At 37.4% G+C, this 43,476-nt stretch carries 43 protein-coding genes and 1 pseudogene (1 of these 44 cut by a window edge); 29 read left to right on the top strand and 15 right to left on the bottom strand.

Annotated features, from left to right (window positions below; all coding sequences use genetic code 11):
- Positions 1-202, top strand: a pseudogene (locus GH754_RS15180) (IS256 family transposase); the annotation flags it as partial.
- A gap of 178 nt (positions 203-380) precedes the next feature.
- Here GH754_RS15180 and GH754_RS20120 read toward each other — a convergent pair.
- The 5 genes from GH754_RS20120 to GH754_RS15155 all read right to left on the bottom strand — a co-directional run bounded on the left by GH754_RS20120 (position 381) and on the right by GH754_RS15155 (position 2,704).
- Complete coding sequence (locus GH754_RS20120) at positions 381-578, bottom strand: DnaD domain-containing protein (protein ID WP_407690676.1); 198 nt, start codon at positions 576-578, stop codon at positions 381-383.
- A gap of 146 nt (positions 579-724) precedes the next feature.
- The gene (locus GH754_RS15170) at positions 725-1,024 is read right to left on the bottom strand and encodes a helix-turn-helix domain-containing protein (protein WP_153729531.1); all 300 of its coding nucleotides are present in this window, start codon (positions 1,022-1,024) and stop codon (positions 725-727) included.
- A gap of 30 nt (positions 1,025-1,054) precedes the next feature.
- On the bottom strand, positions 1,055-1,558 hold the full coding sequence (locus tag GH754_RS15165; protein WP_153729530.1) for a competence protein ComK: 504 nt from the start codon (positions 1,556-1,558) through the stop codon (positions 1,055-1,057).
- Between the two features lie 56 nt (positions 1,559-1,614).
- Complete coding sequence (locus GH754_RS15160) at positions 1,615-2,064, bottom strand: helix-turn-helix domain-containing protein (RefSeq protein WP_153729529.1); 450 nt, start codon at positions 2,062-2,064, stop codon at positions 1,615-1,617.
- A gap of 139 nt (positions 2,065-2,203) precedes the next feature.
- Positions 2,204-2,704, bottom strand: coding sequence for a sigma-70 family RNA polymerase sigma factor (locus tag GH754_RS15155; RefSeq protein ID WP_153729528.1), 501 nt, complete (start codon positions 2,702-2,704; stop codon positions 2,204-2,206).
- A gap of 513 nt (positions 2,705-3,217) precedes the next feature.
- Between GH754_RS15155 and GH754_RS15150 the strand changes: the two genes are divergently transcribed.
- Together GH754_RS15150 and GH754_RS15145 are read left to right on the top strand one after the other, a co-directional pair.
- Complete coding sequence (locus tag GH754_RS15150; protein WP_153729527.1) at positions 3,218-5,251, top strand: PAS domain S-box protein; 2,034 nt, start codon at positions 3,218-3,220, stop codon at positions 5,249-5,251.
- Between the two features lie 14 nt (positions 5,252-5,265).
- Positions 5,266-7,314 (top strand): sensor domain-containing protein, encoded by a 2,049-nt coding sequence (locus tag GH754_RS15145; protein WP_153729526.1) that lies wholly within the window; start codon positions 5,266-5,268, stop codon positions 7,312-7,314.
- A 363-nt stretch (positions 7,315-7,677) separates the two neighbouring features.
- Here the strand turns inward: GH754_RS15145 and GH754_RS15140 are convergent, their stop codons facing one another.
- From GH754_RS15140 to GH754_RS15125, 4 genes are all read right to left on the bottom strand, one after another.
- The gene (locus GH754_RS15140; protein ID WP_194841375.1) at positions 7,678-8,937 is read right to left on the bottom strand and encodes an MFS transporter; all 1,260 of its coding nucleotides are present in this window, start codon (positions 8,935-8,937) and stop codon (positions 7,678-7,680) included.
- Positions 8,930-9,544 (bottom strand): ArsR/SmtB family transcription factor, encoded by a 615-nt coding sequence (locus tag GH754_RS15135; RefSeq protein WP_323742050.1) that lies wholly within the window; start codon positions 9,542-9,544, stop codon positions 8,930-8,932. Before GH754_RS15135 ends, GH754_RS15140 begins: the two co-directional genes overlap by 8 nt.
- A gap of 685 nt (positions 9,545-10,229) precedes the next feature.
- The gene (locus GH754_RS15130; RefSeq protein ID WP_153729524.1) at positions 10,230-10,391 is read right to left on the bottom strand and encodes a hypothetical protein; all 162 of its coding nucleotides are present in this window, start codon (positions 10,389-10,391) and stop codon (positions 10,230-10,232) included.
- A gap of 217 nt (positions 10,392-10,608) precedes the next feature.
- The gene (locus GH754_RS15125; RefSeq protein ID WP_153729523.1) at positions 10,609-11,046 is read right to left on the bottom strand and encodes an Rrf2 family transcriptional regulator; all 438 of its coding nucleotides are present in this window, start codon (positions 11,044-11,046) and stop codon (positions 10,609-10,611) included.
- Between the two features lie 193 nt (positions 11,047-11,239).
- On the opposite strand from GH754_RS15125, the gene GH754_RS15120 reads away from it, so the two are divergent.
- Positions 11,240-12,103, top strand: a complete 864-nt coding sequence (locus GH754_RS15120) for an SDR family oxidoreductase (RefSeq protein WP_153729522.1) — start codon at positions 11,240-11,242, stop codon at positions 12,101-12,103.
- Positions 12,104-12,975: 872 nt separating this feature from the next.
- Positions 12,976-13,356, top strand: a complete 381-nt coding sequence (locus GH754_RS15115; RefSeq protein ID WP_153729521.1) for a winged helix-turn-helix transcriptional regulator — start codon at positions 12,976-12,978, stop codon at positions 13,354-13,356.
- Between the two features lie 67 nt (positions 13,357-13,423).
- Here the strand turns inward: GH754_RS15115 and GH754_RS15110 are convergent, their stop codons facing one another.
- Positions 13,424-13,933, bottom strand: a complete 510-nt coding sequence (locus GH754_RS15110; protein WP_153729520.1) for a type 1 glutamine amidotransferase domain-containing protein — start codon at positions 13,931-13,933, stop codon at positions 13,424-13,426.
- Between the two features lie 363 nt (positions 13,934-14,296).
- Between GH754_RS15110 and GH754_RS15105 the strand changes: the two genes are divergently transcribed.
- The 3 genes from GH754_RS15105 (at position 14,297) to GH754_RS19490 (ending at position 17,471) form a co-directional block, all read left to right on the top strand.
- Positions 14,297-15,718 (top strand): hypothetical protein, encoded by a 1,422-nt coding sequence (locus tag GH754_RS15105; RefSeq protein WP_153729519.1) that lies wholly within the window; start codon positions 14,297-14,299, stop codon positions 15,716-15,718.
- A gap of 303 nt (positions 15,719-16,021) precedes the next feature.
- Entirely contained in the window at positions 16,022-16,561 is a 540-nt protein-coding gene (locus tag GH754_RS15100) for a GNAT family N-acetyltransferase (protein WP_323742055.1), read from the top strand.
- A gap of 223 nt (positions 16,562-16,784) precedes the next feature.
- A complete protein-coding gene (locus GH754_RS19490) occupies positions 16,785-17,471 on the top strand; it encodes a hypothetical protein (protein WP_194841374.1) in 687 nt (228 codons plus the stop codon).
- A gap of 819 nt (positions 17,472-18,290) precedes the next feature.
- Here the strand turns inward: GH754_RS19490 and GH754_RS15090 are convergent.
- Positions 18,291-19,160, bottom strand: coding sequence for a helix-turn-helix domain-containing protein (locus tag GH754_RS15090; protein ID WP_153729517.1), 870 nt, complete (start codon positions 19,158-19,160; stop codon positions 18,291-18,293).
- A 132-nt stretch (positions 19,161-19,292) separates the two neighbouring features.
- On the opposite strand from GH754_RS15090, the gene GH754_RS15085 reads away from it, so the two are divergent.
- Positions 19,293-19,958, top strand: a complete 666-nt coding sequence (locus GH754_RS15085; protein ID WP_153729516.1) for a hypothetical protein — start codon at positions 19,293-19,295, stop codon at positions 19,956-19,958.
- A 320-nt stretch (positions 19,959-20,278) separates the two neighbouring features.
- Here GH754_RS15085 and GH754_RS15080 read toward each other — a convergent pair whose 3' ends face one another.
- Positions 20,279-20,893, bottom strand: a complete 615-nt coding sequence (locus tag GH754_RS15080; RefSeq protein WP_153729515.1) for a flavin reductase family protein — start codon at positions 20,891-20,893, stop codon at positions 20,279-20,281.
- Between the two features lie 228 nt (positions 20,894-21,121).
- Here GH754_RS15080 and GH754_RS15075 point away from each other — a divergent pair, with 228 nt between their 5' ends.
- From GH754_RS15075 to GH754_RS15065, 3 genes are all read left to right on the top strand, one after another.
- Positions 21,122-21,943 carry an alpha/beta fold hydrolase gene (locus GH754_RS15075; RefSeq protein ID WP_153729514.1) on the top strand — a complete coding sequence of 274 codons (822 nt, stop codon included), beginning with the start codon at positions 21,122-21,124 and terminating at the stop codon, positions 21,941-21,943.
- Positions 21,944-22,481: 538 nt separating this feature from the next.
- Positions 22,482-22,916 carry a YciI family protein gene (locus GH754_RS15070; RefSeq protein ID WP_153729513.1) on the top strand — a complete coding sequence of 145 codons (435 nt, stop codon included), beginning with the start codon at positions 22,482-22,484 and terminating at the stop codon, positions 22,914-22,916.
- A complete protein-coding gene (locus tag GH754_RS15065) occupies positions 22,913-24,166 on the top strand; it encodes an RNA polymerase sigma factor (RefSeq protein WP_323742049.1) in 1,254 nt (417 codons plus the stop codon). The genes GH754_RS15070 and GH754_RS15065 overlap by 4 nt, the downstream gene beginning before the upstream one ends.
- A gap of 405 nt (positions 24,167-24,571) precedes the next feature.
- Here GH754_RS15065 and GH754_RS15060 read toward each other — a convergent pair whose 3' ends face one another.
- Positions 24,572-25,831 carry a cysteine desulfurase-like protein gene (locus GH754_RS15060; RefSeq protein WP_153729512.1) on the bottom strand — a complete coding sequence of 420 codons (1,260 nt, stop codon included), beginning with the start codon at positions 25,829-25,831 and terminating at the stop codon, positions 24,572-24,574.
- Positions 25,832-26,352: 521 nt separating this feature from the next.
- Between GH754_RS15060 and GH754_RS15055 the strand changes: the two genes are divergently transcribed.
- The 5 genes from GH754_RS15055 to GH754_RS15035 all read left to right on the top strand — a co-directional run bounded on the left by GH754_RS15055 (position 26,353) and on the right by GH754_RS15035 (position 28,601).
- Entirely contained in the window at positions 26,353-26,571 is a 219-nt protein-coding gene (locus GH754_RS15055) for a hypothetical protein (RefSeq protein ID WP_153729511.1), read from the top strand.
- Between the two features lie 81 nt (positions 26,572-26,652).
- On the top strand, positions 26,653-27,012 hold the full coding sequence (locus GH754_RS15050; RefSeq protein WP_194841373.1) for a DnaD domain-containing protein: 360 nt from the start codon (positions 26,653-26,655) through the stop codon (positions 27,010-27,012).
- Positions 27,013-27,036: 24 nt separating this feature from the next.
- Positions 27,037-27,216, top strand: a complete 180-nt coding sequence (locus tag GH754_RS15045) for a hypothetical protein (RefSeq protein ID WP_153729509.1) — start codon at positions 27,037-27,039, stop codon at positions 27,214-27,216.
- A gap of 138 nt (positions 27,217-27,354) precedes the next feature.
- Positions 27,355-27,903, top strand: coding sequence for a DnaB-like helicase N-terminal domain-containing protein (locus GH754_RS15040; RefSeq protein ID WP_153729508.1), 549 nt, complete (start codon positions 27,355-27,357; stop codon positions 27,901-27,903).
- Between the two features lie 5 nt (positions 27,904-27,908).
- Positions 27,909-28,601: a replicative DNA helicase gene (locus GH754_RS15035; RefSeq protein WP_153729507.1), complete on the top strand. Its 693-nt coding sequence runs from the start codon at positions 27,909-27,911 to the stop codon at positions 28,599-28,601.
- 62 nt (positions 28,602-28,663) lie between these two features.
- Here GH754_RS15035 and GH754_RS15030 read toward each other — a convergent pair whose 3' ends face one another.
- A complete protein-coding gene (locus GH754_RS15030) occupies positions 28,664-28,867 on the bottom strand; it encodes a cold-shock protein (RefSeq protein ID WP_153729506.1) in 204 nt (67 codons plus the stop codon).
- A gap of 463 nt (positions 28,868-29,330) precedes the next feature.
- On the opposite strand from GH754_RS15030, the gene GH754_RS15025 reads away from it, so the two are divergent.
- From GH754_RS15025 to GH754_RS14975, 11 genes are all read left to right on the top strand, one after another.
- A complete protein-coding gene (locus tag GH754_RS15025; protein WP_153729505.1) occupies positions 29,331-29,768 on the top strand; it encodes a VOC family protein in 438 nt (145 codons plus the stop codon).
- A gap of 401 nt (positions 29,769-30,169) precedes the next feature.
- On the top strand, positions 30,170-30,592 hold the full coding sequence (locus GH754_RS15020) for a hypothetical protein (protein ID WP_153729504.1): 423 nt from the start codon (positions 30,170-30,172) through the stop codon (positions 30,590-30,592).
- A 17-nt stretch (positions 30,593-30,609) separates the two neighbouring features.
- A complete protein-coding gene (locus GH754_RS15015; protein ID WP_323742048.1) occupies positions 30,610-33,057 on the top strand; it encodes a molybdopterin oxidoreductase family protein in 2,448 nt (815 codons plus the stop codon).
- Between the two features lie 58 nt (positions 33,058-33,115).
- The gene (locus GH754_RS15010; RefSeq protein ID WP_153729502.1) at positions 33,116-33,937 is read left to right on the top strand and encodes a halocarboxylic acid dehydrogenase DehI family protein; all 822 of its coding nucleotides are present in this window, start codon (positions 33,116-33,118) and stop codon (positions 33,935-33,937) included.
- Positions 33,938-35,185: 1,248 nt separating this feature from the next.
- A complete protein-coding gene (locus tag GH754_RS15005; protein ID WP_153729501.1) occupies positions 35,186-36,730 on the top strand; it encodes a spore germination protein in 1,545 nt (514 codons plus the stop codon).
- Positions 36,731-36,750: 20 nt separating this feature from the next.
- Positions 36,751-37,911: a Ger(x)C family spore germination protein gene (locus GH754_RS15000; RefSeq protein ID WP_194841372.1), complete on the top strand. Its 1,161-nt coding sequence runs from the start codon at positions 36,751-36,753 to the stop codon at positions 37,909-37,911.
- Between the two features lie 222 nt (positions 37,912-38,133).
- Positions 38,134-39,210 (top strand): GerAB/ArcD/ProY family transporter, encoded by a 1,077-nt coding sequence (locus tag GH754_RS14995; protein WP_153729499.1) that lies wholly within the window; start codon positions 38,134-38,136, stop codon positions 39,208-39,210.
- 205 nt (positions 39,211-39,415) lie between these two features.
- Positions 39,416-40,384 (top strand): tRNA dihydrouridine synthase, encoded by a 969-nt coding sequence (locus GH754_RS14990; protein WP_153729498.1) that lies wholly within the window; start codon positions 39,416-39,418, stop codon positions 40,382-40,384.
- A 42-nt stretch (positions 40,385-40,426) separates the two neighbouring features.
- On the top strand, positions 40,427-40,897 hold the full coding sequence (locus GH754_RS14985; RefSeq protein ID WP_153729497.1) for an SRPBCC family protein: 471 nt from the start codon (positions 40,427-40,429) through the stop codon (positions 40,895-40,897).
- 178 nt (positions 40,898-41,075) lie between these two features.
- The gene (locus GH754_RS14980) at positions 41,076-41,546 is read left to right on the top strand and encodes a GNAT family N-acetyltransferase (protein ID WP_153729496.1); all 471 of its coding nucleotides are present in this window, start codon (positions 41,076-41,078) and stop codon (positions 41,544-41,546) included.
- A 46-nt stretch (positions 41,547-41,592) separates the two neighbouring features.
- Positions 41,593-41,850, top strand: coding sequence for a hypothetical protein (locus GH754_RS14975; protein WP_194841371.1), 258 nt, complete (start codon positions 41,593-41,595; stop codon positions 41,848-41,850).
- Between the two features lie 164 nt (positions 41,851-42,014).
- Here the strand turns inward: GH754_RS14975 and GH754_RS14970 are convergent, their stop codons facing one another.
- Positions 42,015-43,019, bottom strand: a complete 1,005-nt coding sequence (locus tag GH754_RS14970) for a DUF3231 family protein (protein WP_153729495.1) — start codon at positions 43,017-43,019, stop codon at positions 42,015-42,017.
- Positions 43,020-43,278: 259 nt separating this feature from the next.
- On the opposite strand from GH754_RS14970, the gene GH754_RS14965 reads away from it, so the two are divergent.
- A protein-coding gene (locus tag GH754_RS14965; RefSeq protein ID WP_153729494.1) for a hypothetical protein crosses the window boundary here: on the top strand, positions 43,279-43,476 show its beginning. It continues 444 nt past the right edge of the window; 198 of the gene's 642 nt are visible here — the first part of the coding sequence; it begins with the start codon at positions 43,279-43,281; its stop codon lies off the right edge, out of view.

Below are 43,476 nucleotides of genomic sequence, written 5' to 3'. Positions count from 1 at the left end.
GAAAGCATACACTCCAGTTTCCGCAAGGTAACAAAAAAAGGAGCATTCCCTGACGAGAACGCTCTCTTAAAAGTTCTATTCTTACGTGTAAAAGAATTAGAGACCAAATGGGAAGGTGGACACATACAGAATTGGTCCTTTAGCTATGAACCAGTTATTAGTTGATGATCGATTAAAGGATCGAGTTCTGAAATATATCTGAACTTACACACTTTACTTGACAAGCCCTATCCTCCCCAATAACTCAGCAATTTCCCTCTTCTCAATTTCTATGTCCTGATCTTGCTTCTCGATGTTTGAGAGTTTAATTATTCCATCACCAAACCACTCAGGAAGCACCTCTTGTTTCCCACCAGTGCTACGAAAACGCTTTTGTTTCTTTATTTTAAAATTATACTCAACCCTGACAGTTTCAATACAATTATAATCCCCTTATTAACCCAATCCCTCAAAATCCCCCTCACATACCCCCAACTCACCTTATTCCGATCCAAAGCCCTTTTCATAGCCTCAATCACCAACTCATCCCCAACCTTTGTAATCCAGTTGATGAGCTCTTCCCTCATGTAAGGTTTTATTTCCCCAAAATTCTACACAAAAAATACAACCCCAGGTGTGCGTGCTTCTGTATTATGGTTTTGTTTATTTTCTTTTTCCGTTTCTTTTAATAATGGGTCCATACTTTGGTTCATATTATGGTTCACACTCTCGTTTACATTGTCATTTATATGGACCACAGGCTAACCATTTGATATTCGGCAGCTTGATTGCCACCTCGGGAATGATAGTGAATAAATCCTTTGGTTTGTAGTTCGTCTCTTGCCCGTTTGATTGTACTTTCCGACACACCTGTTTTCGTCTTAAGTATACTGACAGCTACGGTGAATGATGGCTTCCATCTCGTTTGATTGTTAATGTGCATTAAGGTGTGCCAAAGAAGTGAAGCTGACGCTGACGCTGACGGAGATAAGGGATTCGTTTGGGTGATAATATAGAAGGCATTGATTTCTTTAATATAATTCATTGATAACTTCCTCTCGGGGGTTAATTTTGTTTAATACATTTGTTTAGTAAATAGCGAGTCCAGGAAAGACCTATGCTGCAGAATACAGATAGCCGTTCGCTGCATTTGTTTTTCTAATAAATAATAGGATTCGCGCATGGAAAGTTGATGCTCATTTTTGAAAATGATTATCGATTTTACAGATGGTTTAGATGGGGAGCGATTTGTCTTAATAGACTGCACATGGTTGTAGAAGATCCATTGACACTGGAAGTCGCTTGGAGAGTGAGTCGGGAAGGCGTAAATGTCGCGGCTGGGTAAGATAGGGATAGGCACTTTATTGAAAAATGAGGTCTGATAAATCACAGCTTCACGTCTGCCATTAAAGGATGATCCAGCCTCGAGGCATGCTTTTTTTATGAGCTGGAGGGGCGTTTTCCTTACATACAGCTTTTGGTCTTGCACGAGCACGATGGTGTCATACTCGTGATGGGTGGCAGGCAGTAAGGCAAGGGTGGATTCGTTGATGAAGTAGTCGTTTAAGATTTTTTTCAAATGTGGACACTCCTCTTGGGGTTATCAATGGGGAGAATGGGGGAGAGGGAGGAGGCTTATTCGATTTTCCGTTTGATCTCATCTAGTAATTCCCATGGGATGTGGATGTGATTTGATAGATTAACCAGTATTTTAAGTGAAGGAAGACTTTTGCCATTCTCAATTCTACTGAGGTAACTATCGTCTACACTAGCTAGTTGTGACAGCTGCTTGAGGTTATAACCCTTTTCGTATCGTTTTCCACGGAGATAGTTTCCGAGAGCCTTCTTTATATTGTCATCCTTTGTTAGGGAATCGACGAACTCCCAGGGGATATGTAATGGTTGGGAAAGCTTTATGAGGGTCTGGACAGTAGGAAGCTTCTCCCCACGTTCCATTTCAGCGAGATAATCTTCATTAAGCTCTGCCAGATAGGCGATTTCCACTCTAGAATGGTCACCTGAAACATGCAATCTCTTTCTACGAAGATATCTACCAACAATGATTTTTAAGTCCTTATCTTCCAAGATAATCTCCCTTTTTTCCTAATTATCCGAATGGAGACAAAGACTGGGAACGGTCTATCAGTCAATTAATTCCATTATTTGGTAAATGACGTGAAAAAATTTTGCATAATAGAAAAAGGAGCGACATTTGCGTCGCTCCTTAATCATTTATTAGTAGTTTTTTAATTTTCCCTTTCGCCCGCCGCCCCCAGTTTTTCACGGCATCCTTCGTAACCTGCTCTTTATTCGCAATCTTTTTAATCGTTAAATCCTCAAAAATAAACAGCGTAAACCACTTCATTTCATTATCCGTAAGCACTTCTTTGATCTGGTCGTACAGGTATGGATCAAAGCCCATCTCAAGCGTCGCTGACACCTGGCTCATGTCGATTGTTTGATGCGCCCGGTACACTTCATCCTTTTCCTTCTGATGATTCCGCGCCCGAATCAGGCTGAGCAAAGCCTTTTGAATCAAAAAGTACGCATAGCTCGAGAACTTCCCTTGTTTTTCCTCATACGTCTCATAAGCCCTCCAAAGCGCAAACAACCCTTCCTGATAAAACTCCCCCTGTGGATCACGAATCCCATACTTTTGAATGAGATGATAGATGATCCGTTCATGGTCGTTGATGACCTCTTGAAAATCACTGGTTTCTACCACAATAGCCTCTTTCTATAAAGGCGCCTTTATTTGGTTTTCCGCGGTAGGGTTAGTTTAAGGGAGAATTTGGAGGGCGTCATGGAGGGGAATGTGAAGTTTGAGGGGTGAAACTTGGAGTTTAGGGGTGGGGATTGGAAGTATCAGACTTGAAATTCTAGGTTTGGGTGCTTATTCATGAAGTATTTTGCTATTTTGATAGGTTTCAGCTCTTGCAGTTTAAGCGGTGATCAACACACATGTGGAATTATTGTTAAATTTTGTCGAAATCACTTGGAATTTCTGTTTTTGTGGTATAATTGTACTACATACAAAGTATCAGTTTTTGGTGAAAGCAAACTTATCGAAGAAGAACTCTCCGAAATGATAAAGTCAGGTGAAAAGTCTTAAATTGATAAGAATATGACAACTTAAAAATATGATACAAATAAGAAGGCCACTCACTCGGAGTGGCCTTCTTAAAAAGCGATTATTATATACAGTGGTGTAATAAACTGGAAGGAGATAATGACGAGGATGAAGCGCTTTTTAGATAGTGTTGGTCGGGATATTAGTGTATTCACAGACATTTTTGACTCGATAAACGATCTAGTGTTTTTGATGGAGGTAGATGGGGATTCTTTTCGCTATGTCTATGTTAATAAAACAGCGGCAAGGGTTTTAAATATAGATGAAATTGTAGGTAGGGTGATCGAGGATGTTGTTCCAAAGAAGCTCAGCGAAATATTAATTCCAGAGTACAAGAAAGTTATAGATAGACAAGAATCGGCGGAATTTGAAACGCACAATGGAACATTTATAGGAGAAACCTCTCTTAATCCTATTTTAACGAAGGATGGATATGCTAGATATGTATTGGCGATAGTTAGAGACGTTACGGATCGCCGACGCAAAGAAATGGAATTAAAAGAAACAAAAAGAAAATTAATCGAGAGTGAGCAAAGATACAAGTCGCTGTTTGACAACCATCCTGATGCCATAATTTCTCTCGATTTAAAGGGAGATTACATGAGTGGCAACAAGACTAGAGAGGAAATGACTGGTTATTCCATGGAAGAGTTGTTAGGCAAATCTTTTGTCGGTTTTGTTGAACCTGAAGATTTAGAAAAAACCCTTAATCATTTTAATAAGACAATCATCAATAAGGAAGCACAACGATATGAAATTAGATTAAAACATAAAATGGGTCACCGAATTGATGTGTCTGTTATGTGTATTCCCATCATAGTGGACGAACAGGTGGTCGTTATACACGAGGTGGCTAAAGATATAACCCAACAGAAACGTGATCAAGAGCAGTTAATTGAAACAAAAGAAGAACTAGAAATGTTTTGGAATTATTCCGTTGATCCCATATTCTTATTCTCGAACGGTAAAATATTAAAGGTTAATCCTGCATTTGAAAAATTACTTGGGTATACCGAAAATGAAGTTGTCGAGAACGATCACTTAATCATCCCATCAGATATGAAGTCTGAACTTATGTTTATTGAAAGTAAAATCCTTGAGGGTAAACCAATCGTGAATTATGAAACGAAAAGAACTACAAAGAGTGGTGAACAATTAGATATTATTGCTTCTTATACACCAGTAAGAGATGAAAAGGGTCAAATTGTTGGGGCCACTGCATTTTTTAAAAATGTAACCGACCGTATAAAAGCAGAACGAAAATTACAAAAGAGTGAAGAGAAGTTTCGGTTAATAACGGAGAATGTTTTTGATATTGTTAAGTTGATTAATCCGTCTGGAATGGTAGAGTATGTATCCCCATCCAATGAGAAATTGCTTGGCTTCCATCACTCAGAATATGTTGGACAACCATTTACCACACATATTCATCCAGAAGATAAACCAGTACTTGAGAAGGAGTTTAAAGATCTAGTGAAAGAAAATAAACCAACCTCAATCGAGTATCGGACGCTTCATGAAGAAGGTCACTGGGTTTGGTTGGAAGCAACAACAACTGCCATTGTGGAGGATGGAGAAGTCAAACAATTTGTTACCATTGCACGTGACATTACCGATCGAAAAAAATTTCAAGGTGAACTAGCAAAAATGGCTTTTTATGATTTCTTAACCGGATTACCAAACCGACGTACATTTGATGACAAATTAGATATGGCCATTCATCAAGCCAATCGATCTCAAAAGAAGGTTGCCGTTATGATGTTAGATGGGCGTGATTTTAAACAAGTTAATGATACCTTTGGTCACGATGCTGGGGATGCTGTCATCAAAGAACTAGCGAATCGAATAAAAAGTTGCCTGCGTCCAACCGACACAGTTGCACGGTTTGGTGGGGATGAAATGGCCGTTATCATACCTGAAATTGACTCCATTGACATTGTAGAAGAAGTAGCAGATCGAATCATCAAATCTCTTGATCGGCCGTTATATTACAAGAACCACGAAATAAAGCTAGGGGCTGGGATTGGTATTTCAATTTATCCTGACCACTCCATCCATAAAAATCATCTGATAAAATACGCAGACACAGCCTTATATGAGGCCAAAGAATTAGATCATAGCCATTATAGGTTTTATAAGTAGGAGTTGAAAAAAGTATGAAAAAGTTGGAAAAGAATCCACAGCTGTACCGATCACTATTTAAATATAGCCCAGATGGCATTTGTTCCTTAGATCGTAATGGTGTTCTAATTGATATTAATCCGGTTCTGAGAAGCATTTTAGGTTACTCCAAAGAAGAACTTACCAGAATGACTTATCATACTTTAATAGATTCTCAGTATATCGATTTGGCGAACGAAAGGTTTAATTTGGTTTTGGACGGAAATATTCAATATTTCGAGACAGTTTGTATTCGTAAAAACGGGGATAAAATTCCTCTGCATATCACAAGTATCCCAATTGTTGTAGACGGGGATATTTCTGGCGTTTACGTTATTGCAAAAGATCTATCCAAAGAAAAAGAAGCATACCGTTTACTTGAAGAAAATGAAGAGAAATACCGTTCATTGTTCGAACATAATCTAGATGCTGTAGTTGAACTAGATTTAGATGGATATTATAAGGATGGAAACAAAAAGGCAGAAGAACTTACGGGCTTTTCTAAATCTGAACTACTTAACATGCCTTTTTCTTCTCTTATAACCAAAGACACAGAAAAGGCTCATGATGACTTCGAAAAGATTAAAAGTGGATCCTCTATTCGCGTGGAGCAGATCATGACGGATAAGAACGGAAATGTTTTTGATTTAGATGTGAGTGCTGTTCCAATCAGAAAACATGGGGAAATAGCAGGTGCTTTCTCGATTGCTAGAGATGTCACAGAGATCAAACAGAGCCGCAAGAGGATCAATGAGTTAGCATATACAGATCAAATCACTGGTCTTCCAAACCGTAATTGGTTTTATACGGAAATAACAAACGTAATAACGAATACACCAAAACAAATGTTGGCCATTCTGACTATTGATGTCGATAATTTTAAGGAAATTAATGACCTGTTTGGACACCAAATAGGAGATCAGGCTCTCAGTCTGATTTCAAGTCGTCTTAAAAAGTGTGTGCGGAGTAAGGATTCCATTTCCAGGGTTGGCGGAGATGAGTTTATCGTCATTACTCAGAATGTAAAAGAAGAGGAAATTACTCAGCTTGCAAAACAGTTTATTAATAAAATGAACCAGCCAGTACTTCTACAAGAACATGAAGTGGTCGTTACAATTAGTATTGGAATTAGTTTGATGGACACAGCTGATAGTAGCGTTGATGACCTAATTAGGCAATCGAATCAAGCCATGCTGTTAGCCAAAAAGATAGGAAAGAACAACTATCAGTTCTACACAAAGGAATTACATAAAAAGATCACACGCAAACAACAAATTGAATGGGCTCTACGTGATGCCATCGAACAGGATGAGCTCTCACTCGTCTATCAACCACAAGTGGACGTAGTTACTGATAATATTACTGGAATGGAAGCCCTGCTTCGGTGGAATCCAGCTTTTGGTGCTGTAACTCCTGATGAATTTATTCCTATTGCTGAAGAGACGGGATTGATTCTTTCAATTGGGGAATGGGTATTAAGAGAGGCGTGCCGTCAAATCAAAAAGTGGGAGAAACAAGAACTCCCGAAAGTAAGGGTTTCTGTGAATGTTTCGGCAAGGCAATTCAAAGATAAACATTTCCCATCGAAAGTAAGGGCAATTGTCGAAGAAGAAAAGGTTCAGCCAAGTGACCTTGAAATAGAGATTACAGAAAGTGTAATGTTAGATGTAGAGGGAGCGTCACAGCTGATCCAAGAGTTGAAGGAATTGGGCGTGAAAGTTGCAATCGACGATTTTGGCACGGGGTATTCATCCTTGAACGTCATGAAAAGTGTTGAAATTGATACTTTGAAAATTGATAAATCGATGATTAATGATGTTTCAGAGAATGATCGTATGATGTGTCTGTTGATTGCGATTATTAGGTTAGGGAAAGATCTTAATACTCAAGTCATTATTGAAGGCGTGGAAACAAGGGAGCAAAAAGAACTTTTGAAAGAGTATCAGGTCATCGCACAAGGTTATTTCTATAGCCGTCCACTTCCAGCAGGTCGGTTACAACAGGTTTGGGAGAAACATGGGATAAGTGCTTGGCGTAACTTGTGAATGATTTACATAGCTTGCTGAAGAATTTCTTATTCATAATTATTCTCTGTAACTTTTATTACTGGAAACCAAATAGATACTGAACATTAATAGAGTTGTAATTGTATAACAAGTAATAGGCTGTTTCAGGGGTAACTGAAACAACCTATTATATGACGTAGTAGACTATTACTGTGCAACAAATAACTTTGTATATGAAATAATGTGCTTGAAGTAAAAAGTTTTTTTATCGGGCGGGTTATCAACAGTCGGGCCAGTTAACGGAATAATTTTTCGTGAAAATAACAGAGGTTTTATATAGCTTAATTACCCCGAAAACCATACGCTAAGTAATTTTTCGGGGTTAACTGAACCATCATTTCATTAGGCTTCGTTAATAGTTTGTTTGGATTTAGAAGCTCGTTCATATGTTCGGTTAGCTTTTATTAACACATAACACTGAAATGCAGTTACAACCATCAATAGCAGAAGGAGATAATTAACACCTACATGCGTTAATAGTAATCCTCCGAACCAAGGGCCTATGGCATAAGCAAGATTTCCGCCAGCATAGATGATGGAGAAATAAGTTGCTTTTAAATGACGTGGAGCACTTCTGGCCATGATGGCCTGCTTTTTGGGTGCTATAATAATTTCCCCAAGAGTAATAAGTGCAAATGCGAAATACCATGACCATGTTTGGCTATATAGAAAAAGCAAAGATAAAAATCCAACGAAGTATAAACCATTTCCGAATATAAACGCTGCATTATTGTTCATACGATCAATGTACTGAGCCATGATTGGCTGAACTATCACAATAATCCCCGTCATCATGGAGACTAGTGTTCCGAAAATTTGTACCCCATTCTCAAAAGAACCATTTAAAAATTGAGCGAAATTGGTATCATCCTGAGCTTCAATAAAATAAATTAGAAAAGAACTTATGGTCATTAATATTAATGTACGATCCTTAAATAACTGTTTGTAAATAGAGCCTTTAACATCCATATCTTTTTTCTCTTCGATGTTGTTTCGATCTTGTAAGATAGCTTTCGTTTTTCTGAATAAAAAAAACATTATTCCGGCAATTAATAGTAATACAAAAGCAAAAAGTCCTATTGGTATCTCATAATTTCCGCCTCCAATAATAAGTACGCCGATTAGCGGCCCCAGAGCACCCCCCAAGTTAATCCCCCAGTAATTATAGCTGAATATCTTCTCTGTATGAGATCCTGGTGCATGTATAGCTAGAATGGCATTGCTGGTCGCGTTATAAATTGCCCACCCTATTCCTGCAAATACGGAAAAAACTGCTATGGCATAATAGTTTGGAACAGTTATATAACCCACTAGACTAACTGCGGGTACAATCAAAGCAACCGAGTACATGCGGTGAACCCCGAATTTATCTCCCAGTCTTCCTCCAAGAATGCTGAAAATCAATGAGCTTAGCGGGGAGATCCCAATCAATATCCCGACCTCTGAAGGATTAAGATTCAATTTTTCGTTGAAATAGATGGCCATAAATGGCATTGCCATAAAACGTGTAATATTAAATACAACGTTTGACAACAGCATTGCCCAAACTAATACAGTAAACTGTTGAAAAACCTTTTTTATTTTCGTTTGCCATTTAATCATGCTTATCATCTTCGTCTTCATTAGACTTGAAAAAAGGGTCCTTCATTTGAAATCCAAAGGTGGATACGTAATACCATTTACTGTCTTTTCCTTTGTCTGTCATTTCCTGAAGTTCCTCTAATAATTTTTGATACTTTGTAACCCAATGTCTAAACTTTTCTTCGGTTGTTTGTACTTCTAATTGACTGGCTATCTTATCCCAATCTTTAGGATCTTCAGAATCAGTAATGAAAGCGTCATCTGGAGCTTCCATGGCACGTTCTTTGGTGCGGTCTAATGCAGTAAGCGTCATAATCCTTCCACTTTCACTTTGAGTGGTTTGATAAGGCAGCAAATCTTTTGCTGGGATAAAACTTCTTGCTACTGCTTTATAGAGTTTTTCAGTCATATTTCGTTTCTTTGACTCACTAACTAAATAGATTAAATTGTTCTTTTCAAGGTCTTTTAAATGATAATGAATTTTTGGCCTGGGTACATCCAATAACCGAGATAATTGTTGTCCAGAATAAGATTTTTCAATTAATAAATGTAGTATTTTTACACGTAATGGATCACTCAGCGCTTTCAGTTGCTCCAGTTGTGTAAGAATAAGTACGCTCTGCTTCACATTTAGTCCACCTTTTTTGACTAGTCATTTTTATTTGACATGAGTATATCGATAATTTGTGTTATTGTCAATTAATTTTGACAAGATAAAGTTATTCTACATAAAGCAGAAATTTATCCCACGTTACCTTTCTGGGGTAATTATGGTGAAAAGACGATTAAATTTGGTAAACTTAAAATTAAGAGTCATACTTTTTATGAACATGTTGTAACAATTCTCCGCAAGGGGGGCTAATGTTGAATAAGTAAGACGGAAAAACACAGTTCTACTTATTGCGCAGTACAACCATACATGTAATTAAACAATCTAATGAGGAGAGGCGGAGAGGCGGTCACTTTTCAGGTGATCGTTTTTTCGTATTAGACTCTTACTGTGCAACTAAGGTTACGGTTATGTAAGAATACATGTAAGTATAAGGTATATGTGGAATATAAGTGGCTATAATATCAAATGTTTAAACTTACTAGCAGTAGGAGAAGTTAAAAGTGATAATAGGAATTATAAATGGTAGTACACGTCCGGGTCGTAATTCAGAATAGGTTGCAAAGTGGGTTTATGACCTTGCTCAACAAAGAAATAATGAAGCTATTCCTCCATCAATGGATCAATATTAAAAAGAACAAACAAAAAAATGGGCTGAAAAAATAGGATTATTTGATGGATTTATTTTTGTCATCAAGAACCTTTATTTAACTGCTTTTAAAGCTTTACTCCATAAGAGAACTTGGTCAAACATATTATTAACTGCATCTAAATGATGGTCGCCTGGATTAAATTCACTGAAGTTTTCAAAGTCGGTGAATAAAGATAGTCCTACCAGTGAACGAACATCAGTCACTTGTAGCATGGTTGTACTCAGGAGTTAATTTTCAATCCTTGAGGTTAAACACAGAGGAACCATGTCTTCTGTGTGTTTCTTTGCAAGATGGTTGTTAGGAAACAGGGAATTTTAGGGATTTACCGTATACTACGAATTAACTAAGAAAAAACCAAGATCCAGTTTCATTAACTGGATCTTGGTTTTTTTATGGGTCCTGTGCACCGTTGGATTATTTGTGAGCTAATTAACATTCTGTATTTTCTTTTTTAGCAATATCTTTCATAACATCTTCAAGTGTTATATTTCCTAACACTTTCTCCATCGCTAGTTGAGCTGAAACGAATAATGGCTCAATGGCTTGCTGTATATTTTTACCGATGGGGCACTTTGGATTGGGTGTGTCATGCATGCTAAATAGTTCATTTTCTTTTACAACATTAACGGCCTTGTACACGTCAAGTAAAGAAATGTCAGATAATTCTTTCGCGAGTTTTGCTCCAGCAACACCAGGCCTTACTTCGATTAATTCTGCTTTTTTTAGCATTGCCATTATTTTTCTAATCACGGCTGGGTTCGTATTTACACTGGCAGCCAAGTATTCTGAAGATCTTGCTTCCTCTTTATTAAAATCAATTAAAGTTAGTATGTGTATTCCTACTGAAAATCGGCTACTGATTGACAATTCAGCCACCATCCTATAATGATTCTTATTAAAAGCTAATCTTATCGTGTAATTAATTTGATTACAAGTATATTGTATCAAATAAAACAAAATATATATAACATCTTAATCTGTTGACATTTTACCATCCTGTAACTAAAATGATTACATGTAATCAAAAAAGTTACAGGAATTCAAGAATGGAGGATATATAATGAAATTAATAGTTACAGGAGCAACGGGGAAACTAGGTTCAAAGATAGTAGATAAATTATTAAAAAATGTACCGGTTGACCAATTAGTAGTTAGTGTCCGTAATCCAGAAAAAGCAGCAGAATTACGCGCACAAGGAATCGAAGTTAGGCAAGGGGATTTTGATAATCCGGAATCATTAGATGCAGCATTTGCAGGTATTGACCGTCTATTAATCATTTCTGCCGATGGTGATAATGACACAAGAATAAAACAACACGCAAATGCTGTAGCAGCAGCTGAGCGTGCCGGAGTTAACTTTATTGCATACACAAGCATAGCTAATGCAACAGAGAGTAAAAACTTAATGGCTCCACCACATGTAGCAACAGAAGCAGCGATTGTGAAAACTGGAATTCCATACTCCTTCCTACGTAATAACTGGTATTTGGAAAATGAAACAGATAGCATTAAAGGGGTAATCGCAGGTGCCCCATGGATAACATCTGCTGGTGAAGGAAAAGTTGGTTGGGCGACTCAACTAGATTACGCAGAAGCTGCTGCAAAAGTTTTAGCAGAAGATGGCCACGATAATACGATTTATGAGCTTTCTGGTCCCCTTTATACACAAGGAGAATTAGTCCAAGTGCTTAGCGAGGTATTAGGTAAAGAAATTCCCGTCCAACAAGTGACAGATGATGAATATGCCGAGGTTATGAAACAAGTCGGACTTCCGGACTTTGTGATTCCAATTGTCGTTGGTATCCAAGAAAGTATACGAAACGGGTCCTTAGCTGTTGAAAGCAATGACTTTGCAAAAGTTCTTGGTAGACCTGTTACACCAATGAAAGAAGCTTTATCCCAATTGGTTAAGTCAGTTTCTTAAGTATTCCTGTGTATCAACTTAATAATTCGATTGATTATTAAAAATTATTAGTGACAAAATAGAATTTTTATTATCAGATCAAATCGTATGATTTGGTCTTTTTTTTGCAAGAAAACATTTTAAATTTCACAATAACTTGATAACAGGATCTTTACTGCGTAGTACAACCATATTATGCAATAAGAAATCTTCAACAATCTTCGCGATTGTTGAAGAGTAAGAGTGTTTTGTATCATTTACCCTCCAAGATAACTAGGGAAATAAATATTAATATTGTATCGGTCTTCATACATACTCTGTTACAAACAAGCTTTTAATAACTTGCTCTAGTAAAATGGGGGTCTGAATAAACGCACTTTGCTTATTTAGCCTTTCACTATTGTTAGAAAGAAAGACGAAAAACTACAGATTCTTTTTCTGAACAGTATAAATACCTAATAGCTGTCAACATTATTCAATAAAAACCTAATATATTTCATGCTATACTATAAAAGCGCATGCCAAATAACCTTTCTAAAAAGTAGTGCTGGAAAGTTTTGATATATCTATAGCTCAATGTAATCTAAAAGCAATATCCTGGAAATTCGATTTACTTTTTAGCAAGGTATCAATCCAATTGTAGATTTCGATGAATGGGAAGGCAATTATAAGAAAATTATTGATATAATTATATTTAACTATTTACTATTCGTTTTCAGATGATTGAAGAACATATTTATATAAAATATATATTTTAATAGAGTCATTAGCATCGTCATAAGAAGTGTCCCAACCAATTGACCAAGATAATCTCCATATTTGTTTTACGGCAATCCAAGACAATTTATGCAAAAAGTATTAAATTTAGACATAGGAGGGAGATTACGAACGTTATGTGTGAAACGTTAAGGGAAAATATAAAGCAGAAGTTGGAAAATGGTGATTATAACTGTGAGAAGGAATTAACATTATCGATTATTAGTGGAAAGTACAAAGTAGTGATTCTATGGCATCTTGGTGTAGAAGGTCCTCATCGGTTCAGTGATTTAGAACGCCTCTTTAATCATGTATCCCATAAGACATTATCTAATCAATTAAAAGAATTAATAGATGATGGGATTATAAGTCGAAAGGTTTATCCAGAAATGCCACCTAAAGTGGAGTACGATGTAACAGAGCTTGGAAAGACATTAGTGCCAATTGTGGAGATGATGTACGATTGGGGTAAAAAGAGAATTTCCCAATTGAAGGAAGAAGGAATAATAGGAAGTTAAGTTTTATTGTATGCAAAAATCACCAGTATGCTGTTACAGACAGCATACTGGTGATTTTATTAGATTCTTATTTTAGCAATTTTAATGATTCACGGTTGAAAGCAGGTAGGTCATCAGGTGTTCTACTTGTAACAAGGTTACCATCGACAACAACCTCTTCGTCCTTCACAATAGCCCCTGCATTCTCTAAGTCTTTTCTAACTGACACGAAGCTTGTTAATTCTTTCCCTTCTAATAAGTCAGTTTCTACTAAGAATTGAGGACCGTGGCAGATTGCGAATACTGGCTTTTCTTCTTCCATAAACGCTTTTGCGAATGCTCCATTTTTCGGGTTAATTCGGAGCAAGTCTGGAGAGAAGCCACCAGGAACTAATAACGCATCATAGTCATCCGCATTTACTTCATCAATTCCCTTATCTGCTTTTATTTCATCACCATTTTTACCTTTAATCATTTTTCCTGCTTCGTCACTAATAATTTCTACTGTATGACCAGCATCTTCATAGGCTTTAACTGGATCTGTTAATTCTATTTCTTCCACGATATCTGTAACGATAACTGCAACTTTTTTTGTCATATTATCTTCTCCCTTCTATGTTTCTATATAAATGGTATCCAACATTCATCGATTTGTGAAGAACGCACTTTTATGTACGGAGGTTACTTTGAGGTAACCTATCGAATCATGCTTTTGTCATAGTATAAAAGGAATATTTTTATGTTATAAAAAGTAAAAATGTGTTAATATAATATTACTTTTATTTTAGTAGCTTTCCCTAATACAGTAATTGGTAAAGTTTGAAGTGTGATTAGGGGAGGACCTTACATAAAGGTAAATACATCACAAGAATCAACTAGGGAGGTTTTACACAAATAAAATGGCCGAATGCTTAGTCTTAGTCAAAAATTAAAAGTACATAAAACCAGGGGGAAAACTACCATGAAAAACAGAATATTATTTTTACTATTCATCGCTTTCGTTGTTTTTATTTCCGCGTGTAGCAGCGAAAAGTCAAATACTGGCAGTGAAGAAAAGGATACTGAACAAAAATATCATGGATCTATTTATTACTTCAAAAAAAATGAAAGTGATTATTCACTTACTAACCTTGATCCCAACTCTTTAGAGGAAAAAACGATAGCAACAGTAGATAAGGAACTGTACAATCAGGATGGCGAATTACAATATTCTATTACTACATTAAAAGATCATGTTGTTTTTTATAACTATGAAAAAGAAAATTATATCGTAAAAGATCAAAAGCTAGAGCCTATAACGCTACCGAATGACAATATCGATGCGACAAAATGGTATAGTCTTGATAACCATTTTTACTTACTTGGTTCTGAAGATGATAAGACAGGATTATATATTTACAACCCAGATGATGGGAATTGGGAAACGGTTATGGAGCCGACAGAAGGTTTGAATATCTATTCCTCTGAAGGTGAAATTGTTTTTCTATATACGGAGGTAGAAGGGCAATACACCTTCTATGATGTAAATGGTGATCTTATCAAAACGGTTAATAATAGTTTTGCTATGAGTGTTAGCCCTGATGGCGAGAAAATTATTGTTCACCAAAAAGTAGATTATAATCAAACAACGGTTATCAATCTTAAGGACGAATCAGTCATCGAAAATATAGAGGGGTATTACCAGTATGTGGGTTCAAATCTATTATTCGGGTTTTCCCCAAATGATGATGGTGAATATACACTTGCAAGCTATGATCTTCAATTAGAAGAAAAGGAAAATCTATCTGATTTAACCGAAGAAATAACTGAAAATGGTTTACCTGATAGTTTTAATATGAATTTTGGAAGATTTGGAGATGAGATTTTATACATTATAAATGATAATACTGGTGAAACAAATCATTTGATTGGGCTTGTTAACCCGAATGATATGTCACTTGTAGCCAATTATCCAATGGAAGAGCCCACTAATATGCTAGAAAATCCTAATCCAAAGACGAATACCATCCCGTTTGCTTTTATTAGAAATGAAGACGGTACATCTAATCAGATACTTACTGTTACGAAAGAGGGTATCAATCATCTAGTTCATAACTGGACTGCAATTAGCACTAGACCGGATTATGGAACACTGACGATGAAAAAATATAGTAATCTCATTTTAGGGAATATAGATGGAAATGATGAATTGGCTGTCATAACTAATGACGGAAAGTTACACCATGTATTGGACTTAACTTACTATGATAGATCCTTTGATCCAACTGGAAGATATGCAGTTATTTCTGATGACGAGGATAATCTACAATTACTTGATATGAAGACTGCTGAGATCGAACAAATTGCTACGAATGCTGTCAATAATTATTGGTCATCGAATTAAAAGCTAAATATTATTTGTTGGAAGAAGGACTAGATGTCTCCTTCTCAACTTAGGTTATATAAAAAGCATTGGTGATAGTTTACCAATGCTTTTTTGTCCTTTGATTTCAAGGTGCCTGTCAACTCTTAAATCTGGTCAGTTAAATGTGTGAAAGTAATAAAATGGTTAGCACAACTGTGAGTATTCGTGGGTTTTGGGAAAATGAATGTGAAAGGCAACAGACATGTAATAGGACATTACTAGTGAAACTTATTTGAATTGTAATCGTAATATATATTAGATACTGAATTTTACAATAATTGAATATTTAGGAATAATAAGACAAATAGGTGTGTTTTAAGAAAAACGAGATTAGAGGATGCGGCAGATCTTTTAAAGGTTTTTGGAAATGATGAAGTAATGAAATATATCCCTCTTGAAACCTTTCAAACACTAGAAGATGCAGAAAGAGAAATACACTGGCATCACTCTATCTATAATCAAAGAAAGGGGGTACGATTCGGTATAATTGATAAGAAGACCAATAAACTGATAGGTACATGCGGCTTTGTAGATTATGATGATAAAAACAAAAGTGCTGAAATAGGATATGACCTTTCCATAGAATATTGGGGAAAAGGAATTATGACAGAGGTAGGGCGAGAGGTCATTCGTTTTGCTTTTGAAAAAATGGAGCTAAATAGAATTGAAGCAAAGTTTGATGCTCCGAATAAAGCTTCGAAAGGATTGCTAATTAAACTCGGATTTCAAAAAGAAGGCGTGTTAAGAGAGTATTTCTGGAATGAGCATAAACCAATTGACGTTGAGGTCTATTCCTTATTAAACAGGGAATTTAACAACTAGAAATTCTGAGTATAGGTTTTTAAAATCACTAATAGAGGATGTTCAAAAAGTCCGGTAAAAATGACAGGTCGAATTTCTTCGTTGGCTTGCTTTTCCGGTCCTCGCATCTAAAAGCATACGCTCTGGTTCTCAAAGCCACGCTGCCTCGAACTTCTCGGTGCTCTTTATCATCTTTTTTGAACACGCACTAATAGGAAAAATTTATAGGAAAGAGGTGTCAATATTGAATAGGATGTTTTCTTCGTCACAGACCATTGTTGGTATATTGGGGACATTACATACGGAAGATTTAAGAACTAATTACGACTATCCTCTAGAACTACTAGAGAAAAAAATATCGGATTTTAAACCTGATCTTATATGTGGGGAAGTAAGACCTGAGGACTGGGATCGATACATCTCAGATTCTGACTATACAGGTTATCTTGGTCCCAGTGAATATCGGGATTCCATCATTCCGTTATGTGAAAAGAATGGCATACAGTTTGTACCAGTAGATTGGTTTGAATGGGATCTTACAAATTTGTCTCATTTTCATGATTTTACGAAAGAAAAACAAGAAAGGTTAGAATTAGAGCTAAAAGAGAGATATAGGTTAATTTTCTCCATTGCACATAAAGGAAAAACTCCTTTTAATTGTCTAGAAGTGGATAATCATGTTAAGGCTAAACATGACTTGTTGAGCAAAATTAACCCAGAAGTTCAAAACTTAACATGGGTAGCAAGAAATCAGATTATGCTCCATAGAATATATGAGGCAATAAATTCGAATCAAAATAAACGAATATTATGCGTTGCTGGCTTTGAGCATAACTACTATTATTTCCAAAAGTTAAAAGAAAGAGTCGATATTCAAATATTGTACCCTTTAGATAAAAATATTTTATCCCCCGAAAATATGAATGAATAGATACACATCACCCATTGTACTGATTGGTAGTTTAAAAATAGTGGTGGAGTGAACAGGGATGAGAATACTCTCCCTCTATCCCCATTAACCAATTTTGGAAAGATGCTATTTACTGAGAAAATCCCAATATTGATGTTGACTTAGCAGGTTTTACATACTTGATGCTGCAATCTAGCGGGGAAGTTATGAAAAACGTAAAGCGTCCTATGAGGATGATTTCAACACACGTCTTGTGTGTTCATGCAATCATTCTCGAAGGGCGCCTTTTTAGTTAGCAGTATAAGTCATTAGCTGCGCAGTACAACGAAAGAGATTCCTTACTATCCCGATTGTGAAAGAGCTGGGACTAAGTTTTGTCCCAGCACGGTACGTAAGGAATCCTGATTAGAAGTAAATGGATTTGATAATCCTTGATTCTCTCCAGTTTTCCTCGATATTGTAGCGATGGAATAAGAATTACCACTTTTCCCCTAGGGCTCTACTTTTAACCCTTCTTGGACTAAACGAATCTTAAGTAATGGCGCTAATCCCTTAATTTATAGGTTCGCGTCTTTTTTATTATGTGGTTGTTCGATTAAAAAGACTGCGTAGCCAATCGATTCTAGGTAAGAAAAACCTTTGATAATTAGAATGTTTTCTGTGTTAAATAACTTCAAAATGGGCCTTTTCCAAAATAACTGGAAGGCATCTTTTTTGCGTTACAAAAAACTAACTTGTTTACGATTTACAGCAAGATTTGGAAAGTTTCTTTACGCTTGTGATGGTATCCTTTTTAGTAAAATAACAAATTGATTGACATGTATAGGAGGTAGTTAGACACTAATCAACGTCGTCACTGGAGAGTTTTTTGATTGGAACGAATATATGATAGGCAGAATCAAGGTTATGAATATCCTCAAACACTTGAATAAGTTCAATATCGGATTCCTCTGTTTCTTGCTTCGAGATCTTTAAAAATCTTGCAAAGTCAGTAATAAAGACATCTCCTATATCTAGTAGGTCACCAAAATATTTAAACTTAGTACAAAAAAATTGTTGAACATCTACTGTAAAATAATTTGGTTTACTGATTTTTAGGTTTTGTGGAATCCCGACTAGAGCCTTGAATTTTGTTGAGTTTGGCTGGCAATTGGAGTAGATGATATAACAAGAACTACTGATTGTTCCATCAATGCTGTCTACGAACATTCTCGAATAAGATCGAATTTTTTCTTTAAAATCACTTCTTGCTAAATCAACTTCAAATGCGATCCCACTTATTCGAGTTGTCTCAAAATTTGTTAGTGTAAAATCGGCCACGATATCCCCATTGATGTTTTTAATTGGTCTTTTAATTACGGGAGGAATTTCTTCTAGGGTTATGGTCTTTCCATTTTTTCTTAGAGAGCTTGGGGAGATACCATATTGGCTTTTAAAAGCGCGGGTGAAGGACGATGGAGTTCCAAAGTTTAGTTGATACGCAATTTCTGTTAATGATAAGTTTTCGTTTTGAATGTAATGAACAGATGCATTTAATCTTCTTGATAAAGTGTATTGATTTAATGAACAGCCCATTATTGTAGAAAAAAGTCTATGAAAATAGTATTTAGACATATTGAAGTAATTTGAAACAGACTCCAAAGATAATGTTTGTTGCAAATTGTTTTCAATATACAATAAAGATTTTTCAATTACTTTATAATGTTCCATCTCGTCACCTACTTTCAAACATTTATTTAACTCTTGCATATTTAACTTACTATAGGACGTTTGATTCCGCAATAACTAGGTTTGTTTATAAAATTTGCATTTACTTTAAGCGTAAAAATTGGAGGGAATCACATGAATAATACAAATGAAAAAAAGCGAAGAATTACAGGAAAGAGTTTAATGCAATGGGCAGGTCTTTTTGCAATCTTGGCGGGGTTTTTATATATATGTATTCAGTTTATTCACCCAGAGGATCATATATCGTCTGTCAATACAAGCTTATGGGTTGTCGTTGCATGTACTACTAGCATTATGTCTCTTTTCAGTCTGATAGGAATTACAGGAATCTATACGAGACTAGCGGAAGAAACAGACTGGCTTGGGCTGATTGGTTTTATTTTATTTAGTTTATTTTGGTTAATTTCTATGAATTTTAGTTTTATCGAGGCTTTTGTTTTGCCGTTGCTTACAACTGATGCTCCAAATTTTGTAGAGGGAATGGTTGGGATCTTTGGTGGAACCACAAGCACAGTGAATCTTGGTGTTTTCCCATTATTAGCACCAATTGCGGCGATTCTGTATTCTCTTGGTGGACTCTTGTTTGGAATCGCAACTTTTCGTGCGGGAATCTTCCCACGCATGGCAGGTGCTTTACTATCCTTCGCAGCAGTGGTCACCTTTGCTTCCGCCGTAATTCCTCATCCATTCGATAGGATATTGGCAGTACCGATGGGATTAGCTCTTATTTGGTTGGGTTATGCTCATTGGTCAGAACGTAGGATAATCAGTGCTGATTGATTTTTATACCTTCTCTTAATAATCTGTACTTAACCCATTTTATCATTCAAAAAATATAAATTTAGTTTTATAGAAGATTATTTTGGTTGAACAAGAACTGTAATTATAAACAGAATCTTTAACTATTCAGTACAACGATACTGTTGAAAATTACGGAGACGATTACTATTAATTAGTAATCGTCTCTTCTTCGTATTTGACTCTTACTGTTCAGCACAGACTTTCATTTTTAATTCACTGTTTTATTATCGAAAATTCATTCGTGAACAATTCTATTTACATAAAGTGAAGTCGGGATTTTTTTATATAATGCTTAAAAATTACTCAATTACTTTTGTTGGATCAAATTTACGCTCGAGTTCAAAACGTTCATGAATTCTTCCATATTCTCTTCCTGCTAAACGAGCCAATGGCTGTAGTTTTTCAATATCTATTTTATAGTCACTCAAATAAACCTGATCATCAACACTGAAATGAACGACTTCTCCTAAAATCATAAAACTCTTTCCAACTTTAATAATTCGATCTAGCTTACATTCCAAATGAGCAAGTGATTCTTTTACTGCATCACAATTTATGGTTTGTGCAGCAATAGGCGTTAACCCTACTTCATCAAATTCAGATACTTCTTTTTTAAAATCTGCAGCTGAATTGTGCATCTTTTGCGCCATTTTTTCAGAGACGATATTTATGACAAATTCTGTATGAGTCTCTATGTTAGCAATTGTATCTTTTTTCTCCCCCTTCCGTTTATCAGCAGAAAACATCACGGTAGGTGGCTCATTGGCAACGACGTTAAAAAAACTAAAAGGTGCAACGTTAGATCGTCCTTGAGCATCTTTACTTGAAACCAATGCTATCGGTCGTGGAACCACAAGACCTGATAATAGCTTATAGGTATCCTTGGCTGAACAATTCCTGCTATGTATTTCCAATATAATCACCTCTTCATATTTACTAATCTTACATATGCTAACACAGCAGATCTTTTTTTGTAACTAGCATGTTATCTGCTATAAGTAATATTTGATAATTCTTTATTAACAGTATTTAATCTATCTTTGAATGTAAAGGTTAGTTAGTAGCAGTCGAGTTCAAGTATTAAAAATGAATAATTGAGTAAGCTAAAGAAGTCAACTAAAAATATTGAGGTGAGTTCTTTAATGCAGATAACTGAAAACATTGTACAAGCAGGAAAATACAAAATGTTTTATCGATCAGCAGGCACTGGAGATCAAACTATTTTATTATTGCATGGTATACCAACAAATTCTTTTCTATGGGTTCATGTCATCCCACAACTTGCACAAAACTATACTGTGATTGCTCCAGATTTAGTTGGCTATGGGGCTTCTGACCGTTCTACTAACGATGAATTAACTTTACCAATGCAAGCAAATCATATTGTCACACTTTTAGATGCACTAGGCATTCAATCTGTTCATGTGGTCGGTCATGACTTAGGTGGAGGGATTGCTCAAATATTGGCAGTAAATTACACTGAGAGAATTGAGAGCTTTATGGTGGTTGACGGGGTTGCCTTCAGTAACTGGCCACTTCCAAAAGTAGTAGCACTTCGTTATCCTACAGCGCCTGAATTTGAACCGTCCTTATATTTTATAGAAAAGATGTTAAGGGAAGGGCTTTTCCATCAAGAATTATTGACCCCTGAACTATTAAATGCATTTTTACAGCCGTTTAATCATCCCACCGGTCCTCAAGAATTATTAGAAGCATCTCTTGCATTAAATCATCATCAAACTGAAGATATAGTACCTGGTCTACAAAAGTTAAATAAACCAGCTACCTTTTTATATGGCCAATATGACCGTTATCTTCCACCTTATTGGGGGAATCGCTTAAAGGAAACAGTACCAAACTCCACTTTTAATATCTTACCGGAATGCAGTCATTATTCGATGCTTGATAATCCGTTACTCGTTTCACAGGAAATCATGAATCATATAAATAAGATATTAGCTTAATTTTTTTGCTAAAGTCTAGGTTAAAGTTTTAAAAAAAGCCGAAATATATCAGGGCCTTTTACTGCACAGTATAACGATACTATGCAATCTTGATTGGCTGCCAATAACAACGACACATTCCTTAAATATTTTTAAAAAACGTGTTCGGCTTATTACAAAATCTGGCAAAGTATTAAAGGTTAAAAAGAAAGAGGATTGAATCAGTTTCTTATATTTCAAACTTATGGGCTATTTTGAAGAAAGACGATTATGCTTAGCATAATCGTCTTTCTTCTTGAATAAATAATACTCCTAGCAGGATACGAAACTATTTTCTAGTCATCAATATCTACCAGTTCTTTATTTGTGATGCAGAACCTATATGGAGAAAAGGATATTACCTTCTGCCGGCGAAATTGTTAAGGAGAATGGAAAGTTTTTTTATCATTGCTGTCAATTTAGTCAAGGTTAGTTCGTCGTATAAGTAGAAGTGGAAAATCCGAAATGGTTGGCTGTCGGGATTCGAAGCTTCCCAAAATAAAGTAGGAGGTAAGCGCATATGAGATTTATGATCATTGTTAAAGCTACAACAGATTCAGAAAAGAGGGTTATGCCGAGTGAGGAGCTATATGGTGCCATGCAAAGGTATCACGAAGAATTAGCGAAAGCTGGTGTTTTAATCGATAGGTCTGGACTACAGCCAAGCTCAAGTGGAATTAGAATCTCCTATCCAGAGCCTGGAGGAAAGCCAAAGGTGATAGACGGTCCATTTACTGAGGCGAAAGAATTAATTGCGGGATATACACTAATTGAAGTTAAATCGAGGGAAGAAGCAATTGAATGGGCACATCGTTATCCGGATCCTCATGGATTTGGACAAGGGGAGATTGAGCTAAGGCCGTTATATGAAGCGGAGGACCTTACGATGAATCCAGAATTGCTCGAAAAAGATGCAGAACTTAACAAGCAGTTAGAGGATCCGAAAAAAGAGTGAGTTCAATCGATACACATCGAACCATTGATACGATATGGCGAATGGAGTCGGCGAAACTAATCGCCAGTTTAACCCGAATTTTACGGGACGTGGGTGACGCAGAGGATCTAGCCCAAGAAGCTTTGGTAATTGCCCTAGAACGTTGGCCGAAGATTGGCATTCCAGACAATCCTGGTGCTTGGTTGATGACAACTGCGAAGCGGCGTGCAGTCGATTTAATACGCAGGAGGAAGGTGCGTGATCAGAAATACGTAGAAATAGCTCATGGTATGGATCTATATAAAGAGGATCATGTAGATGATGCTTTGAATGGGGAGATTGATGACGACCTCCTTCGTCTAATCTTTATGACCTGCCACCCAGTATTATCACAGGATGCTAGAGTTGCTTTAACGCTTCGTCTGCTATGCGGAATTACTACAAATGAAATCGCACGTTCTTTCCTTGTCGCTGAATCAACAATTGCCCAGCGGGTGGTACGGGCTAAAAGAATTCTTAGGTCCAAGAAGGTTGCTTTTGAGGTACTTACAGGCAAACAACGTAAAGAACGTTTGTCTGATGTACTCGAGGTAATTTATTTGATGTTCAATGAAGGGTATTCAGCAACCTCTGGGGATCAATGGATTCGACCGCTACTATGTCAGGAGGCATTAAGACTAGGACGCGTCCTTTCCGAGGTCACTCCAAATGAGCCAGAGGTTTACGGCCTTGTTGCCTTAATGGAAATTCAATCTTCGCGCCTTAAAACTCGGATTGGCCCTAAAGGGGAACCCGTACTTCTGATGGATCAAAACCGCGCTAATTGGGATAGATTGCTGATTCGTCGTGGACTGGCAGCACTTAAATACAGCAAGAAGCTTGATAGCACACTCGGACCTTACGCGTTGCAGGCTGCAATTTCTGCTTGTCATGCAGAAGCTCCTACTGCAGCAGAGACAGATTGGATCCGTATCGCTGCCCTTTACGAAGCACTGTCCAGGGTAGCTCCATCGCCAATAGTCGAATTAAATCGGGCTGTTGCCATATCAATGGCATTTGGTCCCTCATTTGGTCTACAGATTGTCGACAAGTTGAGTGCCGAACCTTCCCTAAAGGGATACCATCTACTGCATAGCGTTCGCGGGGATCTTTTAGTCAAGCTGGGACGTTTCGATGAAGCACGTACAGAATTTGAACGATCGGCAGCAATGACCCAGAATGCCCGTGAAAAGATGCTTTTACGAAACCGGGCAAATGAATGTGAGTCCTGAAGCATCAAAATATTAATTTTTATAAACGTTTTATAAATTAGGCGTAAGTCAATTAGGCTTACGTTTCTTATTTGTGTAACAAGTACGATAAAGGTAATAGTCCTTACATGTTTCCTTATATTTTCGATACTTTTTAAAGTGCCTGTATCTTTTATGCTTGTAGGATATTTCATCTATTTATTGATTAGTTACTTGCTCTTTTATGAAGTAAAAGTAAAGATTGTAGTGGCATATATATTGTTGATTGTTTTTACAATTTGGTGTGATTATTACTATTAGTTTTCTATTATCTTTTCATATAAGACATAATAAAAATAGAGTTATTTGTTGCACCAACCATTCTATGCAATAAAAAAATCTTCAACAATCTACCGCGATTGTTGAAGATTAAGATTGTTTTGCCCTTTAAAGTGAGCTAGATTCCTCCTCAACTATCCTTGCCAAATACCGCTCCATCCCCTCCTTAAATAGCTCCACTTCATCAACCGTGTTATACGGAGCAAGACCAATACGTATCCACCCATCGCTTGGATACACTTGTAATTTTTCCGCCATTGTAGATGCGTAAAAGTCCCCATCTGCAATGCACATCCGATATTGCTCGAAAAACCACTTGGTGACGTCTCTTGAATGATGATTTTTTAATGTGAAAGCTAGTGTTGGCGTTCTTGTTGTGTTGTCTGGAGCACGATAAAGGGTAATGTCTGGGTGGGCTTGTAAATATTCTTCGAGTTCTAATGCTAGCTTGTCCTCATATTCTTGAATGGCTTCTACACCCGAAACAATCCGGTCGCGTCTCGTTTCTCCACTGCCAAGCTGTTCTAAAAATTGAATCGCGCCAAATAATCCCGCAATCCCCTCATGATTTTGTGTTCCAGTTTCGAGTTTAAATGGAATTTCAGCTGGAGCTGGTTTTAATTTATAAATCGGTAGTTCTTTGAACAGATTTTCACGAATAACGGCAATGCCTACATGTGGACCAAAAAATTTATAGGCTGAGCACAATAATACATCTGCTTCCAATGCCTGAAAATCGATCGGAATATGTGGTACAGCGTGGACGGCATCAAGTATGGTTACGGCATTCACCTGTATGGCGCGTTGAATGACGGTCTCCACATCATTGACCGTTCCTGTTACATTGGAGGACATCCCTACGGCTACTAGTTTCGTATTTTCGGTAATGACATGGTCAATTTCATCTAAATCTAGTGTATAGGTTTCAGGGTCAAGCCTTATAAAACGAACCTTTGCCCCTTTCTCCTCGGCAATGGATAGCCATGGGTCAACATTGGCACGATGATCCAACTCGGTTAAGACAATTTCGTCCCCTTCTGTAATCGAGGAGGCAAGGGCTCTGGATAGGGAAAAAGCAAGGGTGGTCATATTTGGGCCAAACGCTACCTCGTTTGGCTTACAAGCAATCAAATCAGCAACAGCACTTCTGGTTTCATCGAGTAAATCATCTGTTTCCACGCTGGTTACAAACGTTCCATGCAGATTTGCCATCCCATTGGAAATATAATGAAACATGGCATTTGCCGCATCGTCCACCATTTGTGTCCCGCCTGGCCCATCGAAATAAACCATGGTAGCATTTCCAACGGTTCGCTTTAGTGCAGGGAATTTTGAACGTACATGGTCAATGGGGAATTGTTTAGTCATATGGATCATCCTTTCTGGTGATACAGTTAATTGTTCTTTATATTATCATTATTCTGTATATTCTAGCAATCAAAATTAATGCGTATAACTCGGCATCATTCGGGTTTTGTTCTTAAGTGCACCAAAATACTTGAACGTATCGAAAACCATGAACATGTTTTTTGTGAAGAAGATTATGTATGAAAGCTACAAAAGTAAATACACAAATAAGTCAAACACGTGAAAATTTATGAGTCCATTTTTCGTGTGTATTTTTATATACAATTCTTACTGTCGCTCACATTGTAGTCCACTATGAACCACAATCTGGACCACAAATAGGCCCACAATCCGGCCCCTTTATTTAAACAAAACAAAAACAGAAACAAAACAAAATATCATACAGACGACAGCCTAGAAATTTTCCCCATCACGGTTTAATTTTTTCCAAAACATAGACACCAAATCACTCCTTTTCACGATTATAAAAGTAGAAAGGATATTTGACCTATTCTAATCCAAATCGAAAAGAGGAGTTTTCTATGAATCAACTAACAGAACAAAGCGCATTTCGGGATTGGTTATTGACTCACAATCTATCAAACAGTGCGATCCTACTATGGCATACCCTCGTAATCATCAAATGGAATGCAGGTAGCCAGGGGGAATTTGGAGCGCCAAATCCTGTGGTTCAGCAGTTGTCGGGGCTGTCAAAACAGAGTATATCTAACGCTAGAAATTTGTTATTGGAGCATCAATGAATTCGCTACCAACCAGGTAAAAAAGGACAGGCTCCTGTCTATGAATTGATTTCATTTTCGGACCAATCTGAGGACTCATCTTTGAATGTAGATCTTAAAGAAGAAAAAGAGACTTTAAAAGAGACTGTCAACAGACGTCAGGACGGACAGAACCCCTTCACCATTTTTGAACAAAACCTTGGTCAGCTAAGTCTCATTGCCAGAGAAAAACTGATGCAGTGGTGTGCGGAAATGGGAGATGAAATGGTGGTGGCAGCGATTAATTTGGCCATTCGGAATGGGGGAAAGACCTTCAACTACATCGATAAAATTTTGCTGGAATGGTCACGGGCGAAAATTGAGACGCTAGAGCAGCTAAAGACCCATGAAAAGAATCGAGAGCAGAGGAAACAGACTCATGACTTATTTTTCACAAGCCGATTCGAAAAAAGAGCTGTTTGATCGCTTGAGGAAGGAGAAGGAGTCATGACTTATGAGGAGGCCGTACAAATTTTAGAGAGTATCACCGAATTGTACCCAAAATTCACCATTACGGAGCAAAAGGCTCAGCTGCTAATTCCGATGCTTACGAAAATGAACTATCGCCAGGTGATGGCTGCTTGCGGACTATGTGGCGAGTCATCCTTTTCCGCCAACGATTGCTGATATTGCTGTGGTGCCGGCGGAGAGGAATGGGTATATCGAGCAGGTGAAGCGGTGGCGGGAAGAGGCGGCGAGGGTTTCGCCGAAGCGGAAGGCTGAGTTTCAAAAGCGGATGATGAAGCTTGTAATGGAGAAGGGCTCATGACGATTGCGAATTATGAGGCGGAAACGGCGGTACTGGGTTCGGTTTTAGTGGATGGGGCGTTGTTTAAGGACTTGGAGCTTACGCTTGATCACTTTTACCATGGGGAGCATGTGTTAATTTTTCGTGCGATGAAGCGGGCGGCTGATAAGGGGGAGTTCATTGATCTCGTCGTGGTGACGACGAATCTGGGGGATAACATTCAGGAGGTGGGTGGACCGTCCTATCTCTTGAAAATGGCGGAATCAATTGCGTCGACGAAGAATCTCAAGCATTACGAACGCTTGGTTTTGGAAGCCTACCGAGTTCGTAAAGCGCGGGAGGTGGCGCTTAAGTATCTCGAAAATCCAACCGATAAGGGAATCGAAACCTTGATTCAAAGCCACCAAACGTGCCAAACGAGTGAGGCGGATCAGCTGGAGAAATCGGTTTATCATCATTTGATAGAGTTATCGGATGATATGTTTTCCACCCATGAGCTGACAGGGTATTTATCAACCTATCCAACTCTAGACGACATGACAGGTGCTGGCAAAGAGGCGATTTAATCATCGTGGCGGCAAGGCCATCTGTTGGGAAAACCACTTTTGCCCTGAATCTAGCGGCCCGTCATTGCAAACAGGGTCAGGAAGCGTTTGTTTTCAGCTTGGAGATGGGCACAAAACAGCTGTTGCAGCGAATGATTTCTACAGAAGGCCACATCAACGGTCAAAAATGGCGGAGTTCAGCCTTTTCTGATGAGGATTATGAACAGGCAACCCAAGCTGTTGGAGAAATTTCAAGTTGGAGGCTGGATATTTTGGATAAGAAAACGACGCTACATGATATTCGCCATGCTATTCGGAAAAAGATACAGGCAACGCCAGACAGCCATCCACTCGTGATCATTGATTACCTTCAGTTAATTATCCCAAATTATAAGCACGAACGGCATGACATTAGTCTAGGCGAAATCACCCGTGAGTTGAAGCTGCTTGCGATTGAACTTGAAATTCCAATTATACTTCTGTCCCAGTTGAATCGTGCAGTCGAATCCAGACAGGACAAGCGGCCGTTGATGTCAGATTTGAGAGGATCTGGGAATATCGAACAGGATGCGGACGTGGTTATGTTTTTATATCGGGATGGTTATTATAACCGGGATGAGGAGGGGAGTGAGGACAAGATTGAGATTATTTTGTCTAAGCACCGGAATGGGCCGACGGGGACGGTAGAGCTTGGGTTTGTGCGGGAGTTTGTTCATTGACAGGCACCCACTAAAAAAACAGGCCCTATTTAAGGAGCCTGTTTCTATAAACCATTTTAGGATTAAGAAGCTTTTTGAACGTTAGCTGCTTGCGGTCCACGGTTACCTTCTTGGATATCAAAAGAAACGTTTTGACCTTCTTCAAGTGTTTTAAAGCCTTCACCTTGGATAGCAGAGAAGTGTACGAATACATCGTCTTGCCCTTCTACTTCGATAAACCCAAATCCTTTGTCTGCGTTAAACCATTTAACTGTACCTTTTTCCATTTTTGTTGCCTCCTAGTGCGTTACCACACATTGTATTACTATTCTTGCCCAAAAGTATCATAAAGACGAAAAGTCCATATTCATAATATCCTTTACACCGAACAAAAATAATTATTTTTATTATAGCAGGTAACGGCGTGAATTGCAAATTAATGGAATTTAACTAAAAATTCCACAAAGAGAAAGAACATCACTGCTCAGAATAAATATACTGTCACAGGATCAAATCTGAGGACGATTACTTTTAAGGTATCGTCTTTCTTACAACTATACCTTCAGTATGTAAACCAAGACCGTCACATAGAAATACAATGATTTTTAAACTATCTACAGCCAATGTAATTACTGTAATTCGTGTTCTAATAAGAATGGCACCTCCTAAACTAATTGAAGCTATTAAGCAATTGAGAAGAAATCTTTGGGAGACATATGTGATAAACTTAGGAACAAGGAGGTATTGGATATGAAAATCAATCGATTAGATCATGTTGGTATAATCGTTAACGATCTTCCTGCCGCGAAAGCGTTTTTTCTTGACTTTGGCCTTGAAATGCTGGGAGAGGGAGAAGTGGAAGGAGAGTGGGTAGAGCGTATAATAGGGCTTCAAGACGTTAAAGAGGAAGTTGTAATGTTGCGAACGCCAGACGGTGAAGCGAATATAGAACTAGTAAAATTTCACACGCCATCAGATGAAAATGGCATACAGCGTTCTTTGGCAAATACTCTGGGTCTTCGGCATATTGCTTTTGCAGTTGAAGATATTGAAGCCCTTGTTACCAAATTGAAAAAGAAAGGCGCAGGACTTATTGGTGAGATACAAAATTACGAAAACACTTATAAATTATGCTACGTTCGTGGGCCAGAAGGAATTATTTTGGAATTGACTGAGAAAATCAAATAAATATTATGGGCGACATTATTTCTCCAACTTGGTATTCAAACTTGTTCTAACAGAAAAAAACAACTTTGTTGTATTGAACATCATTTTATATTGTCGGTATCCATTTAAAAGACTTTGTAGAGTTAAGCAGATGGGCGCTAATGTTGGATAAGCAAAACAAAAAAACAACAGTTTTATTTACTGCGCAGTACAAGAATACTATCACTTTAACTTGTTAAGCATCGAATAGTTATTTTTATACCACTAGATAAACCATTTTTTGATGTATTTTCTATAAATTTTTAGAACAATACACTAAGGTTTATATTCCGCTACAATAACGAATCATATAAGCCTATTCATAACATATACCTATAATGTATATTTGTGTTTTAACAAATATCTTTTAAAGGGGGGCTAAAATGTACTATACTATTGCTCGAACATATCAAATTTTCCAATACATCCTCGCGAATTTTCCTATTAATAATAACCCATTAGAATCACGAATTAGACCACTCTTATATGAATCAAATCATGTCATTTATCAGATTCTTCTTATCCTACATCAATCCCAACCGAACCTTCATCAATTAAAACAATTATTTTCTGTTCTTTACAGAGATGACGAGGCTCTGGATCCACTTATCCGGGAATGGGGAAGAGCTTCCATCTGGATGGAAATTACGCCATCTAACGTTGTTCAACATCGGTTAGATTTGTATCAAAGTATTCAGAAAGACTTAGAGCGATTGGTTCCTTATATTAAAGGTATTTATGGGGAAGAAGATACTAGATATATTGTTCCACCGTTATATCGAAAGGAAGTAGGTGCTAACTATTGAATTGGGAGAAATCAAGAGTGGATATTAATTTATACAGCCAAGGAGATATAGACCAATGGGTGTATAGTACATGTAACATTTGTTCCATTGGTTGTGGCTGTTATATCGGAGTAAAAGATAACAAAATCGTTGGGATAAAAGGGAATGAAGATCATGATATAAATCGAGGGCGACTCGATCCGAAAGGGGAGAACCAATGGTACGCTAACAATAGCCAAGACCGTTTAACAACGCCATTAATTAGAAAAGATGGTACCCTGCAGCCTGCTTCTTGGGATGAGGCGATGAACCTTATTGTTACGAGGACAAAAGAAACGCTTCGGACGATTGGTTCCGATGGGATAGCGTTCTACTCTACTGGTCAAGGTACACTAGAAACCTACTATACGATAGCTAAGATTGGTAGAGCTGGTTTACGCTCTCATTTATTAGATGCGAATACAAGATTGTGTACCGCAACGACCGAGTGGTGCTTGTTTCAATCGTTTGGTTCAGATGGTGTTCCTTCTTCGTTTGAGGATGTTGATTTAACCGATACAATCATGTTTTTTGGTCATAATCCAGCAGAAACTGGCACGGTATTTTTCGAACGAATTATGGAGCGAAAACGCCGTACAGGAAAGCCGTATATCATTGCCGTTGATGTTAGAAAAACACTCACAGCTAAAGAAGCTGACTTGTTTTTGCAGTTAAAGCCTGGAACCAATTTGGCGTTATTGAATGGAATCGTCCATCTTCTGTTAAAAAACGGTTGGGTAGACAAAGATTTTATCGGAAAACACACAGTTGGTTTTGAACGTATTCATTGGGCTACCGAAGCCTGGACACCTTCCATGGCAGAAACAGTAACAGGAATACCAGGGCATATCATTGAGATGGCTGCTCAAGTTATAGGGAAAACAAACTCCTTGGTATGTACCACACTTCAAGGTGCTTACCAAACAGCGGATGCCACTAGTACTTGTGTGGCTATTAATAACATTCATTTAATAAGAGGATTAATCGGCAAGCCAGGTAGTGGGCCGTTACATATGGCGGGGCAACCTAGTTCTTCTGGGAACCGGACTGTTGGTGGCGTAGGTACCTATCCAGGGAACAGGAACCCGGGTAATCCGAAACATATTAAGGAAATGGCAGAACTTTGGAATGTGAACACGTCAGACTTAGAAGTTGGACCAGAAAAGGGTATTGAGGAAATAGTTCATCTAATGGAAATAGGAAAAATTGGCTTGTTTTGGAACATCAATACAAATCCAATGGCATCTTTACCAAATCGGCAAAGAGCAAAAAAAGCATTTGAAAATACCTTTGTTGTTGTTCAGGATCCCTTTTTAACCGAAACAACCGAAGTGGCAGATATTGTTCTTCCTCCAGCTATTTGGGGAGAAAAAGAAGGAACAATGGAAAATGCAGATCGAACAATTAATCTACTAACGAAGGCGGTCGATCCACCAAATGGTATAAAAAGTGATTTTGGTATTTTACTAGATTTTGCAAAACGAATGGGTTTTAAGGACAAAGATGGTAAACCACTAATTACTTACGAAACACCAGAACAATGCTTCGAGGAATGGAAAAAAGTCTCTAAAGGAAGGCCGAGTGATATGAGTGCTGCCACTTATGAAAAGCTGAAAAAATATAATGGACTACGTTGGCCAATTGATGAAAAGCACCCACTTGGTACTCCAAGGCTATATTCTGATTTTAAATTCCATACCTTCCCCGATGATGCGCAGAGCTATGGGAAGGATTTATTTACTGGTAGACCTAGGACGAAAGAAGAGTTTGAATCAATGCAAGCAAACGGAAGAGCCATTCTTTATGGCACCCATTACGTACCGCCATTGGAGCAACCAAGAGAGGAATATCCATTTTGGCTAACTACTGGTAGACTCGTTTGGCATTGGCATACAAGAACGAAAACGGGTAGATCTCCTTATTTACAAATGATAGCTCCCGAAGGCTATGCGGAGATAAATATTGTAGACGCAGAAAATTTAGGCATAATTCCAGGGGAACTTGTCAAAGTTTCCTCCCCAAGAGGTTCAATTAAAGTTCCAGCTCGAGTGGTTGACACGGTTCAACCTGGACTTATTTTCGTTCCTTTCCATTATGGAACGTGGGAAAATAATCAATCTGCCAATGAACTTACTGTTGATTTTACAGACCCGTTATCAAAGCAGCCTACTTTTAAGCAGTGCTCCTGCAAAATTAAACCAGTACGTAATAAAATCATGATTTCTGAAAACCAAACCTTTGAGAATATTGCAGAAATCAATGGATTGTCATTGGAGGAATTGGCTAAAATCAATCAAATGATACCACCCTATCGTGCAGATATTGGAGATCAAATTGAAGTACCACTTTCTCGCGCAAATGTAGAAATTCCTCCTTATATGCCATACCGAAATATAGAAAGGTACCCGCATTTCTCCCAAGCAGAATTACCTTTTGAAAAAGAGTAGGGACAGAGGACCTGTTACTACTCTTTCTCAGTATTTCCCAAAGAAAGGTGGTAAAGAAATGATGCAGTATGGGTTTCCTGAAGTGTTTGAGTCGGATGCGGGTGGGATTGTGAAAGAAGTGTATGAGGATATTAAATACGTTCTTAAAGTACCACTGGTTAATTTTATCTTTCGTGCATTAGCAAATTATCCAGAGTTTTTAACAATAGCTTGGCAACAGGTTAGACCTAACATGTTGACCATCAACATGGAGACTGCTGCGAATAAATTACGATTTCCAGCCCTAACAACAGTACCTCAGTATGATTTTAGTAAAAATCATCATCCTCAAACGCTTAATCATATTCATAATATTATCTCTACTTTTCAATATGTAAACCCGAAATTGCTATTGATTGCGAGTTTGTTGATAGAAAGTTTAGCAGACCGTCCCATCACTACACAAAAACCGATAGAAGGACATATCCAACCAGGTATATATAGTCAAATACCCCATATTGATCTAGTTCATATTCCACAGGCTCCGATTTCCCTTAGAACACTTTTATTTGATGTCGCCAAAACTCACAATTCTTTCGATGTAGCAAGTGATTACCGAGCACTAGCAAACTATCCGAAATTTTTACATGTTACCTGGTCTCACCTAAAGCCATATATAAGTTCCAATGAATATACAATTCTAAAATCAGCCATCTTAAATCAAGCTGTAAATGTTTCTCGGGAGGAGATGCCGTATTCAGTATGGATAGACAACAATTACTTAGCTAACATCTATTCCCCAGATCAAATTGCTGGAATCATGGGGGTAATTTCTTTTTTTCATCAGTTTTTACCTGGTTTAATAATCGAGAATGAATTTATGAGGAGGATGATTATTTAGTATTAGAATTTAAAGCACCATCTATCTTTTTTTAATCCAATTTAATTTCTTATTAAAGCAAAGGTTCGTATATAAAGGAAGAACAACTGCTGCGCAGTAAACAAGACTATGAAAAAAAATCTTCAACAATCTACCGTGATTGTTGAAGATTAAGATTGTTTTGCCCTTTAGAGTGAGTTAGATTCCTGCTCTACTTTCCCTTTCAAAAACCGCTCCATCCCCTCCTTAAAAAGCTCCACTTCATCATTCGTGTTTTATGGAGCAAGACCAATACGTATCGACCCACCGCTTGGATACACTTGTAATTTTTCCGCCATTGTAGATGCGTAAAAGTCCCCATCTGCAATGGACATCCGATATTGCTCGAAAAACCACTTGGTGACGTCTCTTGAATGATGATTTTTTAATGTGAAAGCTAGTGTGGGCGTTCTTTTGGTGTTGTCTGGTGCACGATAAATCGTAATGATTGTAAATATTCTTCGAGTTCGATTGCTAGCTTGTCCTCATATTCTTGAATGGCTTCTACACCTAAAACAATCTTTTTAAACTAAAAGTAATAATATCTTCTTATTGTACTAACGAGTGTTGGACCAAACGCTACCTCGTTTGGTTTACAAACTCTTAGATTTAGAGTATTTTCAGAATTTATATTCCTCTCTAAAATTCTTTTAACGAATAAAGATGAAACACCAATAATAATAGATAAAACAGACCAAACCTTATGCGACTTGTTCTGTTAATTGGTATGTTGTTTCGTATTTTGTACTCTAAATCCGAACCCATTAGTCCATTTTTCGTATGTTTTTTTATATTCAATTCTTACTGTAGCTCACATTGTGGTCCATTATGAACTACAATTTGGACCACAATCCGGCCCCATTATATAAACAAAACAAAAACAGAAACAAAACAAAATATCATACAGATGACAGCCCCGAAATTTTCCCCATCATGGTTTAAATTTTTTCCAAAACATAGACACCAAATCGCTCCTCTTCGCGATTATAAACAAGATTGAGATTATTTTATCCAGGCATCAGAATGGGCCGACGGGGACGGTGGAGATGGCGTTTGTGCGGGAGTTTGGTGAGTGTGTTAGTAGGAGATAATAACAGGTGCCTGTCACTTCAACCTTTGTCCCAATGACGCAAAAGAAATGTCCCCGTTCATTCCCTGGTTCGGCCTATTAAGGATAAAAATATTCCTATCAGGGAAAGGTAAACCAAAATATGTATTGAGGTACCTATTATGAGAAGATTGTTTAATATTCTAAAGCACAATCGTAAAAGTAAGATACCAGAAACAATGGATTTAGCTATATCAACTGACCTGGACAATAATATCAAATTCTTAAAGAAACAGTTTGAAAACTCATCTGACGTAGTATTCCGGCAAATAACGACAGCTAAAAATAAAGCTTATATCATTTTTGTTGATGGCTTAATTGATTCAGCACGAATTGAACTTCATGCCATACAGCAGCTGTTGGAGCAAACACCAGCCGATGCGCTAGATACGACTTACATAGAAGAACAGATTATTTCAGTTAATTCTGTCACTGAAGAAAATAAATTTAAAAAGCTTCTAAAGCAAATTTTAGACGGTAATACTATTTTGTTAGTTGATAAATTTGATAAAGCATTAGTATTAGGTGCAAAAGGTGGTTCAAGCAGAAGTATTTCAGAGCCAGATACTGAATCAGTTATTCGCGGTCCACGTGAAGGGTTTACAGAGAGCCTCCGAGTAAATACATCATTAGTAAGGCGAAAAATCCATTCTAACCATTTAAAAGTTGTATCTAGAACTGTCGGTACCGAGACGCAGACATCGTTAGCAATTCTTTACTTGGAGAATCTTGCTCCTCCGCAATTAGTTGAAGAGGTTCTAGCTAGAATTGATCGGATTAAAATTGATGGAATATTAGAAAGTGGATATATAGAAGAATTAATCGAGGACGATACTTGGAGTCCTTTTCCACAAATCCAAAATACGGAAAGACCAGATACGGTGGCTGCTAATTTATTAGAAGGTAGAGTATCCATTATAGTAGATGGAACACCTTTTGTACTCATACTACCAACAAGCTTCTGGCAGTTCATACAAGCAAGTGAAGATTATTATCAACGATTTCATATATCAGTTTTCTTACGTTTATTACGGGTAACCCTTCTTTTTCTTGCTTTATTAATGCCGGCCCTTTATGTAGCAATTGCGTCTTTCCATCAAGAAATGATTCCTACAACGCTACTTTTAAGTATTGCAGCAAGTAGGGAAGCTATCCCCTTCCCTGTATTTATTGAGGCGTTAATTATGGAGCTTTCGTTTGAAGCCTTACGAGAAGCGGGCATCCGGTTGCCGAAAGTTATCGGCCAAGCGGTTAGTATTTTGGGTGCACTGGTTATTGGAACAGCAGCTGTTGAGGCGGGGATTGTTTCAGCACCTATGGTTATTATTGTTTCTCTAACTGGGATTGCTTCCTTTACGATACCGAGATTTAACTTGGCTATATCCATTCGACTATTACGCTTTCCAATGATGATACTTGCAGGAATCTTTGGCTTGTTCGGAGTCGTTTTAGGCTCGATTGTTTTATTAACACATCTTTGTAAGTTAAGATCTTTCGGTGTCCCCTATTTCTCTCCACTTAGCCCATTAAAATGGAGTGATCTAAAAGATGTATTCATCCGTGTACCTTGGTGGGACATGGACCGTCGACCAAAACAGTTTGTAAAAGAAGATCCAGTAAGAGAGGGAAGTAATTTAAAGGCTTCTCCTAATCAGAAAGAGTCTTAAGTATGAATAGGAGAATGATGATGACTTTATGCAAAAAAGTGTATTTACTTATATTTTGTTTATTCGTTTTAACAGGATGTTGGGACCGCGTTGAAGTAAACGACTTAGCCTTCGTAACGGCAACAGGAATTGACAAAATAGAAGAAAATAAGTTTAGAGCAGCTGTTCAAGTTCCTTTGCCTGGTAATATGGGTGGAGCTGGTTCATCCGGTGGTGGAGGTGGATCCGGTGGGGAATCCCCTTTCTATGTTGACTCTGGAGTAGGAAGGAATATAAGAGAAAGCAACGATGATCTTCAACAAAGGATGTCAAGAAAACTTTACTTCTCTCACCGTCGAGTCATTATTTTCGGTGCAGACATGGCGAAAGCTGGATTTAAAAAGTCATTAGAAGTAATTATAGAACAACCTCAATCAAGATTGTCTGCTTATGTTCTAATTGCAAAAGGAAAAGCGATTGAGGTGCTAAACGCTACCCCGCACTTTGAACCATTTTCATCGGAAACGATTAGAGAAATGGCAAAATCTAGTTTTGGAATTACAGTAAAGGATGTCTTGAATGATGTGGAAAAGCCCGGTAAGGACCCTGTTATTCCTATAGTTGAAACAGCAAAGACCCAAAACGGAGACGGAGAAGATAAAAATGACGAAGTTATGGTTAATGGTGCAGCCATTTTAAAAGACGACAAATTGAAGTTCTTTGCGAACGATGAAGAAGCCTTAGGTGCTTTCTGGTTACTTGAAGAGTCGCCTGAGAAAAATTACACTTTTTCTGTGGGAGATAATAAGGAAATAAATGTAAGTATTGATGAAAAAAACTTGAGACATACCTACTCCGTTTTGGGAGGTGTACCATCTTTTTCATTAACGTTAGATGTAGAGGCAGCCGTGATGCAAAATGAGGCTGATATAGATATGGATAATCTTGATAGCTACGAGTTAGCAATAGACAGCATGGAGAAAAAAATCAAGAAAGAAATTGATGCACTATTAGATCACTCTACATCTGAAGGAATTGATGTCTATGGTTTCGGATGGCACTTGTATCGACATGACAATAGACAGTGGGAGGAGAAATGGGCTGATAACTGGAGTAGCACGCTGAAAAAAATGGAAATTGATGTACAGGTAAACGCAACAATTCAAGAAACTACGAATCCGGGAATAACAATAAAGGAATGATTAAATTATGGTTGGAACAATAGGAATCCTATCGATTTTACTACTTTTCCTAATAACCCAGCATAAAAATATAAAGCAACTAAAAGAGCGAAAGTGGGTTTACTTATTCGTTTTGGTTACAGCAGGTACTTCTTTGTCCCTTTCATTACCTTTTTCACTTAACGGTCTGACAGAATATTTGAATACGACTGTTGGAAATTTAACTAAGATGGTGGTCTCCTGATGAAACAATTCATTTCACCATTCCAATTAGCCATACTTGTTGCTAATTTTATATTTGCTGCAGCATTAATAACACTACCACAAATCCTTACACAAATATCAATCCAAAATACATGGATTGTTCCATTTCTTGTCTATCCAATAGTGGTAGTGCTTTTATTAATAGGTTTTGGAAGGGGAAACATTCTACAAAGTAGTTTTTTAACCAATCATAGATCAAGTCTTCACCATCTTTTTTATATAACTATAGGATTGTTTTTAGTAATTGTTTATATTAGGGATTTACGTGCCTTTATTGACTTCACATCCAGAGCATTATTGCCGACTACTCCTATTGAAGTAATCGCAATATTAGTATCCGTTGTCTTACTTTATATAAGTTCCACCGGTATCGAAGTGGTAACAAGAATTACAGTGATTCAATTTATTATGCTAAGTGCCACAATCCTATCACTCCCTTTCATGTTATTGAATGAAATAGAGTTATCACACATCATGCCTATTTTAGGAACAGACACAGTTGAAAACTTAAGTAAATCTTCTTTCGAGCTACTACCTTGGATGGGTGAATCCCTTATCTTCTTTTTCCTACTTGGAAATGTGGCGGCTAAAAAGGGAGTGAAGCGAGCTATAATCATTGGGGTAAGTATTGGTTTTTTCCTTTTATTCCTATTGATCATCACGAGCATTGCGGTTTTAGGAGAAAACATTGTGTCAAAGTCGATCTATCCAAACTTTATCATGATCCAACAAATCAATATAACCGACTTTTTGGATCGGTTGGATTTAATTATTGTTATCTTATGGATGCCAGTGTTGTTGAGTAAATTAGCTCTTACCCTATATTGTATTCATCGAGCATTTTTTAATCCAAATGGTGGGACTACATCGAACTTACTAATGACTCCATTAAGTTTATTGCTAGCGGTTCTAGCCATTATCCTATTTGAAAATAATACTGTTCACTTGGAATTCACCTTTCTCACTTGGACCATAATCGGGATTGTAATGGAATTTCTCTTGTTAATCCTAGTTTTAATTCTAAGGTTCAGGGCAAAAGCAACTAGTCTTAGATAGAATTGACCAAGAGACTAACCCCTTGATTTAACAGGCGCCTGTCACTTCCCGATTTATGTCGAATGTGATTCGGCTGATTTCGGGAAGTGACAGGCACCCGTCTCTTATGGTATAAGTGTAAAAGAAGCAGAGGTATCTTTGCTTTTTATTTTTGGGGTCACATCAGTTTTAGTCCTGATGCCCTGATCATGAGAGGGTTTTAGATATGACAGATAATTTTTGGCGTGATTTACCACGACCTTTTTTTATACTAGCACCAATGGAAGATGTGACGGATGTTGTGTTTCGTCATGTCGTGAGTGAAGCGGCAAGACCTGATGTGTTTTTTACCGAGTTTACCAACACGGAAAGCTATTGTCATCCAGAGGGAAACCATAGTGTGCGTGGACGTTTGACTTTTACAGAGGATGAACAGCCAATTGTCGCCCATATATGGGGGGATAAACCCGAATATTTCAGGCAAATGAGTATTGGGATGGCGAAGGAAGGATTTCGCGGTGTGGATATCAATATGGGCTGCCCCGTACCTAATGTGACATCAAATGGAAAGGGCTGCGGACTGATTCGTCGACCCGATGTTGCGGCAGAGCTCATCCAAGCAGCAAAAGCGGGAGGATTACCCGTAAGTGTGAAGACGAGGCTTGGCTACACAGAAGTCGATGAATGGCGCGACTGGCTTACCCACATTTTGAAGCAAGACATCGTCAATCTGTCTATTCACCTGCGTACCAAAAAGGAAATGAGTGATGTGGATGCACACTGGGAACTAATTCCGGAGATTAAGAAGCTTCGGGATGAAGTGGCGCCAGATACCCTTTTGACCATCAATGGGGATATTCCTGATCGTCAAAAGGGATTGGAGCTCGCTCACAAGTACGATGTGGATGGGGTTATGATTGGACGTGGGATTTTTAAAAATCCATTCGCCTTTGAAAAGGAGAAGAAAGAGCATAGTAGTGAGGAATTGTTGGAGCTCTTAAGGTTGCATCTTGACCTCTTTGATCATTATACCGAGGAACTTGAACCACGCCGATTCAAATCTCTCCAGCGCTTCTTTAAGATTTATGTCAAAGGATTTCGAGGGGCGAGTGGATTGAGGAATCGATTGATGAGTACAAATTCAACGGATGAAGTACGTACGATGCTTGATGAGTTTGGATCGTTGCAGGACTAGGCGCCGCGCCTTATCTTATTTGGGATAAAGGAGGTCTCATTCATGAGTAACTATGGTAGTCTCCATAAAAATGCAGGAAGACATGTTTTGGTTTTTGAACGAAAATACCCGTTTAGTCCTGAAAAAGTATTTCGTTATATAACGGAACCTGATTACTTCACGCAGTGGTATCCATTTGCAACAGGAGAAATGGAGCTTCGTGTCGGTGGAAAGATAAAGTTCGACGATGGTGAAGGGTCAACCTATGAGGCGGTTATTACCGAATTTAATCCTCCATATTCCTTTTATTTTCGGGAGGTTGATGATTTGTTAGCGATGAACATACATGAAGCAGATCAAGGATGTACCCTTACATTCCGTCATATGTTTGATGATCCAACATACGCGATATATATGGCTGCCGGCTGGCATAGATGCTTGGACGTCCTTGGTCAATTAATTGATGGTCGTACAGATGAATGGGAGGATAATGCGGCTGAGTTACGTGAATATTATCAAGAGAAGTTTGAATAAGGTGCAGGTAAACTAAATGACTTACTACTTTACACGTGAATTCGCGATTGAATTCACGTGTTTTTTTAGTGCAAGATTAAATAGAAAATTATGTTAAAATCAGTGCAAGGGTACACGTACTTAATGTAAAAAGCAGTTGTTTGGTTGAAAAAATTAAATAAAATAAGCGGGTGAGGTTATGGAGGTAAGGTTAGATAAAGCAACTGATAAAGATGCAAAATTTATTTTTGATATTCAAGTAAAGGCTTTTAAGCCACTTTTGGATAAATATAAAGATTATGAAACCAACCCAGCAAATGAAACTGTTGAAAGAGTTATAACGCGAATAAATAATCCTAATAGTGATTTTTATAAGATATTTGCAGATAACAAACTTGTAGGTGCTATCTGCATTTCCTGGAAAGAAGAAGTTCAGTTTTGGATAAGTCCCATGTTTGTTCTATCTTCTTATCAAGGAATGGGAGTAGCTCAGAAGGCTATAATTTTAATTGAAGAAATGTTCCCTCAAGCAACAACATGGGAATTAGCTACAATTATAGAGGAGGAACGAAATTGTTATTTATATGAAAAAATGGGCTACACCAAAACAGGAGTTAGGAAGAAGATAAACGATAACGCCACCCTTATTTATTATAAAAAGGTTTGTTAGGTAGATAGTTTGAGTGTACACAATGCTAGAAAATGGGGAATAAAAAATGCTACCAATTATTTTAACTATAATACTACTAATCGCACTTATGTTTTCTATATCTTCTCTGATGAAAAAAAGAAATAAGGCTGGCATTACCGGGGTGAAAAGTGCTTTGACTGCAATCTCCTTTTACCTTATTGGTATAACAAACCTTTTAGCGTATTGGTTTCATTTTATAGGAATAATCAATTGGTCTATAACAGTTATATTGTTAATTTTAGGTGCTTATTTCACAAAATATATGCCTGTGTCTGAAAAGTGATTGTTAAGCTAAAGGTAGCTTCTATTGTGTTATTGGCGAAGTTTCAAAAGGTGCCTGTTTTTTCCTGGTTTTTGTCGAGTGTCATTCGATTTAATTTGGGAAGTGACAGGCACCGTTTTCAGTTTCTCAAAAGTATTCCTATTCATTTGTAGGCACCTTGCCTATCAATTATCTTTAGCAATTTCTTTTCTATTTGGAGCGAGAGGTGGCTGCTCTAACCACTTGTTTTTAGTCATAAGATTAAACCACTCTTTTGTGATGATGAGGTTTTGTAAAATGATTTTTTCATAATTCATAAGAAGGTCTGTTCTCATGGCTGATGCAAGTCCGGTTCCATGATAAGCTTGAGAAGTCTGCAATAAAAACCCAATGTGGTATAACATCAACTTATCTGAAAAAGGAGCTTCTTGAGAAATGGTTATCTCTGTTTCCCAAGACATAGGAACCGGCAAATTATCTTGATGTAGGATTTTTCCTAATGATTGGATTTGCTGATCAGAAGTTTGTTGTGCCGATTGTAAAAATTTTCTTACACTTTTAGATTGAGCCACTTGGCTAAATGCCATTGAAAGGGTTTTCTCCATAATCTTTTTTTTCATATTAAAAGAAAGTGAGATAATTTCTGTTGCTGCTAAAGGTCGTTGATCACGAAAAAAGCCATCTAAAAATTGTTGACCTAATACGAATTCAGGATTTTTTTCAGGATAAAAATAAGGGTCTCTTTGGAAGTGTCCTTTTTCTAGAAGAAGTTCAATGGTTTGATGATACATTCTCTTGCCGTCATTATCACAAGAATCGTAAAAATCCCTTAAATCCTTTCTTACAGAGGAACTAAGAGATGCTGTATGTCCGAGCAAGCCGTGAAGGGTCATAATGTGCAAATAGTGTAAACAAAATATGTCCGAAAATAACCTTTTAGTACCTTGATTGAGATCTGAGTCAGTAAATCCAATTGGAACTGGAAATCCTTCGTTTTCAATGAACGTTGTAATCTGTTCTTTTTGACTAGAAAATGTCTTTATTGCATCTTCAAAAAGCGCCCTAATCTTTTCATCTTCTATGATTGATAACATATACTTATTTACAATATCAACCGCTGTTCCATTTACGTATTGTCCCCACAATGTTCCTATCTCAGTAGATGTGAGCTTTAAACTTTCTTTATCCATCTAATCACCTCATACTCATATTTCCCTTCAAATTGGTATTTATAATTATCGATTATTCTTTCTAACTGAGGAGATCAAAAAGTGCCTGTCACTTTCCGGTTTTTGTCGAGTGTCATTTGGTATTAAGCTATCCTTATTTGCAAAGGGTAGGATTTTTTATTTTGATCACAATAACACGATAGGAAACAATATTTTGGAAAACTGAAACAAATCATACACTTTTTCGTATGTCTTTATAAGAGGTGGGGAGGGGATATATGTGCTTAAACAAAAGACGTATATCGGAATTATTATCTTTTTAGTTTTTGTTCTATTTGTAAGTTTTTATATCAAAGATGATGACAACAAACAATATCAGGAGCTGCTGAAGGAGATAGAAGACACGGAACAGAAAAATTCGGAACTGCATCTTCAATTGGAGGAGGCAGAAAAAGAGAAGGAAGAGGTAAAGCAGAGT

This window comes from Salinibacillus xinjiangensis (assembly GCF_009649735.1).
Lineage (GTDB): Bacteria > Bacillota > Bacilli > Bacillales > Alkalibacillaceae > Salinibacillus > Salinibacillus xinjiangensis.
Note: the sequence above shows the minus strand (reverse complement) of the source record. Positions and strands in the feature narration are given on the sequence as shown.

Bases quoted from the DNA above. Each gene is read 5' to 3' on its own strand.
- GH754_RS15105 (WP_153729519.1), top strand. From the start codon at position 14,297: ATGAAAAACAGAATATTATTTTTACTATTCATCGCTTTCGTTGTTTTT.
- GH754_RS15110 (WP_153729520.1), bottom strand. From the start codon at position 13,933: ATGACAAAAAAAGTTGCAGTTATCGTTACAGATATCGTGGAAGAAATA.
- GH754_RS14990 (WP_153729498.1), top strand. From the start codon at position 39,416: ATGACAGATAATTTTTGGCGTGATTTACCACGACCTTTTTTTATACTA.
- GH754_RS15150 (WP_153729527.1), top strand. From the start codon at position 3,218: ATGAAGCGCTTTTTAGATAGTGTTGGTCGGGATATTAGTGTATTCACA.
- GH754_RS15045 (WP_153729509.1), top strand. From the start codon at position 27,037: ATGACTTATGAGGAGGCCGTACAAATTTTAGAGAGTATCACCGAATTG.
- GH754_RS15085 (WP_153729516.1), top strand. From the start codon at position 19,293: ATGAATAATACAAATGAAAAAAAGCGAAGAATTACAGGAAAGAGTTTA.
- GH754_RS15115 (WP_153729521.1), top strand. From the start codon at position 12,976: ATGTGTGAAACGTTAAGGGAAAATATAAAGCAGAAGTTGGAAAATGGT.
- GH754_RS15075 (WP_153729514.1), top strand. From the start codon at position 21,122: ATGCAGATAACTGAAAACATTGTACAAGCAGGAAAATACAAAATGTTT.
- GH754_RS15120 (WP_153729522.1), top strand. From the start codon at position 11,240: ATGAAATTAATAGTTACAGGAGCAACGGGGAAACTAGGTTCAAAGATA.
- GH754_RS14975 (WP_194841371.1), top strand. From the start codon at position 41,593: ATGCTACCAATTATTTTAACTATAATACTACTAATCGCACTTATGTTT.
- GH754_RS15020 (WP_153729504.1), top strand. From the start codon at position 30,170: ATGTACTATACTATTGCTCGAACATATCAAATTTTCCAATACATCCTC.
- GH754_RS15005 (WP_153729501.1), top strand. From the start codon at position 35,186: ATGAGAAGATTGTTTAATATTCTAAAGCACAATCGTAAAAGTAAGATA.
- GH754_RS14995 (WP_153729499.1), top strand. From the start codon at position 38,134: ATGAAACAATTCATTTCACCATTCCAATTAGCCATACTTGTTGCTAAT.
- GH754_RS15055 (WP_153729511.1), top strand. From the start codon at position 26,353: ATGAATCAACTAACAGAACAAAGCGCATTTCGGGATTGGTTATTGACT.
- GH754_RS15140 (WP_194841375.1), bottom strand. From the start codon at position 8,937: ATGATTAAATGGCAAACGAAAATAAAAAAGGTTTTTCAACAGTTTACT.
- GH754_RS15010 (WP_153729502.1), top strand. From the start codon at position 33,116: ATGATGCAGTATGGGTTTCCTGAAGTGTTTGAGTCGGATGCGGGTGGG.
- GH754_RS15145 (WP_153729526.1), top strand. From the start codon at position 5,266: ATGAAAAAGTTGGAAAAGAATCCACAGCTGTACCGATCACTATTTAAA.
- GH754_RS15170 (WP_153729531.1), bottom strand. From the start codon at position 1,024: ATGAATTATATTAAAGAAATCAATGCCTTCTATATTATCACCCAAACG.
- GH754_RS15060 (WP_153729512.1), bottom strand. From the start codon at position 25,831: ATGACTAAACAATTCCCCATTGACCATGTACGTTCAAAATTCCCTGCA.
- GH754_RS15070 (WP_153729513.1), top strand. From the start codon at position 22,482: ATGAGATTTATGATCATTGTTAAAGCTACAACAGATTCAGAAAAGAGG.
- GH754_RS14980 (WP_153729496.1), top strand. From the start codon at position 41,076: ATGGAGGTAAGGTTAGATAAAGCAACTGATAAAGATGCAAAATTTATT.
- GH754_RS14970 (WP_153729495.1), bottom strand. From the start codon at position 43,019: ATGGATAAAGAAAGTTTAAAGCTCACATCTACTGAGATAGGAACATTG.
- GH754_RS15130 (WP_153729524.1), bottom strand. From the start codon at position 10,391: ATGCTACAAGTGACTGATGTTCGTTCACTGGTAGGACTATCTTTATTC.
- GH754_RS14985 (WP_153729497.1), top strand. From the start codon at position 40,427: ATGAGTAACTATGGTAGTCTCCATAAAAATGCAGGAAGACATGTTTTG.
- GH754_RS15040 (WP_153729508.1), top strand. From the start codon at position 27,355: ATGACGATTGCGAATTATGAGGCGGAAACGGCGGTACTGGGTTCGGTT.
- GH754_RS15025 (WP_153729505.1), top strand. From the start codon at position 29,331: ATGAAAATCAATCGATTAGATCATGTTGGTATAATCGTTAACGATCTT.
- GH754_RS15000 (WP_194841372.1), top strand. From the start codon at position 36,751: ATGACTTTATGCAAAAAAGTGTATTTACTTATATTTTGTTTATTCGTT.
- GH754_RS15030 (WP_153729506.1), bottom strand. From the start codon at position 28,867: ATGGAAAAAGGTACAGTTAAATGGTTTAACGCAGACAAAGGATTTGGG.
- GH754_RS15090 (WP_153729517.1), bottom strand. From the start codon at position 19,160: ATGGAACATTATAAAGTAATTGAAAAATCTTTATTGTATATTGAAAAC.